Below are 54,795 nucleotides of genomic sequence, written 5' to 3'. Positions count from 1 at the left end.
ATGTCATTGGCGATGAGCACATAGAGGGCTCTCGTCTGCTTCAGGCGCGGCACGCCGAGAGGTCCGACGAACGTGCCCTCGCCTCGAACGGTATGGACGAGCCGACGCCGGCGAAGCTCCCGGGCGACGTTTCGCGCGGTGCTCCGCGAGATGTCGAACTCCGCTTCCATGGTGGCCTCGCTCGGCACAGGCTCGCCCGTCCGCAGCTTCCCAGCGGCGATCTGCTCCTGGATCACCTCGGCGACTTGTACGTAGATGGGAACGGGGCCCTCGCGGTCGAGCATGCTCATAGATTAGACGTCTAGATACAAGCAGTCAGGCGAAGTCAAGCATCGGGCCACGACTCCTTCGGGGAGACGTAGCTGCCACGCTGGGCGACCGTGTAGATCCAGCCCTGCTCCCGCAGCAGTGCCATGGCCCGCCGGACTGTCTCGCGCGCGACGTCGTGTTGCTTCACCAGCGCAGTCTCGCCCGGTATGGGGCGGCGGGGAAGGAACGTTCCCTCCTTGATCTGATCGGCGATTTCTGTCGCGATCTGCTGGTAAAGCGGCACTTTGCGCTTCTTGCGAGGAGTTTCGGCCGCTGGGCCGACAAAGGCCCCTTCTCCCTGAACGGTGTAAACGAGCCCTTCCTCGCGCAATACATGGATCGCCCGCCTCGCGGTGGTTCTGGCGACTCCGAACTCCTGCTGGAGGTCGGCCTCGCTCGGCACCGGGTGTCCAGACGAAAGCGCGGAAACCCGATGCCGAAGGATGTCGGCGATCTGAAGGTAGATGTGGGTGTCACCGTCGTAGTCGAGCACGTACGCAACATAGGCCAAGACGGGTGAGAGCTCTCATATCGTGCTGTCTATATAGGCAGAGCGCTCGCTACAAGCAGACAAGAGGAGACGACCGGTTATAGGCTGACGTGATGATCGAGCCTGCTTCGACACCAGAAGATGGCCAGTTCCACTCGGTTCATGTGCCAGGGCCAACGCCATCCCTTACTTGGGCGCCTTTGCAGCCATCCGGTGACCGTGTACGCGTCCGGGACTACACGTGCTACTGCCGGCCGACGTTCTACGAGCTGTGTCAGGCCAGTGACCAGTACTTCATCCGCAGGACCAGGCGAAGGGAAGGAGCCGCCTTGGTCGACGAGTGTGCGCGCGGCCGGCACGCCACCACGATGGCCGTGTGGGCCGATCTGCTGTCGCAGTCGAGCGGTAAGAGGCGTAACTGAAAGACCCAGCAGCACGAGGGTTGAACGTCAGTCCTGCGATCAGGTACGGCGCCGGGGGCGGTGGCGTCGTCAGGCGCCGGACGTGAAGGCGGCGTGCCCGGTCTTGGCGTCGGCCTCCGTCAGGAAGTCGCGGGCCGCCAGCCAGGCCGCCGCGCCGGCCGCGTCGCCCGCCGTGGTGATCCGCTCGCCCGCCAGCCGCTCGACCACGGCATGACGCACCGGCCCCTCGCTGGTCAGCACGCTGCCCGCGAGCACCACCGGGCCGGACACGTGCACTCTCCTGAGCGTGGCGGCCAGGTGGTCGGCGGCCGCGTGCGTGATCTTCACCGCTTCGGGGTCGCCCGCCTCGGCGGCCTGGCTGACCAGCGTGGACAGGGCGGCCAGGCGCATGTGGTCGGCCTGCGCCAGCCGGACGATGCGGTCGGCGGCGGCGCGCGGCGTGGCGGGCCGCTCGCCGCCGAGGAAGTGCGCTCCGACGAGCGCGGCCAGCGAGGCGCCCGCCGCATCGAGGGCTTCGACGGGCAGGAGAGCGGGGTCCAGGGCCTCGACGGGCAGGAGGCCGCGGTCCAGGGCGTCGACGACGACCCTGGCGCCCTCGCGGCCGATCCAGAAACCGGAGCCCGCGTCGCCCAGCAGCCACCCCAGCCCGTCGGCGAGCACGTCGAGCCGGTGGTCCACGAACCTGGCCGCCACCGCGCCCGTACCGGACAGCAGGAGGGAGCCGTCAGGCTCCGGCGACCCCGCCGCGTACGCGATCGGCACGTCGCCCACGTACCGAGGCTCCTCGGCGATCCCGTGGGAGGCCCAGGACTTCGCCAGCTCGGGCACCATCTCCGCGACGTGCCCCGCGACCCCGGCCAGCGACGCGACCACCAGCGGCCCGCCGCCGGGCGGGAGCGCCGCCTCCAGCGCCGCGCTGATCGCCGCCACCGCCTTGGCCAGCCCGTGGGCGGTCGGGTTGCCCGCCCCGGCCCGCGCGTAGCCCACTCGCGTGCCGTCGAGCGTGTGGACGGAGACTCGCGTGGAGGTGGCACCGGCATCGACACCGACGACTAGCGATTGCGTCACGGTCCGAGTCTGGGGGTTGACGTGGCCGGGAAGCAAGAATAATTTTCGCCAGAAGACCGAGTATCCGGAAGGAATATTCGTGACTTCAGGAGCCCTCGGGCGCGTAGAGACAGAACTACCCGGCTTGCCGGAGGCACTGCGCAGAGTCGGCGAGGTGATACTCGGCGACCCGGCCGAGGCCGCGCGGTCCACCATCATCGCGCTGGCCGAGCGCGCCGGCAGCTCACCCGCGACCGTGACCAGGTTCTGCCGGGCGTTCGGCTTCTCCGGCTATGCCGAGCTGCGCGTCGCGCTGGCCACCGAGACCGGCCGGGCCGCGCAGGCGGGCTGGGGCGCGGGCGTCGGCCACGAGATCGGCCCCGACGACCCGCTCGACGCGGCCATCGAGGTGATGGCGGCGGCCGACACGAGACTCATCCAAGACACCGCGGCACAACTCGACCTCGGCATCGTCGCCCAGGTCGCCGACGCCATCGTGGCCGCCCCCCGTGTGCTCCTCGTCGGCGTCTCGACCAGCGGGAACGTCGCCACGATGTTCGAGGGACGGCTGCGCCGCATCGGCATCCCCGGCTGGAGCGCGGGCGACGCGCACGTGGCGCTGTCGGAGGCGGCCCTGCTGAAGGCGGGCGACGTGGCCATCGGCATCAGCCACCGGGGCCGTACACGGGAGGTCATGGAGGCGCTGGCGGAGGCCGCCAGCCACGGGGCCACGTCCGTGGCGGTCACCTCGTTCGCCCGCTCGCCGCTGGCCGAGCTGGCCGATCTGGTGCTGACCACCGCCAGCAGGGAGACCACGTTCAGGCTCGGCGGGCTGGCCGCCGTCCATTCGCAGTTGTTCGTGCTGGACGCCGTGTACGTGGCGGTGGCCCAGCGGACCTACGAGCGCACGAACGAGGCGTTCGAGCGCACGATCAGCGCCGTGGAGAGCCACCGGATGGAAAGAGGCTGAATGACGTACGCATCCAAGGTCCTCGATCTGGCAGCCCAGGCCGCGGAGCGCCAGGCGGACCGGGTGAGCGAGGCCGCGGCGCTGCTGGTGACCTCGATCAGGGCGGGCGGCGTGGTCAACGCGTTCGGCTCGGGGCACTCCGAGGCCATCGCCATGGAGATCGCCGGACGGGCCGGCGGCCTCGTGCCGAGCAACCGCCTCTCGCCGAAGGACCTCGTGCTGTACGGCGGGCAGCCCCCGAGCGTGCTCACCCCCGAGCTGGAGCGGGACCCGGCCGTCGCCCACCAGATCTACGACCTGGCGCCGGTCGAGCCGCAGGACGTGTTCGTGCTGATCTCCAGCTCCGGCGTGAACGGCACGGTCGTCGAGCTGGCCACGATCGTCAAGGAACGCGGCCATCCCCTGATCGCGGTGACCTCGGTCGAGCACAGCACCCGGATGACCTCCCGCCATCCGTCGGGCGGCAAGCTGCTCGACCTGGCCGACGTCGTCCTGGACAACGGCGCGCCGTACGGGGACGCCATCCTCGACCTGCCCGGCGGCGGCAGCTACGGTGCGGTTTCCACGATCACCTCCGCGCTGCTCGCGCAGATGGTGGTCACGGAGGCGGTCGACGCGCTCGTGGCACTGGGCGAGACCCCTCCCATCTACCTGTCGGTCAACGTCACCGGCGGCGACGAGCACAACAAGGCGCTGGAGAGCCGCTACACAGGGCGCATCCGGCGCGGATCATGACAAGTCAGGAGTAGAGACAATGCCTAACACCCCCCATATCTCCAGGCGTGAGCTGCTGCGCGGAGCCGCGCTCGTACCCGTGGCGGGCGCGCTCGCCGCCTGCGCCACGCCGGCGTCCAAGCCGGCCGCCACAGCGTCGTCCGCGCCGGTGGCGACCAGCGCGGCCAACCCGTTCGGCGTGGCCGCCGACAAGCCGCTGGAGGTGTGGATCTTCGACGGCGGCTTCGGCCAGGACTACGCCAAGAACATCCACCAGCCGCTGTTCAAGACCAAGTACGCCGGCGTCGAGATCAAGCACAACGCGACCAAGGAGATCACCAAGGTTCTCCAGCCGCGCTTCGCCGGCGGCAACCCGCCCGAGGTGATCGACAACTCCGGCGCCAACTTCATGGACTTCGGCGCGCTGGCCCAGGACGGCCAGATGCAGGATCTGACCCCGCTGCTCGACGCGCCCTCGTGGGACGACCCGGCCACCAAGGTCAGGGACACCATCGACCAGTCGGTCATCGACATCGGCACCTACGACGGCAAGTTCAGCGTCCTCGGGTACGTCAACTACATCCACGGCATCTGGTACTCGCAGAAGGTCTTCAAGGACAACGGCTGGCAGATCCCGAAGACCTGGGACGAGTTCCTCAAGCTCTGCGAGACCATCAAGAAGTCCGGCAAGATGGCGCCCTTCACCTACGCCGGCAAGTTCCCCCAATACCTCTACGAGCCCCTGCTGACCATGGCCGCGAAGATCGGCGGCAGCGAGGTGCTGGTCAACATCGACAACCTCGAGGACGGCGCCTGGACCACCGAGGCCATGAAGACCGCGGCCACCGCCTGGGCCGAAGTGGGCGCCAAATACCTGATGGAGGGCACCACCGGCCTCGACCACGTGCAGACCCAGACCGCCCAGAACAAGTACAAGGTGGCCATGCTCCCCTCCGGCTCCTGGCTGGAGAACGAGCAGAAGACCACCACCCCGGCCGACTTCGAGTACGGCATGTTCCCGATCCCCGACTTCACCAGCTCGGACAAGATGCCGTACGGCACCCTGCACACCCAGCCGGGCGAGAACTTCATCGTCTCCTCCAAGAGCGCCAACCCCCAGGCGGGCATGGAGTACCTGCGGGCCATGCTGTCGAAGAAGGCGGCCGGCGACTTCAGCGAGCTCGTCCGTACCGTGACCGTGGTCAAGGGCGCGAGCGACGGCCGCCAGAACTCGCCGGGCGTCGCGAGCGCCTCCAAGGCGGTCGCCGACGCGGGCGCGAACGCCCTCTACTACCGCTGGCAGACCTGGTACGGCCCGCTCAAGGACGAGGGCATCGCCGCCACCGGTGAGCTGATGTCCGGTGGCCTGACGCCGGACAAGTACCTGGAGCGGATGCAGAAGAAGGCCGACGAGATCAAGAACGACTCCTCGATCAAGAAGTACAAGCGCTGATGATGTTCAACAGGTATCGCCGTGGGCTGTTCATCACCTCGTTCCTGGCAGCCCCGGTGATTCTCTACCTGGTGTACGTGATCTCCCCGTACCTCCAGGCGTTCTACATCGCGATGACGGACTGGCGCGGCGTGACGGCCACGCCGACCTTCATCGGCCTGGACAACTTCCAGCGGCTCTTCAGCGACAGCACGTTCTGGAAGGCGGTCACGCACAACGGCGCGCTGCTCGTGCTGCTGCCGCTGATCACGATCGTCATCGCGCTGTTCTTCGCCTTCCTCCTCAACGTGGGCGGGCCGGCGGGCGTGTCGGGGATCCGCGGGTCGAAGTTCTACCGCGTGGTGTTCTTCTTCCCGCAGGTCCTGGCCGTCGCGGTGGTGGCGGTGCTGTTCCAGCAGGTGTTCAGGCCGGACGGCAGCGGCATGCTGAACGGGCCGCTGATGGCGCTCGGCATGGACCCGGTCGGCTTCCTGTCGAATCGCAATGTGGCGTTCTGGTCGGTGCTGGGCGTCATGGTGTGGCAGGCGGTCGGCTTCTACGTCGTGCTGTTCTCCGCCGGCCTCGCCTCGATCCCCAGGGACATGTTCGAGGCGGCGCAGATCGACGGGGCGAGCCGGCTCAGCCTGTTCTTCCGCATCACGCTGCCGCTGCTCTGGGACACCGTCCAGGTGGCCTGGGTCTACCTGGGCATCCTGGCGCTCGACGTGTTCGCGATCGTGTGGGTGATGACCGACCAGCACGGCGGCCCCGACTGGTCGACCACGGTCATGGCCGCCGAGATCTACCGCAACGCCTTCCAATACTTCCGCTTCGGCTACGCCTCGGCCCTCGGCGTGGTGATGTTCTTCTTCACCGTCGGCTTCGCGGTCCTCTCGCTGCGTTTCTCGCGGCGCGAACGAATCGAGTACTGATGACAACGATGATCTCCTGGACAGTGGCGAACTCGCGTAAGCTCGCCCGCCAGGAGCGCAGACGACGGCTCGGCCCGCTCGGCATCCTGACGCACATCGCGCTGCTGGTGTGGACGCTGCTGGTGATGGTGCCGATCCTGTGGACGTTCCTGGCCTCGGTGAAGAGCGAGGACGAGATCTTCGGCGACGCCTGGTCGCTGCCCGCCTCGCTGCGCTGGGACAACTTCGCCAGGGCCTGGGAACAGGCGCACATCGGTCAGTACATGCTCAACAGCGTCATCGTGGTGGCGTTCAGCACGTTCGGGACGATGCTCATCGGGTCGATGGCCGCGTACGTCCTGGCCCGTTATCCCTTTCGCGGCAACCGGGCGGTCTACCTGCTGTTCGTGTCGGGGCTGGCCTTCCCGGTCTATCTGGCGCTGACGCCGCTGTTCTTCGTCGTGCAGAACATGGGGAACGTGCCGTTGGTCGGCCCGTTCATCGGCCTGAACACGCACGCGGGGCTGGTGCTGGTCTACATCGCGTACTCGATGCCGTTCACGGTCTTCTTCCTGTCGGCCTTCTTCCGCACGCTGCCGACGGCGGTGGGGGAGGCGGCGATGGTGGACGGGGCCTCGCACACGCGGGTGTTCTTCCAGATCATGCTGCCGATGGCCAGGCCCGGCATCATCAGCATCACGATCTTCAACATCCTGGGCCAGTGGAACCAGTACCAGCTCCCGCTGGTCCTGCTCCAGGAACGCGACAAGTGGGTGCTCACCCAGGGCATAGCCGACATCTCCACCGCCGCCGGATATGACCAGGACTGGTCGGCCCTCTTCGCCGCCCTGACCCTGGCCATCCTGCCCATGCTCATCGTCTATACCGTCTTCCAGCGGCAGATCCAGTCCGGCCTGACCTCGGGGGCGCTCAAATAGCTCGCATGCCCGGCATGCCGGGCTTAGGCTGCGGAATGTGACTGGCGACATCCGCGCGTTGCTGTCCCGCCATCTCCCCGACTACCGGGTGCGTTCCCTCCGCCGGCTCGGCCGCGGCCTCGACAACACGGTGTACGAGGTCAACGACGAACTGCTGGTACGGACGAGCAAGGCGGCCGATCCCCAGACGACCCGGCAGGAGGTCGCCCGCCTGGCCGCGGTCAGGGAGCTGTCCCCGCTGCCGGTCCCGGAAGTGGTCTTCGCCGACGAGGAGTCGGGGGTGATCGCGTACCGCAAGCTCCCCGGCGAACCGCTCAGCCGGCAGCTCCTGGACGACCCCAAGCGGCTGGCCGAGCCGCTGGGCGGCTTCCTCGGCGCCCTGCACGGGATCTCGCCGGGCCGGATGCGCGAGCTGGCGCCCCTGGACCTCTACCCGGCCCCGACCCTCCTCCAGGACGCCGAGCTCGACTACCGCGACGTCGAGCAGCACGTCCCGGAGGCCCAGCGGCCCCTCGTGGAGCGCTTCCTCCGGGACACCCCGCCGGACGAGCCGCGCACCCTCCGCTTCTGCCACAACGACCTGGGGGCCGAGCACGTGCTGGTGGACGTCAGGACCAGCTCGATCACCGGCGTCATCGACTGGACGGACGCGGCCGTCACCGATCCGGCCCACGACTTCGCCCTGATCTACCGCGACCTGGGTCCCGAGGTCTTCGAACTGACGGTGTCGCACTATGAGTTCGAGCTGGACGAGGAGGATCGGGCGCGGGTGCTCTTCTACGCCCGCTGCGCCCTGATCGAAGACCTCGCCTACGGGCTCAGCACGGGCCCGAGCCACTACGCCGACGCCGCCCTGTCCCACATCCCCTGGACGTTCTCGTAGGTCACGCCACTGCCACCCACCCTTGCCCTCCTGGGTGGTGGACCGGCGGAGCCCGCCCCGAGGCGCCTGCGGCGCTCTGGTGCTCACCCGTTACCTGGTTACCGGGTGGGCCGGCGGGCTCCACAGCCCAAGTGGTCGTCACGTGGAGCGCTTCGTCCATGAGGGCGGCCACTCTGGTATCGATCTGAAGGAGCATCGCGCGGAGGAGAGCTGGGCATGACGAGTTACGTGCGGTGGAAGGACATTCGCACCGAATATGTGAGGCGTGCCGGTGGCGAGGAAGCCGTGGCAGCGGGCAAGCAGGAGCTCCTGGCCCAGGTTCAGGAGCACCGGCCGGCCGAGACCGTAGCCGAGTGCTGACTCAGCGGGCCCTGGCCGGACGAATGGGAGTCACCTGACCCCGGGAAAACGGCTCGCGGCGGCCGCGTGATACCTGGTTTGCTGCCTGCATGACCTCTGCATGGGTGGGCGAGCGCGTACGCCTGCGCGCCACCGAGCCCGAAGACTGGGAGGCGTTCCACTCCTTCGAGGAAGACTCCGACGCGGTCAGGAACAGCTGGCGCCTGCACCCGCCCTCCTCGGCTGCCTACGCGAAGAAGCGGGCCGCCGAGGAGGCCGAGCGGCAGCCCGACCTCGACGCCCCCGAGCTGGTGATCGCCACCAAGGACGACAACGCCCCCGTCGGGTCTATCGTCGCCCATCACACCGACCGCGACCACGGCACCTTCTGCTACGGGATCAGCATCGGCACCGCCCACCACCGCAAGGGCTACGCCAGCGACGCCATCGTCCTCCTGCTGCGCTTCATGTTCTTCGAGCGCCGTTATCAGAAGGCCGAGGCGTGGGTCTACAGCTCCAACGACGCGTCGCTGGCGTTGCACCGGCGGCTGGGGTTCGTGGAGGAGGGCCGCCGGCGCAGGAGCCGCTACGCCAACGGCCGTTATGACGACGAGTTCCTGTTCGGCATGACGATCGAGGAGTTCACCGAGCTCTACGCGTGAGCGGCCCGTTCCGCCGCAGCACGGGCCCAAACTGCCTTGTCTCACCTGCCCTGGACGTTCTCTTAACGCTCGGCACGACCCGGCTGGTGCGCGAGGATTCCTGCGGGTGACTCCGCTTCCGTCGTACTCTGGTGGCATGAAAGGCGGTGTCATGAGTGCTCAGCCCGTTCACGGAGGTGCGGCGGACCATCCGAGAGTGCCGAGGACCATCGGCGGCATCTCTGACGCGCTAAGGGGAAGCCGTCGCGCCCAGTTCTTCGCCGAGCTGCTGGAAGCTCAGCAGGGCCCGGAGTTGGATGGTGTGCTGATGGCCTGGTGGGGCCGTGCGATGCTCGACACCGATCCTGAGCGTGATCGTGTGCGCTCGGCAGCCGAAGCAGGATCCCTGCCGACGACGACTATGGAGGAGATCTCCCGTCGACGACAAGAGCGCGGCGCTCAGTGAACGATGACGACCTCTGGCCTGTCGTCCCCTCGGAAGTCGTCGCCGAGATTCTCGCCGACCCGCGAATCTCGGCTGAGGTCTTTTCCACCGTAGTCGCACTCACGGTGGCGATCTGTGAAGACCCGTGGTTGCCGGGAAGCGAGCAAGTCGGTAGCGACCCGGACTGGCGGGAGATTCCGATCCCCAAGGGTTGCGGCATTGCGGAGTACCGCGTCGACAGGAAGAACCAACAGGTAATCCTCACCCGCGTGGTTCTGTTCTGATTCACGGCCGCTCGCGGCGGCCGCGTGAGGCCTGGTTCGGCGGCGGCACTCGCCCTCCTCGGCCGCCTACGTGAAGCGGGCCGCCGAGGAGCCGAGCTCTACGCGTGAGCGGCTATCCGCCCAGTTCCGCGCGCAGCTTCCGGGTGGCGGTGACGACGTTCGCCAGCGATGCCTCCACCTGCTCGTACGTCCGCGTCTTCAGCCCGCAGTCCGGGTTCACCCACACCCGCTCCGCCGGCAGCGCCGCCAGGGTTCGCCGCAGCAGGTCCTCGACCTCCGCCGCCCCGGGCACCCGGGGTGAGTGGATGTCGTAGACGCCCGGCCCGAGCCCGCGCCCGAACGTCTCCACCGCCCCCAGGATCCGCGCCCCGGAGCGGGCGGACTCGATCGTGGTCACGTCCGCGTCGAGCCCGTCGATGGCGGCCAGGATCTGGTCGGCGTCCGAATAGCACAGGTGCGTGTGGATCTGAGTACGGTCGCCTGCCCCCGAGGTAGCTCGCCGGTACGCCGCCACCGCCCACTCCAGGTAGTCCTCCTGCGCGGCCCGCCGCAGTGGCAGCAGCTCGCGCAGGGCGGGCTCGTCCACCTGGATGATCGACACCCCGGCGGCCTCCAGGTCGCGCACCTCGTCCCTGACGGCGTCCGCCACCTGGAACACCACGTCGCGCAGCGGCAGGTCGTCCCGGACGAACGACCAGGCGACGATCGTGACGGGCCCGGTGAGCATGCCCTTGACCGGCTTGTCCGTGAGCGACTGGGCATAGCCGGCCCAGCGCACGGTGATCGGCGCGGGACGGCTGACGTCGCCGTGCAGGATCGGCGGCCGGGTGCAGCGCGACCCGTACGACTGGACCCATCCGTTCGCGGTGACGGCGAACCCGTCGAGGTGCTCGGCGAAGTACTGCACCATGTCGTTGCGTTCGGGCTCCCCGTGCACGAGCACGTCGAGGCCGAGCCGCTCCTGCACCCTGATGGCCCGTTCGATCTCGGCCTCGACCTGCCGCTCGTAGCCGTCCTGCGACAGGGTGCCCGCGCTCACGGCGGCCCTGGCCGCGCGCAGCTCGCCGGTCTGCGGGAACGACCCGATCGTGGTGATCGGCAGCGTGGGCAGCCGCAGGTGCCCGGCCTGGGCGGCGGCCCGCAGCGCGTACGGGCTGCGCGACTCGGGCACGACCGGCGCCGGCAGAGCCACGGAGGGCCCGGCGGGCGCGGAGCCGTGGAACCCGGTCCGCGCCAGCGCCACCACCTCGGCCACCTTCTGCTCCGCGAACGCCAGCCGCCCCCGCAACGCGGGATCGAGCGCCGGCTCGGCGGCCACGTCGTAAGGCACGTGCAGCAGCGAGCACGAGGTGCTCACCACCACGTCGTCAGCCGGTACGGCGGCCAGCGCGGCCAGGGCCCGCTCCGGCGCGGTGCGCCACACGTCGCGCCCGGACACCACGCCCGCCACCACGGTCTTGCCCGACAGGTCGATGACGGGGACGCCGCCGCGCACCAGGTCCACCCCGATGGCCTCCACGGGGGTGCCGGCCAGCACCGGCAGCGCCGTACCGAGGTCGCCGAAGTAGGAGGCCACGAACAGGCCGGGCCGCGTGCCGAGCCCGCCCAGCCGGTCGTAGGCGGACTTGAGCGCGGCCAGCTCGTCCGGCGTCCTGTCGCCCACCAGCGCGGGCTCGTCGAGCTGCACCCACTCGACCCCCTCGGCGGCCAGCGCGGACAGCAGCTCCTCGTAGCAGCCCAGCACGTCGTCCAGCCGGTCCAGCGCGGACCCCAGCAGCAGGAACGTCACCGGCCCCACGACGACGGGCCGCGTCTCGTAGCCGAGCGCCCGCGCCTCGCGCACCTCGGCCAGCGGCTTGGCCGCGTCCAGCTTGAACACGGTGTCCGGCCCGATCTCCGGCACGATGTAGTGGTAGTTCGTGTCGAACCACTTCGTCATCCGCAGCGGCGCCAGCCCCTCGGTGCCCCTGGCCATCGCGAAATAGGGGTCGGCCGCGTCTCGATAGCGCGACGGCACCGCGCCGAGCAGCACCGCCGTGTCGAGCACCTGGTCGTACAGCGAGAACGTGTTCGACGGCAGCCCTTCCAGCCCCAGCTCGGCCAGCCGCCGCCAGGTCCGCTCCCTGAGCTCGGCGCCTGCCTGGTCGAGCTCGGCCCGGCTCGACCGCCCGTCCCAGTACGACTCCAGCGCCCGCTTCAGCTCCCTGCGCGGCCCGATCCGCGGGTACCCGAGCACAGTGGACCTGGGGAATGGGGACATGATCGTTGACTCCTCGATGTCGTTCGGCAGATCGCTGCATCCTGCCGAGCACTCCGAACCTCGTGCATCATGTATTGGTGCTGCTTATGCAGAAGGAGATGCACTGCTTCGCCGCGGTCGCCGGCCGGCTCAGCTTCTCCAAGGCCGCCGCCGACCTGGGGATGTCCCAGCCCGCCATGAGCCAGGCCATCATCAGGCTCGAACGCGCCGCCGGGGTCAGGCTCTTCGACCGGACCGCCCGCGAGGTGCGGCTCACGGCCGAGGGGAAGGCGCTGCTGCCGTACGCGGAGCAGGCGATCGAGGCGGCCCGCGCGTTCACCACGGAAGCGGCCCGATTGGCCCGGCCGACCATTCACCTGGCTTATCCACCGTTGGTCGGCGCGCTGGCGGCGCGGATCGCGCGGCGGCTGGCGGGGCGCAGCCCGGCGATCGGGGTGGAGCTGCGGGCGGCGGGACGCGGCACGGCCGCGCAGGCGCTCGCGAACGGTGAGGTCTCGGCCGCGATCCTGGCGACGCCGGCGCCCGCGCAGTTCGTCACGGCGGCCAGGTTCCACGTCACCGTCGATCACCTGGCCGTCCCCGCCGGGCACCGGCTGGAGTCCAGGACCAGGGTCGAGGGGGCGGAGCTGGGCGGCGAGGTGCTGCTCTCGCCCGGCAGCCGGCCGTGGGCGGGCCTGCCCGGCCGCTCGCGCACGGTGGCCGACGACGACTTCGCCGCCGCGCTCGACCTGGTGGCGGCGGGCGCGGGGCTGCTGCCGATCCCGCAGCTGCTGGCACGGACCATCAGGCGGGAGGACGTCCGGTTCGTGCCGCTCGACGCGGGCGACCTGCGCATCACGTACGCGCTGGCCTGGTCGAAGGAGCGCGTCACGCCCGAGCTGATGGCCCTGGTGCAGGCCGTTCAGGACGCCTTGTGGACGAGGTGACGAGCCAGGTCACGGGCTAGATCACGGGCACGTTCTTCAGTGCCTCGCGGCGGCTCAGGCCCGTGATCCCCTTCGCCTTGACGTAGCGGATCACCTCGGAGGGGTTGGTCTTGGCGTATTCGCGTAACGCCCACCCGATGGCCTTGCGTGCGAAGAAGTCGTTGTCCGACAGGCTCGGCTCGATGCACGCGAACAGCAGGGCGGTGTCGGTGCGCTGCTTGAAGCGGTTTTGGCAGAGGATCGCGGTGCGGCGCTTCCACAGGTCGTCGTGGTGCGCCCACTCCAGCATGAGCGGGCGCATCGAGTCGGGGAAGGCCGTCAGCAGGGCGCCCATCCGGTGCGTGGCCAGCTCGTCCACCAGGTCCCACCAGGCCCCTGTGACGATCATCTCCTCGTACATCGGGACCGTGTAGAGCGTCTGGAACTCCCGGTAGAGGTGATAGCCGGACAGCTCGACCGCGGCGTAGCGCTCCTCGCGGTATTCGGCCTCGCGCCACAGCGACAGCACCGCCCGCCGCCATTCGGGCGCGCTGTCCAGGCGGTGGTCGGCGAACACCCGCTTGAGCGCCGTGCGCCGCGGCACCGCCTGGACGCCCAGGAACGGCATCGTCGACTTCATGTAGGCCCGCATGGCCTCGGCCTTGCCCGGCTCGGCCACAGACTGCAGCGCGAGCCGCACCGCCTTGCCGAGGCTCATCCCTTTTGAGTGGAGCGCTCGCCCGTGGCGAGCCCGTCGAAGAGCACGGTGATGTAGTGCTCGGCCAGGCCGCTGGTGTTGAGCCGGCCGCCGGGGCGGAACCAGCGCACCGCCACCCAGATGGTGTCGCGGATCATCCGGTAGGTGAGCTTGGGGTCGACGTCGGACCTGAACAGCCCGGCCGCCTGCCCGGCCTTGATCTGCTGCACCCAGATCTGCTCGACCTCGTCCTCGGCCTTGACCAGGTAGTTGAACCGCTCGAACTGCCGCAGGTAGTTCCAGTCGTTCTGCATCACCGTGATCGCCGCCCGGTGCGGCTCCAGCGTGCCGAAGCCGATGCGGACCATCTCCGACAGCACCGTGCGCGCGTCGGCGGTGGTGTCGAGAGCCGCGCGGTAGCGGGCGATGAGGTCGTCGAGGAAGGTGGACAGCACCTCGTCGACGATCGTCTCTTTGGAGTCGAAGTGGTGGTAGAGACTTCCGGAGAGGATGCCCGCCTCGTCGGCGATCTCGCGTACTGTCGTGGCCTGGAAGCCCTTGCGCGCGAAGAGCTCCGCGGCGAGCTTGACGAGGTGGTCGCGGCGCTCGGACGCCGGCCCCGATGAGGTCGCGCGCTGGCGCTTAGCCGGGGTGGTGGCTGTGCCGGAGTTCTTTCGCGTGGTCACGTCACCATTATGAGCCCTCAGACAATCGCTTGTTCACCTAACCGGCCCTGCTCATGTGCCATTCCGCTGTATACCAAGCGCTTGCTACGATGCCGGGATGAGCGAGGCCTACATCGTCGGTGCCGTCCGCACCCCCATCGGGCGCAGGAACGGCGGCCTGGCCCTGGCCCACCCCGCCGATCTGGGCGCGCACGTGCTCAAGGAGCTGATGGGGCGGGCGGACGCCGATCCGTCGGCCGTCGAGGACGTGATCTTCGGCTGCGTGGACACGATCGGGCCCCAGGCCGGGGACGTCGCCCGTACGTGCTGGCTGGCGGCCGGGTTCCCCGAGGAGGTGCCCGGCGTCACCATCGACCGCCAGTGCGGCTCCTCGCAGCAGGCGCTGCACTTCGCCGCCCAGGCCGTGCTCTCGGGCACGAACGACCTGGTGGTGGCGGGCGGCGTGCAGAACATGAGCATGATCCCCATCTCCTCCGCGATGCTGGCGGGCCGGCCGCTCGGCCACGAGACGCCGTTCTCCGGCTCCAAGGGCTGGGCCGAGCGGTACGGGACGCAGGAGGTCTCCCAGTTCACCGGCGCGGAGCGGATCGCCGCCGCCTGGGACGTCTCGCGCGAGGAGATGGAGCGGTACGCGTACGAGTCGCACCGCCGGGCCCTGCACGCCATCGACGCCGGATATTTCCGGCGCGAGATCGCCCCTTACGAGGGCGTCGCCACCGACGAGGGCCCGCGCAGGGACACCACCCTGGGCAGGATGGCCGGGCTCAAGCCGCTGACGGACGGCGGCCGGCTCACCGCCGCCCTGGCCTCGCAGATCTCCGACGGCGCCGCCGCCCTCCTGGTCGCATCGCCCAGGGCGGTGGAGGAGCACGGCCTGACGCCACGCGCCCGCGTCCACCATCTGTCGGTACGCGGCGCGGACCCGATCATGATGCTCTCCGCCCCGATCCCGGCCACGGTCCACGCGCTCGGCATGACCGGCATGTCGATCGGCGACTTCGACGCGATCGAGATCAACGAGGCCTTCGCGTCCGTCGTCCTGGCCTGGATCAAGGAGACCGGCGCCGACCCCGCCAAGGTCAACCCGAACGGCGGCGCGATCGCCCACGGCCACCCGCTCGGCGCGACCGGCGCCGTGCTGGCCGTCAAACTGCTGCACGAACTGGAGCGCACGGGCGGGAGGTACGGGCTGCAGACCATGTGCGAAGGCGGAGGACAGGCCAACGTCACCGTCATCGAACGGCTCGGCACCCCCGGCCCTGCGTCACCATGAGGGTATGGCCAACCCCTTCACCCTGGGCGTCGCCTCCGGCGAGCCGCTGCCCGACGGCGTGGTGCTCTGGACGCGATTAGCCGTCGATCCCCTGCACACCGATCCCCGGCGTCCAGGGGGCATGTCCCCGCGGTCCGTGGACGTGCGCTGGCAGCTCGCCGAGGACGACCGCTTCACCAAGGGCCTGCGCCATGGGCAGATCCAGGCGCTGCCGCTCTGGGCGCACAGCGTCCACGTCCGGGTGGACGGGCTCAGGCCGGGCGCCGACTACTACTACCGGTTCAGGGCGGGCACCCAGCAGAGCCCCGTCGGGCGCACCAGGACCGCCGACGACCCGGCCTCGACGCGGACCGTGCGCTTCGCGGTCGCCAACTGCCAGCGTTACGAGCACGGGTTCTACACCGCCTTCCGGCATCTCGCCGACGAACGGCCGGACGTGGTCTTCCACGTCGGCGACTACATCTACGAGCTGCGGCAGTCGGCCCGCGTGGTGCGCCCGGTCGGGCCGCTGCCCGGCGAGGCGAGCAAGCTGCACGAATACCGCCTGCGTTACGCGCGCTACAAGACCGACCTCGACCTCCAGGCCGCGCACGCCGCCGCGCCCTGGGTGCCCACCTGGGACGATCACGAGGTGCTCGACGACTACCGGGGCAAGGGCGACGGCTCCGAGGCGTTCAAGAAGCGCAGGGCGGCCGCCTACCAGGCCTACTACGAGCACCAGCCGCTGCGGGTGCGCCCGCAGGACGGCAACCTGCAGATGTTCCGCCGGCGGACCTACGGGCTGACCGCCGACTTCATGGTGCTCGACGCGCGCCAGCACCGGAGCGCCACCACCATGCTCGGCGCGGCCCAGGAGCAGTGGCTGATCTCCCGTCTGCACACCAGCCCGGTCCGGTGGCGGGTGCTGATCCAGCCGCTGTTCTTCGCCCGCCGATTCGTCCCAGGGCCGCAGCCGAACCTGCGGCTCGACTCCTGGGACGGCCACCCGGACCAGCGCGGGCGGATCCTGGCGACGCGGGCCCCCGGGCTGGTGGTGTTCAGCGGGGACGTGCACAACGCCTGGGCGGGCGAGCTGAAGGCCGACTTCCTGGATCCGGCCTCGGCCACGGTGGGCGCCGAGTTCGTGGCCAGCGCGATCAGCAGCATGCCGCCGGAGACCGACGGCGCCGCCGTGCTGGCGGCCAACCCGCATCTGAAGTTCTTCGACGGGCACCGGGGTTACCTGTCGTGCTCGGCCGGACCCGCAGAGTTGCGGGTGGCCTACCGTGCGGTGGACTTCGTGGACAAGAAAGGGGCTCCAGTGCGTACAGTGGCGGAGTTCGTCACTGACGGGAGTGGGCTGACGTTAGAAAATGCCTCTAGCAAATAGGAAACTTTCCTATTAGATTTCGGGTCATGCCCCTGAGCGGTGACCTGCTTCGCCTCGCCGACGCCGTCCTTTTCCCCGGTTTCACCGGACACGCGCCTCCTGACTGGCTCCGCCGCCGGCTCGGCGAGGGGCTGGCCGGCGTCGTGCTGTTCTCGCGCAACATCGCCGACCCCGCCCAAGTGGCCCGGCTGACCGCCGCGCTGCGTGCGGAGAACCCCTCGGTGCTCGTCGGCACCGACGAGGAGTCCGGCGAGGTCACGAGGCTGGAGGTGGCCACCGGCAGCAGCCGCCCAGGAGGGTACGCGCTGGGGGTCGTGGACGACGTCGGGCTGACCGAGGACCTGGCCAGGCACCTCGGCGGGGACCTGGCGGCGGCGGGCATCACGATCGACTTCGCGCCCTCGGCCGACGTGAACTCCAACCCGGACAACCCGGTCATCGGCCTGCGGGCCTTCGGCGCGGACCCGGTGCTCGTCTCGCGGCACACCAGGGCGTTCGTCCGCGGCCTGCAGTCGGCGGGCGTGGCCGCCTGCGCCAAGCACTTCCCCGGGCACGGTGACACCTCGGTCGACTCCCACCACGGCGTGCCCGTCGTGGCCGAGGACGGGATCGCGGACGCGCTGCTCCCTTTCCGGGAGGCGATCAAGGAGGGGGTCAAGGCGGTCATGACCGGCCACCTCCTCGTGCCCTCGTACGACGCCGAGCTGCCCGCCACGCTCAGCCCCAAGGTGCTCACCGGGCTGCTGCGCGAGGAGCTCGGCTTCCAAGGGATGATCATCACTGACGGCATCGAAATGGCCGCGGTGTCGGGGGCGTACGGGATCGGGGGCGCCTCCGCCCGCGCCATCGCGGCGGGAGCCGACGCGATCTGCGTCGGCGGCGAGAGCGCCGACGAGGCGACCGCCGCCGGGATCCGCGACGCGATCGCCGCGGCGGTGACCGAAGGACTGCTGCCCGAGGAGCGGCTGGCCGACGCCGCTCGCAGGGTCCGCGAGCTGGCCGGCTGGGCCACCTCCTCGGGCAGCCCCGTACCGGAGAACGGCTGCATCGGCCTCACCGCGGCCCGGCGGGCGGTGCGGATCACCCGCAGGTCCACCGCGCCCGTGCTGCCGCTGACCGCCGCCGCGCACGTGGTGGAGCTGGCCCCGGAGATGAACCTGGCCATCGACAAGGGCACCCCGTGGGGCGTCGGCGAGCCGCTCGGCCGGCTGCTGCCGGGCACCGCGGTCACCCGGCTGGCGGCGGGGGAGGCGACAGGGGCGGCCCTGGAGCGCCTGATCGCCGCGTCCACCGGGCGGCCCCTGGTCGTCGTGGTCCGCGACGTGCACCGCTACGCCTGGCAGGGCGAGGCGCTGCGGCATCTGCTGAGCGCACGTCCCGACGCGGTGGTGGTGGAGATGGGGCTGCCCGCCAGGTCCGATCTGGGCGCCGTGCACATCGCCACGTACGGCTCCGCCAGGGTCTGCGGGCAGGCGGCGGCGGAGGCGCTCACCGGTAGCCTTTGACACCATGGAATTCGACGGCGAGGACCTCTCACACAAGGCGCTGACCGACCGCCTCCCGCAGGGGGAGACGCACGTCTTCCGCGACTGCGATCTCACGGAGACGGACTTCTGGGGGGCCTCGCTGGCCGGGGCGCGGTTCGAGTCGTGCGTGCTGGAGGAGACCGACTTCCGCAAGGCCGACCTGGACGGGGCGACCTTCTCCGGGGGTGGCGGGATGCGGATCAGGTTCAGTGACGCCGACCTCATCGACGTGTCCTTCGCCAACGTGGACCTGTCGTCGGCCCAGTTCGGCGGCGCGCTGCTCACGGACGTGTCGTTCACGGGCTGCCGGATGATCGGCGCCGCGCTCACGGCCTCGCGCGGCACCGGCTTCACGGTCGCCAGCTCCAACCTGACCATGGCGAACCTGGGCGGCTGCTCGCTGCGCGGTGAGCGCATCGAGAGCGTGCGCTTCGACGACGCCGACCTGTCGGGGTGCGACTTCACGGAGGCGACGTTCAGCGACTGCCGGCTGATCGGGGCGCGGCTGCTGCTGACGAAGTTCGCCAAAGCGGATCTGCGCGGGGCGGATCTGGGTCAGCCGGACGACGACAGGCTGCGCGCGTTCGCGGGCGCGATCATCAACCAGACCCAGGCCAACGCCATCCTCGCCGCCCGCGGCATCACCGTGCTCTAAGCCGTCCTCACAGGCCCTTGAGGTCGGCCAGCGTGGTCTCGGCCTCCGCCATGATCCGGTCGATCAGCTCCTGACACGACGGCAGCTCGTCGATGACCCCCACCACCTGCCCGGAGGCCATCACCCCCAGGTCGGCCTGGCCGTCCACCATGGCGGCCCGCAGCAGCACGGGCGTGTTGGCCGCCTGGAGCACCTGCGCCCAGGTCAGCTCGCGCCCGCGCTTCATCCGCCGACCCTCGCGGAGCATCTCGGCCCACGAGAGCCCGGACAGCCGCTTGAACCTGGCCCCGTTCACCACCGCCCTGACCAGCCGCGAGCGTTCGAGCGAGGTCACGAACGGGGTGTTGAGCACCCGGTGCGGCACCCCGTCCACCCTCGTCGTCACCACGGTCTCCCGCGCCGCCAGATAGACCTGCTTGACCTGCTCGGGCACGGTGGAGTCGCTCGTGAGCAGGAATCTGGTCCCCATGGCGATCCCGCAGGCCCCGTAGGCCAGCGCGGCCACCAGCCCGCGCCCGTCGAAGAACCCGCCTGCCGCGATCACCGGGATGCCGACCGCGTCCACCACCTGCGGCAGCAGCAGCGTGGTGGCCACGGGCCCGGTGTGCCCGCCGCCCTCGCCGCCCTGCACGATCACGGCGTCCACGCCCCAGTCCGCCACCTTCTCGGCGTGCCGGCGCGCACCCACCGACGGGATCGTCACCACGCCGGCGTCCTTGAGCCGGGCGATCAGCTCCCTCCTGGGCGCCATCGCGAACGACGCCACCCGCACGCCCTCCCTGATCAGCACCTCCACCCGTTCGGCCGCGTCGTCGGCGTCGGAGCGGAGGTTCACCCCGAAGGGCGCGTCCGTCCGCTCCTTGACCCGCCGGACGGCCTCGGTCATCTCGGCCACGGACATGGTGGCCGCCCCGATCACGCCCAGGCCGCCCGCCTTCGAGGTGGCCGCCGCCAGCCGCGCGCCGGCGACGTACCCCATCCCGGTCTGCACGATCGGATACCGGCATCCGACCAGGTCGGTCAGCGCGGTCCTCAAGCCGCCACCTCGCGGTCGCGCGTCCTGCCGGGGTCGAGGCGGTCGAGGACGTCCATCTCCTCGCCGGTCGGCTGCCGCGTCTCACCGACGTTTGCGGGAACGTCCAGGTCGAAGCCGGTCGCGGCCACCACGTCGGCCACCCGTACGCCGGGATGCACCGACACCAGCCGCATCGACCCGCCGGGCGAGCCGCCGGGCGAGCCGAAGTCCAGGACGGCCAGGTTCGTCACCACGCGCCGCAGGTCGTGGGCGCCCCTGTCGGTGCCGAGCCCGCTCACCACGTCCACGGCGCGCACGAACACGCGGGGGGAGTGGCGGGGGATCCAGTAGCTCGTCGGGTCGCAGCGCGTGTTCCCCGGCGCGCCGCGCATGCCGAGCAGCTGCGCCTTGGGCCTGGCCCAGTCGCCGATGCAGGAGATGTTCGTGTTGCCGTGCCGGTCGATCTGGGAGGCTCCGAGCATGACGTGCCTGCGGCCGTTCAGCACCAGCCACAGATGCTCGCGGAACGGCAGCCAGCCCTCCACCACCTCCGGCGCCCGGCCCAGCGGGGGCACGTCGCCGGTGAGCAGGCAGACGCCGTCGTGGGTGAGCAGCTCCGGCTCGAACGTCAGCCGCGCCAGCCGCGCCGCCAGCACCGTGACGGGCCCGCCGATCCCGGCCGCCAGGATCTCCCCGTCGCCCCTGAACGCCTCCGCGCACGCCACCACGCACACGTCAGCCCTGCTGGTCATGGAAGTCCTCCCATGGCGTCTCGGCATAGCGCCGCTGCTCCGCCTCGTCCCGCCCGTAGTCGGGCTCGCACGAGGTGAACCCCGCACCGCCGGGGGCCTCCACCACGCCCGCCACCATCGACCGGCTGATCAGCAACGACTGCACCGGCCCCTCCTTCAGCAGGTCGGCCGGGTCCACCACGCGCTCGCACGAGACGTAACACCGCCCGGCCGCCTTGGCGTAGAGGTCGTCGAAGTACGGATCGGGGCCGAGGTACTGGGCGTTCCCGCGCGCGTCGGCCCGGTTCAGGTGCACGAGGGCCACGTCCATCCGCAGCGCGGGCACCGCGATCAGCTCCTCCCCGTCCTCGTACGGCGAGCGCACCGTCCGCAGCCCCGGGTTGATCCGCAGCACGTCCGACCCCATCCCCGCCCGCGTCGGCAGGAACGGCAGCCGGTGCGCCGCCGCCAGCAGCCCGAACATGAACATGCCCTCGTCGTACTCCACGAACTCGATCGCCCCCGCCTGCCTGGCCCGCCGGAAATGGGGCTCCAGGGGGATGGTGTCGAGCGTGACGAACGGGGCCACGACCCTGCGCACCTTCCCCGCCGCGCACAGCATGCCGACGTCCGGGCCGCCGTACGAGATGATCGTGAGGTCGTCCACGGGGGTCCGCAGGATGGCGCGTACCAGGGCCATCGGCTTGCGGCGCGAGCCCCAGCCGCCGATCCCGACCGTCATCCCGCTCTCCAGCGAGCCGGCGACCTGCTCGGCCGCCATGACCTTCGTCATGGGCCCTCCACGAAGCGGTCGCGGTGCCTGTCGCCCGCGCCCATCAGGTTCAGCTCGAAGGTGAAGCCCTGCTCGAAGCGGTAGCTGCGGTTGACGTCCACCGGGTCGATGCCGTTGAGCGACTCCTTGGCGCGGCGGATCACGTACGGGTCCTTGGCCGCGATCTGCTCCGCCACCTCCAGCGCGGCGTCGCGCAGCTTGTCGCGCGGCACGACCGTCAGCACGGACCCGAACGCGTGCAGCTCGGCCGCCGTGACGTTCCTGCACGTGTAGACCATGGCCCGCATGAGGTGCTGGGGCACCAGCCGGGCCAGGTGCGTGGCCGCGCCAAGCGCGCCCCTGTCCACCTCGGGCAGCCCGAAGTAGGCGTCGTCGGCGGCGACCACGATGTCGGCGTTCCCGGCCAGGCCGACGCCGCCGCCCAGGCAGTGCCCGTGGACCGCCGCGATCACCGGCACCGCGCACTCGTAGACCGCCGCGAACGCCGCGTAGCAGGCCCGGTTCGCGCCGACCAGCGCGGCGTGCCCCTCGGTGGCCTGCATCTCCTTGATGTCGACTCCGGCGTTGAACCCACGGCCCTCCGCGCGCAACACGACGACCCTGGTCGCCGGCTCGTTCCCGGCCCCGCGCACGGCCTCGGCCAGCTCCTCCCAGGCCCGCACCGTCAGCGCGTTCACCGGCGGCACGTCCACGACGACTTCGGCGACCGGCCCGTCCCGTAGCGTGATCCCCATCCCGCTCCCTGGTTGCACCTAACGCTTGCTTGGTACGGTAGCACCCGTGACGGTGACTTACGACTACACGGGCAAGTCCGTCCTGGTGACCGGCGGCACCAAGGGCATCGGCGCGGGCATAGCCAGGGCCTTCCGCGACGCGGGCGCCGACGTGACCGTGTGCGCCAGGACACCCGCCGCGGGCGACGGCGGCGGGATCCGGTTCGTGCGGGCAGACGTGCGCGTCCCCGGCGACGTCGAGCGGCTCGTCGCGGGGTTCGAGCGGCTCGACGTGGTCGTCAACAACGCGGGCGGCACGCCGTACGCGCCGCTGGCCGGCACCTCGCCGCGCCTGCACGCCCGCGTCATCGAGCTCAACCTGACGGCCCCGCTGCTGGTCTCCCAGTGCGCCTACCCCCTGCTCGCCGCGGCCGAGGGGGCGATCGTGATGATCGGCAGCGCCAGCGGCGCCCGCCCCTCGCCCGGCACCGCCGCGTACGGCGCCGCCAAGGCCGGGCTGCACCACCTGGCCCGCTGCCTGGCGGCCGAATGGGCCCCGCTGGTACGCGTCAACGCGGTGGTCGTCGGCCTGGCCGACACCGGGGAGAGCGCCGCCGGCCACTACGGCGGGCACGGCGACGAGCGGATCGGGGCCGCCGTTCCCGCCGGGCGGATGGCGACGCCGGCCGACGTGGCCCAGGCGTGCCTCTGGCTGGCCGCCCCCGGCTACGTCACCGGCGCGCAGGTGCGGGTGGACGGCGGCGGCGAGATCCCCGCCTGGAGCTACCTGGCCGCCCAAAGCCTGGCTTCCGACGACATTTCCTGATATCTCTGCATGATCCTTTTTAGGGGAGGTCCGTGTGGGAATCTGTGCCGGCCGAGTGGTGATCGTGACGGGTGCCGGTCGCGGCATCGGCAGAGAGCACGCCCTGGAGTTCGCCAGACAGGGCGCCCGCGTCGTGGCCAACGACCTCGGCACCGGCCCCGGCGGCGACGGCACGTCGGGCGGTCCCGCCCTGGCGGTCGTCGCGGAGATCGAGGAGCTCGGCGGCCAGGCGGTGGCCAGCAGCGACGACGTCGCGGACTGGGACGGCGCGGCCCGGCTGGTCAAGACCGCGATCAGCGCGTACGGTCGGCTGGACGTGCTGGTGAACAACGCCGGCTTCCTGCGCGACAGGATGCTGGTCTCGATGACCGAGCAGGAGTGGGACGACGTCGTACGCGTCCACCTCAAGGGCCACTTCCTCCCGCTGCGGCACGCGGCGGCGTACTGGCGGGAGAGGTCCAAGGCGGGCGACCAGGTCGCGGGCCGGGTGATCAACACCTCGTCGGGCGCGGGCCTGATGGGCAGCGTCGGCCAGGGCAACTACGCGGCGGCCAAGGCCGGGATCGCCGCACTGACCCAGGTCGCCGCCGCCGAGCTGGCCAGGTACGGGGTGACGGTGAACGCCATCGCCCCGGCCGCCAGGACCCGGATGACGGAGGAGGTGTTCGCCACGACCATGGCCAGGCCGGAGACGGGCTTCGACCCCATGCACCCGGCGAACGTCGCCCCGCTCGTCGTCTGGCTCGGCTCGCCGGAGTCGGCCCATGTGACGGGACGCGTGTTCGAGGTGGAGGGCGGCGCGATCTCGCTGGCCACCGGCTGGGGCCACGGCCCGCGCGTGGACCGTGGCGCCCGCTGGGACCCGATGGACGTCGGCGCGGCGATCACCGGCCTCCTGGACTCCGCCCCGCCCCCTGAGCCGGTGTACGGGACCTGAGGCTCAGCGCACCAGCCCCGGCACCACGGATATCCCGTCCCGCAGCGCGAACTGCTCGCGGGCCCGCCCCGTCCGCACGTCCACGGCGTAGACCATCGACGGATGGGAGACGCGCGCCGACTCGGCCACCGCGAGCAGGGTGACCTCGTTCGGGTCCAGCCGGCCGGGCGAGCGTCGGCCCGTCGGGCGACAGGGCGCTGAATTCGTAGGTGAACTCACCTATGGTGATCGGGTCGTGCCCGAGCACCCGCACCCGGGTGCTGTCGTCGTACGGCTTGGCCGGCACGACGGGACCGGTGCCGTCGGCCACGCTGACCGGCCACCACGGCAACCCCGAGGCGTACGCGCGCAAGGCCCTGGTGAACCAGACCATCTCCTGGCGCCGGCGCAAAAGCGTCGAGCTGCCAGGGGCCGCGTAAACAACTCCGCTGAGGGGGCGAAAGGGTGGAATCAGCGTAGCGACGATCGGGCCGTGGGACGCAGCAGGAGGCGTTCCGGGGCGGCGGTGAGCCGGGATTCGAGCGTCGGCAGATCCACCTCCCGCGCCTCCTCCGGGGTGTCGAAGCGGGCGAACCACACGAACACGTTCTCCCCGGTCCGCACCGGCAGACGGGGGAAGTCGTTCGGCGAATGCTCGGTCTCCAGGCAGGCGACCGGTGGCACCCCGGCCTCGGCCAGCACCGGCGCGACCTCCCTGGCGAAGAACGCGGAGAAGCCGTCCTCGACGTGGTAGATCGTGGCGGCGTAGAGGGAGGCCGGCGGCTCGCCCGCGCCGACCGGCGGCCGGTCCCAGACGGGGAACTCGGACCCGACGGAGTGGAGCAGGAGCACGTCGTCGGAGTCGATCAGCGTGGCGTTGGCCGCGTCGCGGTTGGCCAGCCATACGGGCCCGGTGTAGAAGGCGTCCAGCGACTCCCGGCGGGTGCGCATGTCGGGGAAGGCCCGCAGCCAGGGGAACGTGTCGGGCGCGCCGTGGTCACGGAACGTGCCCGTGATCCGCATCCCGGTCGCCTCCTGCGCCTCGACGAACTCGCGCTCGAACAAGGTGATCAGCGTGTCCCGCTGTCCCGGGCGGAGGGTGTATCGCCGCAGCTCGTAGATCATGTCGCGGACGTTATGCCCAGACCACTGACACCCTCTGTCAGGGTAACGGCGGAATAATATTCTGATAACTCAGAGCTACACTTTAGCAACGCAGAGTTATATGCTCGCACTGACCTTGATCTTCTGGGGTCAAAGAAGGTCAAGCGGATGGTGGTGTGCCTTGGGCCCGTGGCGCCCCGCCGTTCATGAGACCTTCCCCGCCGGCGAAGGAGCAGAAAGTGATCAAAAGGGTGTGCGCAGTCGCGGCCGTGGTGACAGCGGTCGCCGTCGGCGCCCTGCCGGCCGTCCCCGCTCACGCTGACGATGACTGGCTCGGCCCCGGGAGCGGCGGCACCTGGTCCTGGAACCGGAGTGGCAACAGCGACTCGGCCCAGTCAGGGAACACCTTCGGCGACGTCTCGTCGGGCAACCACGGCGAAGGCGCGTCGACCAACGTCAACAACGTCAACGGGGTCGCCACGACTGCCACCAACGGCGGCATGACGGTGACCTACATCTTTTACTGACCGGCTGACGTCCCCCAGCACAGATCCCCATACGGAAGGACATCGCATGATCAAGAAGCTCTGCGTGACCGGTCTCGCCGCCGCCGCGGCGGCTGGTGTGACCCTGCTGTCGGCCCCCGCCTACGCGGACACCAACGCCGGCAACTCCAGCTCCAACAACGACTCCTCCCAGTCGGGCAACAACTTCGGCAACGTCTTCAACGCCAACGTGAACGGCCACGGTGCCACCGGCGTCAACAACGTCAACGGCAACTCCGTGACCGGCACCAACGGCAGCGACGTCGTGGTCGACGACGTTCACGACTAATCCCCCCTGCAGGTCGCGCCGCGGTCCGGGATAGCGCGGCGCGACCGGTGGTACGGGCGGGCCGGGTCGGGAAATGGCCCGGCTCGCACCGTATTAGCATCTTTGGGTGACTATCTGTTCCTATGCCACGTTCGACGATCCTGGCTCCGACGACGAGATCGAGCCGGTCCTGGCCGCCTGGCGGGAGGCCGGCATCGACGGTCGCGCCGAGCGCTGGGACGACCCCGCGGCCGACTGGAGCGCCTACGACGCCGTGATCGTCCGTTCGGTGTGGGACTACATCCTCCGGCGGGAGGAGTTCCTCGCCTGGGCGCGTGCGGTCGAGTCCGTGACGCGGCTGCTCAACCCGTACGCCGTGCTTGAGGTGAACACCGACAAGACCTACCTGCGGAACTTGGGGGTGCCGGTCGTGCCGACCCACTGGTCGTCGGAGGATTTGCCGGACTGGCCGGAATACGTCGTCAAGCCGACGGTCTCCGGTGGCGCCCGTGACACCACCAGGACCGCCGGCCGGGAGCAGGCCGGGGCGCTGGCCGCGGCTCTTGAGGCCGCGGGACGCACGCCGATGGTGCAGCCGTACCTCGACATGGTCGAGTCGGAGGGCGAGACCTCGCTGCTGTACTTCAACCGCCGTTTCAGCCACGCCGTCCGCCGCAACCCGATGCTCGCCCCAGGGCTCGCCCCTGGGGCCACCCTCGACGACGCACGGGCGCGACTCCGCCCACCTGCCCCGGACCAGGTCGAACTTGCCGAGAAGGCGCTCGCCGCCGTTCCCCATGCCCTTCTCTACGCCAGGGTCGACCTGGTCCGGCTCTCCGACGGCTCGCCCGCGGTCATGGAGCTGGAGCTGACGGAGCCGTCCCTCTTCCTGCACCACGAGCCGGGCGCGGCGGCGCGCTTCGCCGGGGCGCTGCGCGAGCTGCTCTGATCAGCAGGAGATCCCGCCGTCCACCGGGATGACCGTGCCCGTCAGGTACGCCCCCGCCCGCGAGGCCAGGTAGATCGCCGCGCCGGCCATGTCGTCCGGGCGGCCGATGCGGCCCAGGGGGACGTTCGAGGCGATGGCCTCCCGGGTGGAGGGATCGTCCAGCGCGAACGCCATCATCTTCGAGTCGAACGGGCCGGGCGCGATGGCGTTGACCGTGATGTGCTCCTTCGCCAGGTGCTTGGCCAGGTGCCTGGTGAGCATGTGGACGGCGGACTTCGTCGAGGAGTAGGCGTAGCTCGGGAGCGCCGGGACCTTGATCCCGTCGATCGAGCCCACGTTGATCACGCGTCCAGGGTCCTCCGCGCTCGCCGCCTGCCTGAGCCGGGGGAGGAACTGCTGGGTCAGGAAGAAGACGCCTTTGACGTTGATGTTCCAGAGCTTGTCGAAGGCGCTCTCCGGATATTCCTCCAGCGGCGCGCCCCAGGTGGCGCCCGCGTTGTTCACCAGCACGTGCAGCGGTCCGTCCACCGCCGACACCAGCGTCTCCAGCCCCTCGGGCGTGGACAGGTCGGCCGGCACCGCGACGCAACCCAGCTCGGCGGCCGTCTTCTCGACCTCGGCCGTCTTGCGGGCGGATATGTACACGGTCGCGCCCGCCTCGACGAATCCCGCGGCGATCATGCGCCCGATGCCGCGCGAACCACCCGTGACGACGACCGTCTTGCCTTCCACCGAGAACAGAGTCATGTTCCGGAAGCATGCCATACCGACCGGTCGGTTGCTAGAAGCCCTGATCTTTCGCCCAGAGCCGCAGCAGGCCGCGGAAGTGCTCGACGAACCGGTCCCGCTCGTGCTCCGGGTAGGTGGCGGTCACGGTGTCCACGAGCAGCCGGTCGAACTCCGGCCCGGACACCCACTCCAGCACGATCTCGTCGAGATGCCCCAGGTGGGTCCGGCAGAACTCCTCGTAGCGCTCGGTCTCGAAATAGGCGTCCGCCAGCCGCCGGTACTCGGCCAGGCGCTCCTCGTAGGTGCCCGTGACGGCGAAGAAGTCGCGCGTCTCCAGGTCGATCCGCGGCCTTCGCCGGGTGGCCACGCAGAACACGCTCCACTTCACCAGGGCCTTGATCGCCCAGGGGAAGTAGTAGTGCAGGCTGGTCAGCGCCACGTCGGGGCAGGCGTTGGCGTAGTCGATGGGATGCACGTCCGAGCCCTTGACCAAGGTCTCGCACGAGTTGAACTCCCATCGGAAGAACGCGTTCACCAGCTTCCCGATCGTGACCACCTCCTCGCCGGCCGACGGCGACAGGAACGCGTGGTCCACGGCGTAGCGGGCGTGCATCGGCTGCTCGGGCCTGAACCGCATCACCATCGTCTCCGCCCCGATCGACAGCGACCTGGCGAACACGTCGTACCCGTCGATGGCCTGCTGGAGATGCATGAGCATCTCGCCGCTCTCGTCGTAGGCCCGGTGCAGCGCGGCCCGGTCACGTACCATCGACACGCCCCGCCAGGCCCCGCCGTCGTACGGCTTCATGAACAGCGGGTACCCGATCCGCTCCGCCACCTCGTCCAGGTCGAAGGGCTGGTTGTAGCGGGCCGCCGTGTAGGCGTAGCGGGCGTTGTCCGGCGGGTTCTTGTACGGCACCAGCACCGTCTCGGGCACCTTCAGCCCGAGCCGGATCATCGCGCAGTAAGCGGTGTGCTTCTCCATCGACTGGAACGTGAACGGGCTGTTCAGCAGATAGACGTCGTCCATCATGGAGACCTTCTTGAGCCACTCGCGCGGGTGGTAGTACCAGTACGCCAGCCGGTCGATCACCAGCTCGTGGCGCGGCCCGGCACGCAGGTCGAACGGTTCGATCGTGAGCCGCTCCACCCCGAACTCGCCCACCCCTTCGATCGGCCCGAGCCGCCGCAACACGGTCTCGAACGCGGCCGGCCAGTCCTCCTCCGTCCCCAGTAACAGCCCGATCAGATGTCGCACGTCGCTCCTCCCGCCGGTCGCCGCCCGCGCGGGCGCCAGGAGGCTCAGATGCCGGGCAGGCGCCCGTTGCGGAACAGGTCGACGAACCTTTGATGGTCTTCACGAGCCTGTGCCCCATAGCGATGGGCAAATTCCACCAGCATCCCGATAAATCCGGATCTGTCGTCGCCGATCACCGCCACGATCGCCTCCTCCGTCGAGAAGTCGACGAGATCGTGGCTGGACTCGTCGTCGGCCACCGCGTGCATGCGCGCCACCGCCCGCCCCAGGTCCTGCACGATCGAGCGCAGCTCCGGCGGCTCGTTCACGTCGTCCCAGTTCAGGTCGGCCGAGTACGGCGAGACCTCGGCCACGAGCTGCCCCGTCCCGTTGAACGTGGTGTAGCCGAGCCAGGGATCGGCGTAGGCCTGCAGCGCCCGCTGCGACTCCGCCGTACGGTGCCCCTGGTGCAGGAAGTAGGAGGCCACCTTCTCATCGACGACGTGCCGCGCCACCGCGGGCACCGCCGCCTGCTTCATGTAGAGGACGACGTCGTTCTCCAGCGCCTGCGAGTGCCCTTCGAGCAGCAGGTTGTACGACGGCAGCCCCGCGGACCCGATCCCCACGCCCTTGCGCAGCGCCACGTCCTTGATCACGTGCTCGACCGCGCCGCCCCGCACCGGCAGCGTGGTCAGGTAGTCCTCGAACGCCGCCAGCACGGCCTGCCGGGTCGCCGCGTCCACGCCCTCCCTGCCGTCCATCATCGCGAACCGCCGGTCGTAGTCGTCGATCACGGTCTCGACGTCCAGCAGCGCCACCCGTGTGCTGAGCCGCGCGGTCTGCAGCACCCGGTGCAGGACGCCGCTGGTGGTGTCCAGCGTGAGCGAGCCGATCGCGTCGTCCCCGCCGGCCGCGATCGCGGCCAGCTCGACCAGGTACGCCCCGGCGAAGTCGGTCACCAGCACGCTGATGGAGTCGTCGGACAGCGCCTTGGCGTAACCGAGCAGGGCCACGCTCGCGGCGAACCGCTTGAGATCCCAGACGTACGGGCCCACGTACGCCTCGTCGAAGTCGTTGACGTTGAAGACGAGGACGCCGGAGGCGTTCATGTACGTGCCGAAGTTCTCCGCGTGCAGGTCGCCGTGGATCCAGACCCTGCTGGTCGGCTCGTCGAGATAGGAACCGTCGGCGTACGACTGCGTCATGTCCGCGTAGAACAGGCAGGCGCTGCCCCGGTAGAAGGCGAACGGGGAGGCCGCCATCTTCCGGAACTTACGCCGGAAGGCGGCGGGGTCTTGCTTGATCGACTGGCCGAACTCCGTCATGAGGACATCGAGCAGGAAAGAAGAGCGTGTGCCCATGCTTCCGACAGTAGATCGCGATGTCCTTGCCGCCCACCCCGATCTTTCCCTGACGGGCATGAGTCAGGGTTGGGCCACCGGACGTGCCTTGACCAGGGCTCTCGCCCCTGCGCCCGCCAGCACGAGGGTCAGCGAGCCGAGCAGCGCGCACTGCGCGCAGGCCGTCGTCCACAGGACGCCCTCGGGGAGGTAGACGAGCATGGGCAGCCGGGTCAGCAACATGAGCAGCCCGGCGGCCGACAGCGCGAGCGCCCACGACGGAGAGCTCCGGCGGACCAGCACGGCCACCGAGACCGCGGCCCACACCGCGATCGCCAGCCCGAGGTCCAGCCACAGGGAGAGCCAATCCGGCACGGGCAGCCGCACCTCGACCGCCAGCCACGTCAAGCCGATCACCGCCGCGCCGGCGACCGGGGGCGCCAGGGCGAGCGCCCACGACCGCCGCCACGGCGGGACGTCGCCGTGGAAGCCCGCCAGGAGCGCGAGCACCGGCACGATCGCGAACAGCAGATCGGCCGACTCGGGCAGCGGCCGGATCTCGTCCGACCCAATCAAGATCATCGGGAGCGCGAAGTAGACCAGCGTCGGCGCGACGCCGAGCAGGGCCGCGATCTTCGCCGGCCGGACATGCCCGCGCAGGATTGCCGTGAACGCGACGGCCGGGCCGACGGCCGCCATCGAGTCGAGCAAGGACAGCAGCCGATCGATCGACCCTGGTTCGCCGGCCAGGGGGATCGCGGTCCCGAACATGACCGCGCGGGCCACTACCGCCACCACCCGGGCGGCGTCCATGCCCTGGTAGGCCAGCCCCAGCAGGGCGACGAGCCGGACGGCCGTGCCGAAGACGACGAAGCCGGGCGAGGCGCCCGCGCCGCCCAGCCGCACCCGCATCGACAGGGCCAGCACGCTGGCGATCTCGCCCCAGCGCGGGCGCGGGTTGACCTCGTCGGGCACTTCGCCCGACATCTCCATGTACGCGGCCACCATCTCCTCCTCGCGCTCGGCGCGGTAGGAGGCGGGCAGCAGGCGCAGGACGGAGCGGTAGCGCTGTTCGAGCAGGCTCACGCGGCACCTCCGGCCGTCGCTCCGGCTCCTCTGATGGTTTTGATGGCCAGGGCTCCGCCGGCGAGCCGGGCGCGCAGCCGGGCGTTGGCGGCGCCGGCGTTGGCGGCCATCCTGGTCGCCTCCTCCTGCAGCGCGCGGGCGCCTTCGTCGGTCAGCCGGTAGTAGCGTCGCAGCCGCCCTTGCTGGGCCTCCTCCCGGTCGAGGACCACCAGGCCGGCGGCCGAGAGCCGGTCGAGCACGCCGTAGAGCGTCCCGATCTTGAGCTGCACGCGCCCGTCGGACAGCCGATCGACCTCCTGGACGATCCCGTAGCCGTGGCGCGGCTCATCCACCAGCGCGGTCAGCGCCAGGAACATGGGTTCCGTTATATTCACAGCTCCACGATATCCTGTCTCACAAGATATCGTTAGGGGTGCTGGGAAGAAACCGAGACGACCTCGCCGGTCATGTACGTGGAATAGTCGCTGGCCAGGAAGACGATCACGTTCGCCACCTCCCACGGCTCCGCCGAGCGCCCGAACGCCTCCTTGGCCGCCAGCTCCGCCAGCAGCTCCTCGCTCGTCACCTTCGCCAGGAACGGGTGCACCGCCAGCGACGGCGCCACGGCGTTGACCCGTACGCCGTGCTCGGCCGCCTCCAGCGCGACGCACCTGGTCAGCGCCATCACGCCGGCCTTGGCCGCCGCGTAGTGCGCCTGCCCGTGCTGGGCCCGCCAGCCGATCACCGAGGCGTTGTTCACGATGACGCCGGAGCCCTGCGCGATCATCTGCCGGAGCGCGGTCCTGGTGCAGCGCATGGTGCCGGTCAGGGTGACGTCGACGACCGCGTGCCACTGGTCGTCGGACATCTCGGCCAGCGGGGCCGTACCGCCGAGCCCGGCGTTGTTGACCACCACGTCGAGCCGGCCGTGCGCCTCCACCACCGCGTCGAACAGCGCCAGCACCTGCGCCTCCGACGTCACGTCGCACGGGACCGCCAGCGGCTTGACGCCGGTGAGCTCGGTCAGCGTGTCGGCGGCGGCGGCCAGGCGGCGCTCGTGCCGGTCGGACAGCACGATCGTGGCGCCCTCCTCGGCGCAGCGCCTGGCCGTGGCGTACCCGATGCCCGCCCCCGCGGCGGCCGTGACCAGCGTGACCTTGCCGTCGAGCAGGCCGTGCGCCTTGGGGTAGGGCGGGGTGTGCTGCGGCATGCGTGCTCCAATCAGCGGGGGAGTCCCAGCGTGCGCTCGGCGATGATGTTGCGCTGGATCTCGCTCGAACCGGCATAGATCGTGTCCGCCCGGCTGAACAGGTAGAGCCGCTGCAGCTCGTTCAGCCCGCCGCCGCCCGGCCCGTCATCAAGGGGCGCGGTCGGGTCCTGGACGACCAGCCCGGCCCGGCCCTGTACGGCCTGGGCCAGCTCGCCGAGCCGGCGGTGCCACTCCGACCAGTACAGCTTGGCGATCGACGCCTCCGGGCCCGGCTCCGGGCCGAGCATCCTGAGCGCGTTGAGCCGCATGATCTCCAGCTCCAGCCACGACCTGACGAGCCGGTCGCGCAGCACGGGATCGCGGGCCGCGCCGGTCCGCCGGGCAGTCTCGATCACCTTGGCCAGCTCCCGCCTGAAGCCGATCTGCTGGCCGAGCGTGGACGCGCCGCGCTCGTAGCCCAGCGTGGCCATCGCCACCGGCCAGCCGCCGCCCGGCGCGCCGAGAACGTTGCCCGCCGCCGTTCGCGCGCCGTCGAAGAACACCTCGTTGAACTCGGAGGTCCCGGTGAGCTGCACGATCGGCCGGACCTCGACGCCGTCCTGGTTCATGGGCACGAGCAGGTACGACAGCCCGTGGTGCCGCTGCGAGCCCGCCTCGGTGCGGCACAAAACGAAGCACCAGTCGGCCACGTGGGCCAGCGACGTCCACACCTTCTGGCCGTCGATCACCCACTCGCCGCCGTCCAGCCGCGCCCTGGTCTGCACGCCGGCCAGGTCGGAGCCGGCCTCGGGCTCGGAGTAGCCCTGGCACCACAGCTCGTCGCCGCGCTGGATCGGCGGCAGGAAACGGTCCTTCTGCTCGTCGGTGCCGAACTCCAAGATGGTCGGGCCGATCAGGCCCTCGCCGATGTGGCCGACCCGGGCGGGGGCGTCGGCCCTGGCGTACTCCTCGTGGAAGGCGACCTGGTCCTCCAGGGAGGCGGCACGGCCGCCGTACCGCTCGGGCCAGGCCAGGCAGGTCCAGCCGGCCTTGCCGAGGTGGCGCTCCCACGCCTGGCGCAGTTCGTGGCCCTCGTGCTCGCGCCCCGGGCCGCCGAGCCCTCTGACGTGCGCGAACTCGCCACTCAAACTCTCCTCCAGCCAGGCCCGCGCCGCCGCGCGCAGCCCGCCTGGGCTCTCGCCGCCCGCCTGGTCAGGCAGGCTCAACGAAGCCTCCGTACCCGCCGCGGAAGAACAGCAGCGGGCCACCCTCCGCGTACGTGTCGAGCTGCAGCACCCGCGCCACCACGATCACGTGATCGCCGGCCAGGTGCTCGTTCTCGACCACGCAGTCGAGCCACGCCAGCGCCCCTTCGAGCACCGGGTTGCCGCCGGGGGAGCCGGCCCACTCCAGGCCCGCGAACTTGTCCCCGCCCTTGGTCGCCATCTGAGCGCAGACGGACTGCTGGTGCTCGGCCAGCACGTTCACGGTGACGACCTTGGCGCCGCGCACCCTGGGCCAGCTCGTGCTCGTGTGCGCCACGCAGAACGCCACCAGCGGCGGGTTGAGCGAGACAGAGGTGAAGGAGTTGGCCGCCAGGCCGCACGGCCGGCCGCTCTCGGGATCGACGGCGGTGATCGCCACCACGCCGGTCGCGAACCTGCCCAGCACCTGACGGAAGCGCTGGCTGTCGAGGTGGCCGTTCGGGCTGTTCTGGGTAGGGCCCGTCGGCATGGCGGCTCCGTTGCGATTCCTGCGCTGATGGGGCGTCGGAAGGCCGCGACAGCCGTCCGGCGCGATGAGCCGGGCAGCGTGTGTGCTCATGGTCCGCCTCCTCGTCACCGACAGCGCTATCTTACCAAGCGCTTGCTTGGACGGTAGGGGGAATCTGAAGAAGGTGTCAAGTCGAATGCCGGGCAGTGGCGGGCGATGGCGGGCAGTGCGTTGACATGGGGGAAATTTCCGGCCTACCGTGACGGTTGTGGCCAAGCGCTTGCTTGATTTTCGGGACAGCACCGCCATCGCCGGAGTCGGTTACACGCCCTTCACCAAGGACTCCGGCGTGAGCACGCTGACGCTGGCCTGCCGCGCCGTACTGGCCGCGCTGGAGGACGCCGGCCTGACGGCGGACGACGTGGACGGCCTGGCCACGCACCGGGTGGGCGACTCGGCCGCGCCGACCCTGGTCGGCCCCGCACTCGGGCTGGCGGACCTGTCCTGGCACCTGGACCAGTTCGGCGGGGGCAGCGTCTCGCACGCCGTGGTCGGCCAGGCCGCGCTCGCGGTCGCGGCGGGGATGGCCGAGACCGTCGTCTGCTACCGGGCCATCAACGCCCGCTCGGAGTTCCGCATGGGCGGCACGGGGCGTGGTGTGCCGGTGAGCCCGGAGGTGCAGTATCAGGCGCCGTACGGGTATTCGGCGCCGCCGCAGCAGTACGCCATGTTCGCGCAGGCCCACATGCTGAAATATGGCACCAAGGCCGAGCATTTCGGGCACCTGGCGGTCAACCAGCGCGCGAACGCCGCCAAGAACCCCAGAGCCCTCATGCGCACGCCCATCACGCTCGACGACTACCTGGCGAGCAGGTGGATCGCGGAGCCGTTCCGCCTCCTGGACTGCTGCCTGGAGACCGACGGGGCCTGCGCCGTCGTCGTCACCACGGCGGAGCGCGCCCGCGCGCTGCGCCGCCCGCCGGTCCTCATCTCGGCGGCGGCCTGGGGCGGCGGCACCTCACACCTCTCGGGCGCTTCGTCCGGCTCCTTCCCCGGCTCGGCCGGCGATCCCACGGTGACGGCCGCCGCCGCCCTGGCGCCGCGCCTGTACGCGCAGGCCGGGCTCGGCCCCGGCGACATCGACGTGGCGGAGCTGTACGACTGCTTCACGTACTCGGTGATCGTCCAGCTTGAGGACTACGGCTTCTGCGCCAAGGGGGAGGGCGGCCCGTACGTGGCCTCCGGCGCGACCTCCCTGGGCGGGGCGCTCCCGGTCAACACCCACGGCGGCTTCCTGTCGGAGGGCTACGTGCACGGCATGAACCACATAGCGGAGGCGGTGTCCCAGCTCAGGGGCGACGCGGGGGACCGGCAGGCGCCGGGCGCGGAGGTGGCGCTCTCGACCGCCCAGCCCGGCTACATCCTCCCCGCCACCTCGGCGCTGATCCTCCGGAGGGCGTGATGGCGGCCTACCGGCCGGAACCGGACCGGGACTCCAGGGAGTGGTGGGCGCGGGTGGGCCGGCACGAGTTCGCCGTCCAGGAGTGCGACACGTGCGGGGTGGCGCGCTTCCCCGCCAGGGCGTTCTGCCCGGCGTGCCGCACGGAGGCGTGGCACTGGCGCGCGACGGAGCCCGAGGGGTCGGTCGAGAGCTGGATCGTCAACCACCAGCCCTTCCTGCCCGGCCTCCAGGTGCCCTATCTGGTGGTGATGATCAGGCTGACGACGGTGCCGGACTGCCTCGTGTACGGGGGGTGGCGCGGGGCGCGCACTCCGGAACGGGGGGAGCGGGTACGCGCCGCATACCGGGAGACCGACGACGGGCTCACGCTGGTGGACTGGGAGCCGCTCCCGGAACCCCGATGACCGAACCCCAACCCAGCCGCCGGGGTGGGGTCCCCTGCGTTTGCCTGTCGCCCCTCGGAGGGCCGTGTCGCCGGGGTCGGTTCCGGGATTCGTTCGTCGGGCGGTGACTTGAGAGGGGGTGGGATGGGTATCCGGATGAGCGGAAACCCGCCCGCCGGTTGACCTGTCGTCCGGAGTTCCGGAAATTGGATTCGTACCGGAAAACCCCACCAGTCCCACCATCCCAAAGGGGCCCCCAGGTTCGGCGTCGAGGGTTGATGATGAAGAGAGCAGACGTCAATGCGGACGGCTCAGACTTGGTGGCTGGCGTGAGAGGTTGGAACCGGGTGACAGGCGTGGCAACGCGGTCACGCCCGCCGACCCTGCCTGCCCGCCGGTCATCGATCTCACCACCCAGCCGGCCGCACCTGTTCGTCGCGGCGTCCGGCCATGCGCGCCCGAGGACCGTATCCCTGGACAGAGCCCGGCCGCGGCCGGTGGATGGGGCCTCCCGTGCCGGCCGTACAAGATGGGCCGGGTCGTGGCCGCGAACGGCGAGAAGCGGGACCCGGGCGGCGCGTGCGCCGCCGAAAACAGGAAAACCCCGAGAAGACCCTGGCAACACGCCCGGAGGAAAACGGGCGGGAGGTCTCTTGTCGGGGAGGCGTTGGTGTGGTCCCTTGGCGACTTCGCGGACTCCGGAGAGATCCGGAGACTTCGGAGGAAGGCGCGCCCTGGCGGGCGTGGGGGACCCGCCAGGACGCGCTTCCTGCCCCGTGTGCGGCGGCGCCAGGACTCCGGCGAGGGATGGAGTCCTAGACCGTTGGTTCGCACGCGGAGTCGATGGGAGAGCTCGAAGGCTCAGTCCGCCGGCAACGTGCGGCGATGCGTTGAGCTGCACCAACCGGGTCATCAATGCGATGCGTGACGGGGGCGCCACCCTCCTTGTTCGCGACAAAGGATCCGTCTTCGCGCCGCACGGTCAGCTCAGTCAACGCCGATTGCACGGACATGCCGATGCCATTGCTCTGGTAGGTGTGGGTGAACCCCTGGCGACGCAACCCGTAACGCAGTAAACGTGTTGCTTCACGAGGGTCATGCCAGGGCAGGTATGGCGTACCCGTGCGGACCGGCAACACTGGCCTTCACCCCCTCACCGGCCTTTAGATGGATTTGTACCAACGAATGGATGATGGGCCGGTCAAGGGGGTTCGGTCAAGGGGTTGTGGCCTGCTAGAACCAGATCGTCTAAATTGTTGGAACAAAAGGGGTGAAAGTGGCAAGGTCGGTGCTGTATCAGCAGGTGGCTTCGGAGTTGCGACGAGCCATCTACTCGGGTGTCCTCGGCCCCGGGGCACAGCTGCCGACCGAGGCGCAGCTCATGGAAGACCATGGGGTGAGCAGGAACACCGTAAGGCTGGCCCTCGGTGAGCTCGTCAACGAAGGGCTAGTTACGCGCACGCCCCGACGGGGAACCGTCGTCAGGGACCGCAGACCGCTGCTGATCTATCCGCAGCGAGAGTTGGAGCCGCAACCCACTGGGGAACTGCGGGAAGCCTTCGCCTTTGCCGTGGCGCAGGAAGGCCGCGCGCCAAGCCAGTACATCGAGGTGCTGACGGTGTCTCCCGTAGAGGAGATCGCCAGCAGGCTGGAATTGGCGGATGGGGAGCTAGCGGTGGTGAGACGCCGTCTGCGTTTCGTGGACGGACAGCCGTACAACACCAACGATTCCTACTTCCCCCGTGACTTGGTTGCCGACTCTGAGATCGCCCGACCCGGAGACATCGCACGAGGGGCGAACCGGGTACTGGAAGAGCTCGGCCACGCGCAAGCACGCGTCGTGGACGACATTTGGGCTCGCATGCCCAATCAGGAGGAAGCCGAACGCCTCCAGCTAGAGCTCGGCACACCTGTCATGGTGTATGTCCGAGTCGGATACGACGGGGCCGAGATGCCGGTACGTGTCGCGGTGTCGGTGTTGCCCGCCGACAAGCATTTGATCAGATACGAGCTCGATCGCCGCTGACGAGCTCGAAGAAGGGGTGATTTCGCCGGCCGGGTGCAGCGAGAAAAGCCGCCTCGCTGGCCTAGGGGAGTCGTGCATACTCCCCTAAATCGCCATTTATCCATATATATCGGGTTATGGCCCCATTTCGCCCCCGCGCACCATTGCATCATCACGCTCTGTGCTGGCGCGGGAACCCAACGCAACGGGAGTTGTACTATGCACACAAATACTCTGCTTCACCCGCTCGCACTCCGGCGAGCGGAACCCGCGGACCTTCCCGGCGTCATCACGCTGCTCGCAGACACCGCTGAGTGGCTCTATGCGCAGGGAGTGCGGCAGTGGCCTCGCGGGGGTTTCGGCCCGGAGCGGATCGAACCGCTCATTGAGGAGCGGGTGCTCTTCCTGCTCGACGACGAGCTCAGGTATCTCGACCCCGACGAATCGGCACCGCCGGTAGCAACCATAGCCCTGGACGACCACGCCGACCCGGAGTTCTGGACTTCGGGCGACAATCCGGGCGCCGCCCTCTACATCCACAAGCTGGCCGTGGCCCGGCCGTGGTCCGGCAGCGGACTCGGCGACGCCCTGCTGGACTGGGCCGGCGCCTCGGCCCACGCCTCCGGGCTGCCGTGCCTGCGTCTGGACTGCGCGAAGGGGAACCCCCGGCTGCAGCGCTACTACCGCAACCGCGGGTTCAGGCACGTCCGCACGGTGGACCTGCCCCATCGCTCCTCGGGTGCGCTCTTCGAGCGTCCCTCGGAGGACATGCTCACCACGGCTTTCCGTGATCTCACGATCGCCGAGCTGATCAGCGCCTGACGGCGCCTCTCACCCTCCACGGCCCGGCCCCGGCCTGCCCGGGTCCGGGCCACCCCACACCCACCCGATCCCGTACGCCCCCACCCCCACCCGATCCCGTAGCCCTCGGACCCATGTGATCCCGTACGCCCTCAACCCCGCCCGATCCCGTACCCCCTCAGCTCCGCCCGATCCCGTACGCCCCCAGCCCCGGTCGTCCGGTGAGAGGAGCGGCCCGATTTGGGTGCCGTCCGGGCGCTCAGGCGGCCCGTGCCGACTCCGTGGGGGCCTCCGGGAGCCCGGAACCCCGGCCCGGCCGGGGCGGCTCGTGTGGTGCGCCTGAGCGGGGATCTTTTCCCGCCATCCGCGCCAGAAAGGTGCAGAGCACCATATAACCTCTCCTCCATGACCGGATCCCTGCTCGAGGTGATCGCGCTCAACGTGCGCGACGCCGTCGCCGCCGAACAGGGCGGTGCCGACCGGCTGGAGGTCGTCTCCGACATGGCGGCCGACGGGCTCACCCCCTCCCCGGAGACGGTCGCCGCGATCGCCGCGGAATGCCCCCTCCCCCAGATGGTGATGCTCCGCTGCGACGCCAACTTCACCGCCGACCCCGACGTACTGAACCGGCTGAGCCGCGACGTCAAGGCCCTGGCGCAGGCGGGCGCGGCGGGGTTCGTGTTCGGGTTTCTCGACGGCGCGGGCGCCGTCGACCTCGTGGCCACCGAGGCGCTCATCCACGCCGTCTCCCCGCTCCCGTGGACGTTCCACCGGGCCGTCGATCACGCGGCCGACATCCAGGCGTCCTGGCGGGCCGTGCGCCTGCTGCCCAACCTGGCCACCGTGCTCACCTCAGGCTCCCCTCACGGGGTGGGCTCCGGCCTGCCGACGCTGAAGACGCGCGCCGAGGCGGGCGACGGCTCGATCGTCCTGGCCGGCGGCGGGCTCAAGCCGGTGCACGTGCCCACCCTGCTCGACTACGGCATCCGCGCATTCCACGTCGGCTCCGCCGTGCGGGCGAGCTGGTCGGACCCGGTCGAGTGGCGGCTGGTGCGCCAGTGGCGAACCCTCGTCGAACGCGACTGACAGAAGGGCCCAGGTCAGGACGGCGTCGGCTCTCCCGAAGAGCTCAGGGCGGCGTCGGCTCTCCCGGACGGCTCAGGGCAGGGCGGCGTCGGCGCGGCGGAGTGCGGCGGCGAGCGTGCGGATCGTCGCGGGCTCGTCCATGATCCCGCCCCCGGCCTCCCGCTGCTCCTCCCACGCGCTCACCCGGGCCCGGTAGGAGTCGTACCGGGCCAGGTGGAAGGCGTAGACGGTGGCGAACCGGCTCACCAGGTGCGCGGGATGCATGTCCCAGCCCTGGTAGAAGCCGTGCCGCAGCGAGTGTGAGACCAGCTCGGCGTGCCGCCGCCACAACGCGTGCACGTCCTGCGCCCGCTCCGACGCGGGCGCGGCGGCCAGCGACCCGTCGGACAGCTCCACCCCCGTGCCCGCGAACGCCGTCTGCATCACGTGCCTGGCATGGTCGCAGGCCGGGTGGTCGAGCCGCTGCTCGTGCGGCGGGAGCCCGATCGCGGCGGTGTAGTCGAACACCCCGAAGTGCGCCGCCGCCAGCCGCCCGCCCAGCGACTCGGCGAGGTCGCCGCGCAGGAACGGCAGCGTCTGCGGCGCCTCCACCTGCATCTCGAACCGCAGCCTCGCCCCGATCCGCGACTCCAGACGCTCCAGCACGCCCGCGAACTGCCCCAGGTACGCCTCCATCAGCACCTTCGGAAAGGTCACCGTGAACCCGCCGGGCAGCCCGCCGGCCCGCTCCGCCACCCCCGTGACGAACGACTCCAGCGTCCGCACCGCCCGCTCCGGATCCCCGTCCGCGAACGACTTCACCCGCGGCCCCCACCGCCGCGGCAGCGCGCCCTCCGCGTGCAAGGCCGCCACCGCCTCGACAGCCTGGGCCACGTGCGCGTCCTCCACCGCGTCACCGCGGACGCCGTAGCCGTCCTCGAAGTCGATCCGCAGGTCCTCGATCGGCTCGGCGGACAGCTTCCGCAGCACCTTCTCGTGCACGGCCGCGGCTGTGCTGTCCGGCGTCCCGAAGACCTCGGCCAGCTCGCCAGGTCCGGCCAGATGCGACTTGAACAGCGACGACGCCTGGTCACCCCACTCGGAGACCGTGCGGGCGGAGAACCGGTCGGCGGGCACGTACACGGTGTGGACCGGCTGCCAGCCGGGCTCGGACGCGGGATAGCGCGCCTGCTGCACGCGGTACGTCTCCTCGAACCCGGGCACCCCCCGGCCGCTAGGAACGGCAGGCACGGAGCATGGCCTCCAGTCCGGCGAGCTTGACGCGTTCGCCCCGGCCGAGCGACTTGGCCAGCTCGCTCTCCGCCGTCTCGATGCCCTGCCACTCCTCGTAGGTCACCGGCCGCACCTCCCGTGAGGCCAGCAGCGCGTCGATGCCGCCGTCGGGGACGCGTTCGCCGCCTTCCAGGTCGGCGAGGAGCGTGCGGACCGTTTCGGCCGCGTCCGACTTGTTGGTGCCGATCACCCCGGTCGGTCCGCGCTTGAGCCAGCCCGCCACGTATTCGCGCTCCCGCACCCGCCCGGCCTCGTTCGGCACGGTCATGGTCGACTCGGAGAACGGCACCCCGGGCAGCGGCACGCTCTGGTAGCCGACCGAGCGCAGCACCATCCCGACCGGCAGCGTCTCGAACTCGCCCGTCCCGACCACACGGCCCTCCTCCGACAGGCGGGTGCGTTCGAGCTTGAGCCCTTCGACCCGCTCGGTGCCGAGGATCTCCACGGGCCGCATCCAGAAGCGGACGTCGAGGCGGCGCGGCCGGCCGACCGGCTCGCGGGCGGCCCACGACTGCAGGACCTTGATGTTGCCCTGGATCTGGCGCGGGAAGTCGACGCCCAGGACGACGGCCTCCTCGGGGCGGACGCACACGTCGGCGTTGGCCAGCTCGCCGAGCTCCCGCAGCTCCTTGAGGGTGAACTTGGCGTGCTCGGGCCCGCGGCGGCCGACCATGTGGATGGCCTTCACCTGGCTCTCTTCGAGGCGTTCGAGCACGTCGTGGGGCACGTCGGTGGCCTTCAGCTCCTCGGAGGTCTTGGCCAGCACGCGTACGACGTCCACCGCCACGTTGCCGACGCCGATCACCGCGATCTCGGGGCTGTCGAGCGTGAACATGCCGGAATCGACGTCGGGATGCCCGCAGTACCAGTTGACGAAGTCGGTCGCCGCCACGCTGCCGGGCAGGTCCTCGCCGGGGATGCCGAGCCTTCTGTCGACCATCGCGCCCGTGCAGTAGACCACGGCGTCGTAGGCGCTCAGCAGGTCTTCCACGGACACGTGCGCGCCGAGCGTGACGCCGCCGAGGAAGCGGACCTCCGGGAGCTCCAGGACTTTGCGCAGGTAGTTCGCGATGGACTTGATCGACGTGTGGTCGGGCGCGACGCCGTATCTGACCAGCCCGTACGGGGTGGGCAGGCGTTCGAGCACATCGACCTGGACAGGCTCCGCCGACTGCTTGACCAGTGCCTCGGCCGTGTAGATCCCGGCTGGGCCCGACCCGATGACCGCCACGTGCAACGCCACGCTGCCTCCTAAGCCTCGGTTACCCGGACGCACGTCCTACAAGATGTAACCGGCCAGTGTGATCGATGTATCCCCGGTCGCCGGTGCGGATGAACCCGTGCCCGGCGAATACCGCTCGATCGGGGCTGATGCCAACGTAGCGGCTCAACACCGCGCGAGCCGAGCAACACTTCGGCTTTATCCGGCGATCGCCCGCTCACGGAGGGCCCGCTTGTCGATCTTGCCGTTGACGTTCGCGGGGAGGGAGTCGACGACGACGATCCGCTTGGGGACCTTGTAGTTGGACATGTTGTCCTTCGCCCACGTCGTCAGGGCCGCGGGATCGACGCTCACCCCTGGCCGCGGCACTACGTACGCCAGGCCCGTCTCGCCCGTCACCGGGTCGGGCACGCCGACCACCGCCGCCTGCGCCAGCGAACCCTCGCGCAGCAGCAGCGACTCCACCTCGGCGGGGGAGACGTTGAAGCCGTTGACGATGTAGAGCTCCTTCTTGCGGTCCACGATGGCCAGATTTCCGTACTCGTCCAGCACGCCCACGTCACCCGTGTGCAGCCAGCCGTCCGCGTCGACCGCCTCGGCCGTCCTGTCCGGCTCGTCCCAGTAGCCGCGCATCACGCCGTAGCCGCGCTGCAGGATCTCGCCGCGCTCGCCGTGCGCCACGTCCTTGCCGTCGTCGTCCACGACCTTGACCTCGATGCCGGGCACGGCCCTGCCGGTGGTGTTCGCGATCACCTCGATGGGGTCCCCGGCCCTGGTCATGGACACGACCGTGCCCTCCATCAGCCCGTACGCGTTGATCATCCGATCCAGGCCCACCCGCTCGACCAGCCGGGTGATCAGCGCGGCGGGCACGGCGGCGGCGCCGCAGATGGCCACCCGCAGCGACGAGACGTCCCAGGAGCCGCGGTCCAGCTCGTCCAGCAGCCGGTGGAACAGGGTGGGCGGCCCCGCGAGGACCGTGACCCGCTCGGCGGAGATCAGCTCCATCAAGGCGTCCGGCGTGAAGACGGGGATCGGCAGCATCGTGGCCCGGCGCAGCACGCAGGCGATGAGCCCGGCGTTCAGCCCGAACCCGTGGCTGAACGGCGCGATCACCGGATAGCGGTCGTGCTCGTCGAGGGCGACGATCTCGGACCAGTCCCAGTAGCCGCGCAGGACCTGGGCGTGGTCGAGCATGACGCCCTTGGGCGCGCCGGTGGTGCCCGACGTGGACATGATCTCGCACAGGTCGTCGGGGCGGACGTCGAGCGCGCGCTCCTCGGCGTCCCGCGCGGGCACGTTCGCGCCCAGGTCCCGTAACGAGCTCTCCTGCGGCACGGTGTGGCGCAGGCAGGGGACGGGCGGCAGGAGGCCGGCCAGCGGGGACGCCGACGGGCCCGCGCCGGTGATCAGCACCTTCGCGCCCGTCTTCTCGATCAGCTGGGCCGCCTCGATGCCCTTGAACCGGGACGAGAGCGGCACGATGACCGCGCCCGCGTCCCAGATCCCGAACGCGTGCAGCACCCAGTGGGCCGAGTTCAGCCCCCACATCGCCACCCGGTCGCCCGGGGCGACGTCCAGGGCGATGAGGCCGCGGGCGATCTCGGCCGCCGCGGTCCTCAGCCCGGCCAGCGTCACCCGGGTGCCGCCCTCGGCGACCACGACGGCGCCGGGATGGCGCTCGGCCTGGTCGCGCAGCATGCGGGGGAGCGTTCCCCAGTCCGGCATCGGTGCTGCCATGGTCGCCCCGATCTCTAGCCGAGCAGAGCGCGGTCCCTGCCCAGGTGGTGGCCGCGAAGGTCGTTCACCGTGCCGGGGGCGGCGCTCTCGGCGACGTCCTGGGCGATCTCCACGCCGATGGCCATGGGGGTCAGCGCGCGGACGGACTGCTCGATCCGCGACTTCCACATGGGGTTGCCGACCAGGCTCGCCCGGCTGAACCGCACGGTGAGCACCGCCGCGTCCAGCGTCCCCTGCCTGCTGACCGACAGCTCCCAGCCGGCCACGCCGTCGATCTTCGACAGCGCCTTCTCGATGCGGGGCAGCGCCAGCCACACCCCTCTGACCAGCACGTGGTCGCCCACCGTGTGCGCGGGCGCGGGAATGCCGGCGCCCGTCCTCGCGACCTGCCCGGTCCTGAGCACGGCGTCGCCGAGCGCCGAGTGCGCGTGCGGGGTGATCACCAGCTCGGCGAGCCCCGCTTCCGGGTCCGCGACGTCGTCCTTGGTCAGCGCCGCGAGCCCGAGCAGGCCGTCCGCGAGCGGGGTGAGCGGGTCCTCCTCGGCCGCCCGCCACGCCAGGGCGCCGCCGCCGAACGGGCTGGCGTACACCTCCGTCACTCTGGCCCCGAACTCGCCCGCCAGATGCCTCATCGTCCCCTTCGAGGCGATCTCGCCGGTCAGGACGATGTTCCGGAGCCCGAGGTCCAGCGGGTCCAGCAGGAACTCCAGGTGCAGGCGGGCCAGGAAGTCCATCGCGCCGGTCGGCGTGCTGACCAGCGTGCTCGCCTTCAGCGCGGACAGCGCGTGGTGCAGGCGCATCCGGCCGCGCGGGCCCACGCAGGCGGCGGCCCGCGCCACCCCGGCCGCCGCGTCCGTCCACAGCGCGCCCGCCGGCTCGGCGAGGGCCACCACCACGCGGTCGTTCCCGCCGGCCCCCGACTCCCGCAGCGCCGCCGCGGTCAGCTCCCCCGCCGCGGTACGGTCGCCAGGACCCAGCGGGAAGACGCTCGACACGTCGGGGGAGACCAGCAGGAGCCCGGTGGCGGAGTGCGCGGCGGCCCCGAGATCGTCACGGGTCAGCCAGCGAGCCATCGAAGCGTCACCTCGATCGGTCGGAGACGGGACATCGGCGGATCGCCTCGGTCGAGACGGGACATCGGCGGATCACCGCGATCAGGGCGGGACATCAGCGGATCACCTCGGTCATGAAGAGGGTCATCGAGTCGCAGACCCGCTCGTGCGCGAGCCCGCCGACCTGCGCCTGGATGATGAGATCCGTGGCGCCGGCCTCGGCGATCCTGGCCAGGGCCTTGCGCGAGCCCTCCACGTCGTCCACCACCACCATCAGGTGCTCCCGCAGCGTGGCCATGGCCTCGTCGGGCGGCAGCCCGGCGGCGAGCTGCCCCAGCACGCGGTGCGTGGCGTGGCGGGCGTCGTAGTAGTCGGGCGGGGTGACCAGGTTGACCTGGCGGCGGATGTACCACAGGACCGCGTCGGCGGCCGTGGCGTTGGCCTCGTCGCGCGTGGGGGCGGCGAACCAGGGGATCATCAGGGCGACCCGCCGGCTGTCCGGGTCGAAGCCGTTCTCCGCCAGGCATTCGCGATATCTCGCGATGTCGGCGGCGACGTCGTCGATGCCCTTGAGCATCGTCATGCCGAGCAGGTTGTACCCGTGCCGCGCGGCCGCCAGGTAACCCTCCAGCGAGGTGGAGGCCACCCACACCGGCGGATGGGGCTCCTGCGCCGGTCGCGGGTAGACGGCCACGTCGGGGATCTCGAAGAACTCGTTCGACCGGCTGATGGGCTCGCCGTCGGCCTTCCAGATGGCCAGCGTGGCCTCCAGCGAGTCCTCCCAGATCTGCCGCGACTTCTCGAACGGCTTCTGGAACGCCTGGTACTCCAGCGGCGAGGCCCCGCGCCCCGTCCCGAACTCCACCCGCCCGCCGCTCAGCACGTCCAGCGTGGCGACGCGCTCCGCGGTGCGGATCGGGGACTGGAACGGCAGCAGCACCACACCGAGCCCCAGATGGATGCGCTCGGTGCGCTGGGAGATGGCCGCCAGGACCAGGTCGGGGGCGGAAGAGTGGGAGAAACCCCTGGTGAAGTGGTGCTCCACGAACCAGGCGGTGTCGAAGCCCAGCCGGTCGCCCAGGACGACCTGGTCGATCACGTTCTGGAACGCCCGCTGCTCGACTTCGCGGGTGCGACCGCGGACCTCCAGCTCATACCCCAGGCTGATCCGTAGGGACGTCATCGCGCCTCCGGCGAAGTAGGAAACCAAGCGCTCGCTTGGTAGAGCGTATCAGCAGCAAAGACTTGCGGGAAGGGCGCGACCGCGATCAGAGTGGGTGCTCGTGAAGCGAAAGTACGCGCTGCGGCGGCCGAAGGATGGCGTGCTCACCGGCACCGGCGACGACGACCTCTCGCTCACGAGTGCCCGCAGATATGAGGCGTTCGGCAGGGTGATGGCCGCGCTCGCGACGGAGGCCGACTTCATCGAGTCGTGCCGCGATCTGACCTGGTGGCGCGGCTCCGACCACAGCTGGCACATCGAGTGGCGGGACGGCCCCTACGCGTCCGAGGTGGCCGCGTTGCTCGCCGAGCAGGTGCGCGACCCCGAGTTCGACGGCACGCTGGTCGCCGCGGCCGGCCGGGGAAGCGCGGGCTCGGCGGTGCTCGACGTGATGGGCGTGCGGTTCGAGCTGCGGGCGATCGACCCGATGGGGCGGGCCACCGTACGCGCCAGGCCGGGCTTCTGGCGGCTGGCCGAGGCCCTCGACACCACCCGCCGCACCAACACCCGCCACCCCTGGGAAGAGCTGCTCGGCGGCTAGCCCGGCGCGTCGCCGAATACGCGGGCCGCGAGGCGGGCCCGGTGGGCCTCCGGCGGGCAGAAGAGCTGCGCGTCCGAGGCGGCCCGCTTCAGGTAGCGGTGCGCGGGATGCTCCCAGGTGATCCCGATCCCGCCGTGGATCTGGATGTTCTCCCCGGCCGCCGTCAGATAGGCCTCCGTGCAGTACGACCCGGCGATCGCCGCGAACATCTCGTCGCGCGCCGCCGCCCCGGCCGCCGACCTGGCCGACTCCACGAGCAGGAACAGGTCGGCCAGTTTGTGCTTGATCGCCTGGAACGAGCCGATCGGCCGCCCGAACTGCCGCCGCCGCTTGGCGTGCTCGACCGCCGTCTCCAGGCACCGCTGCGCCCCGCCCACCTGCTCGGCGGCCAGGGCGGCGATCCCGAGGTCGCGTACGCGGGTCCACGAGCCGCCGTCGCCGAGCCGCCGTACCGGGCTGTCCTGGAAGGCGAGCCGCTGCAGCGGCCGGCTCTCGTCCACGGTCCTGAGCGCCGCGCGCCGCGCGGGTACGGCCGTCACCAGCAGCCCGCCGACGTAGAGGAGCACCAGCTCGCCGGCCAGCGCGTACGGGACGACGCCCGTGAGCAGGTCACCGTCCAGGCGCAGGTCGCCGTCACCCGGCAGGACCACGGTCGCCGTCAGCGCACCCTCGGCCAGCTCGGCCAGCAGGTCCTGAGCCGCGCTCGCCTTGATCGCCTCGACGGCCAGCACCGCCGACTGCAGGAACGGATGGGGCGACAGGACCCGCCCCAGCTCCTCCGCCACCGCCGCCGTCTCGGCCGGACCGCAGCCCGCCCCGCCGTGCTCCTCCGGCACGAGCAGCCCCGCGATCCCCACGTCCCGCGAGAACTCCTGCCACGACGCCTCGGGACGGTCGGCGAGGTACGTCCGCACGACGGTGCGGAGCTCATCGGCGAGTGCCATGCGGTCATGCTAACCAAGCGATTGCTTGTTTTGGAAACGGGTGACCGAAACTTGCCTTTTTGGGATGAATACATAATCTGAAAGCGGTCATCCCATGAAAATGCCGGGGGAGGGTTGACCAGGGAAATGGAGATGAACAACACCACCATCGAGTACGCCGACTTCGCCGAGTACGACCGGCGGCAGCGCGGCATCGAACGTCATCTGCTGGCGGCCTTCCTCGGGGGCCTGGTCGTCGGCCTCACGGGCATGTTCGTCTCCGGCCCCGGCTGGCTCGGGCAGATCTACGACCCCTACGCCTACCTCGCCCTGTCGCTGGCCGTGGGCGCCAGCGCGTCGGGGTTCGGGTGGGCGCTGCTGACGACGTTCCTGGCGGCGGTCTCCACGCTGGTCTCGGCCTTGGGCGCGGGCGCGCTGCGCGGCCACGACTCCTTCGACATCATCGGCGGCAGCGCCGCCGGGCTCAACTGGACGCTCGTCCTCCTCGTCGGCCTCGGCCTGCTGGCCTACGTCACCCGCAGGGACGACGGCTGGGGCGACCTCGCCGCGGGCGTCGTCGGGGCCGCGCTGATCGCCGACGTGGTGAACCGCGCGACCCCCGGGTTCATCGACAGCGAGCGGTCGTTCTGGCCGGGACCGGCGGTCGCGGTCGGGCTCGTCTCGATCGTCCTGGTGCTCGTGCTGCGCAGGAGCATGCGCGGGCGGATCCGCGCGCTGGCGCTGTCGGCCGTGTTCTCCGGCCTGTTCACGATCTGCCTGGCGGCCTTCGTGGCCGGCTGGATCCCGCTCGCGGTCTGACGGTGCCCGCGACGGCGTCCCGGGCTCACGTACACGAGCCCCCAGAGATAAGCCCGAGCGCAGGGCCGCCCCGAGTCGATAGCCTGTAGTCCTTCACATCCAGGTTCGAGCAAGGAGTAGCCGTGTTGCTGCGCATGTCGTCGTTGTTTCTTCGCACCCTGCGGGACGACCCGGCAGACGCGGAAGTGCCGAGCCACAAGCTGCTGGTCCGCGCCGGATACGTCCGCCGCGTAGCGCCCGGCATCTACTCCTGGCTGCCCCTCGGCAAGCTGGTGCTGGAAAACGTCACCAGAATCGTCCGCGAGGAAATGAACCGGATGGGCGGCCAGGAAGTGCTCTTCCCCGCCCTGCTGCCCCGCGAATACTACGAGGCCACCGGCCGCTGGACCGAATACGGCGACACCCTGTTCAGGCTCCAGGACCGCAAGGGCGCCGACTATCTCCTCGGTCCGACGCACGAGGAGCTCTTCGCCGACATGGTCAAGGGCGAATACTCCTCCTACAAGGACTATCCGGTCACGCTCTACCAGATTCAGACCAAATACCGCGACGAGGCGCGGCCCCGGGCGGGCATCCTGCGCGGGCGCGAGTTCCTCATGAAGGACTCCTACTCCTTCGACCTCGACGACGACGGGCTCAAGCACTCCTACGAGCAGCACCGCGAGGCGTACATCAGGACGTTCGACCGCCTCGGCATCCACTACAAGATCGTGTTCGCCCAGTCGGGCGCGATGGGCGGGTCGGCGTCGGAGGAGTTCCTGGCGCCCACGCCCACGGGCGAGGACACGTTCGTGGCCTGCCACTCGTGCGGCTACGCGGCCAACGCCGAGGCCGTCACCACCACCGCCCCGGCCGCCCGCGCGATCGAGGACGCGGCGCCGCTCCAGGTCATGGACACCCCCGACACCCCGACCATCGAGACGCTGGTCGCCCACGTCAACGAGCACCACGGCCTGTCGATCACCGCCGCGGAGACGCTGAAGAACGTCGTCGTCAAGGTCACCACGCCCGGCTCCGACAAGGTCGAGACGCTGATCATCGGCGTTCCGGGTGACCGCGAGGTCGACTTCAAGCGCCTGGAGGCCGCGCTGTCGCCCGGCGAGCCCGCCATCTTCGAGGCCGCCGACTTCGCCAGGCACCCGGGTCTCGTACGCGGTTACATCGGCCCGCAGGTCCTGCGCGAGCTCGGCATCCGCTACCTCGTCGACCCCCGGGTCGTCACCGGCACGTCGTGGGTGACGGGCGCCAACGAGCCCGGCAAGCACGCCTCGAACGTGGTCGCCGGCCGCGACTTCACCCCCGACGGCACGATCGAGGCCGCCGAGGTGCGCGCGGGAGACCCCTGCCCGCGCTGCGGCTCCGGGCTGTCCATCGACCGCGGCATCGAGATCGGGCACATCTTCCAGCTCGGCCGCAAATACGCCGACGCCGCCGGGCTCGACGCGCTCGGCCCCGACGGCAAGCCGATCCGCATCACCATGGGCTCCTACGGCGTCGGCGTCTCGCGGGCCGTGGCGGTCATCGCCGAGCAGGCCCACGACGCGCTCGGCCTCGTGTGGCCGCGCGAGGTCGCGCCCGCCGACGTGCACATCGTCGGCACGGGCAAGGACAACCAGGTGGAGACGGCTCTGGAGCTGGCCACCGAGCTGTCGTCGCGCGGCCTGCGGGTCCTGGTCGACGACCGGGCGCAGGTCTCGCCCGGCGTGAAGTTCAAGGACGCCGAGCTGCTGGGCCTGCCGACGATCGTGGTGGTCGGGCGCGGGCTGGCGCAGGGCGTCGTGGAGCTGCGCGACCGGGTCTCCGGCGAGAAGTCCGAGATCCCCGTCGCCGAGGCCGCCGACCGCATCGCCGCCGCCGTCGCCTGACGAGCGGCATCTCACCTGAACGGCGGCGCGGGCCCGGCTCTTTCAGCCAGGCCCGCGCCGCCGTCGTTCAGGCCGTCGTTCAGGCGGCCGGCAGCGGTGCCTTGGCGCGCTTGCGCAGGACCGCCGGCCCGACCAGGCAGGCCGCCGCGACGAGCAGGATGGCCAGCGACACCGGCCGCGTCACGAAGACCGAGGGATCGCCCTCGCTGAACGCCAGCGCCCTCCTGAACTGCACCTCCATCAACGGCCCCAGCACCGCGCCCAGGATCAGCGGCGCGACCGGGTAGCGCGCCCGGTGCAGCACCCACCCCAGCAGCCCGAACCCGTATGCCACCAGCACCTCGAACACGCTCTGCGAGATCGAGTACACCCCCAGCGTGGCGAACGTCAGGATGGCGGCCGTCAGCAGCGCCGCGGGCACGCTGAGCAGCTTCACCCACACCCGGATCAGCGGCAGGTTCAGCACCAGCAGCATCACGTTGCCGATGTAGAGGCTGGCGATCAGCGTCCACACCAGCACCGGCTGCTGGTCGAAGAGCTGCGGCCCCGGCTGCACGTTGTAGATCTGGAACGCGATCAGCAGCATGCTCGCCGTGGCCGACGTCGGGATCCCCAGTGTGAGCAGCGGCACCAGCACCCCGGAGAAGGCCGCGTTGTTGGCCGCCTCAGGTCCCGCGACGCCCTCGATGGCCCCGTGGCCGAACTCCTCCTTGTGCTTGGACAGCCGCTTCTCCACGTTGTAGCTCAGGAACGTCGGCAGCTCCGCGCCACCCGCGGGCAGCGACCCGATGGGCAGCCCGAACGCGGTTCCCCGCAGCCACGGCTTCCACGACCTGCGCCAGTCCTCGCGGGTCATCCCGATCTTCCCGTCCAGCGTGACGGGCGGCTGCGCGGGATGGTGCCGCGCGGCGGCCGTCGAGACCGCCTCCGCCACCGCGAACAGCCCCACGGCGACCGCCACCACCGACAGCCCCTCGTAGAGCTCGGGCACCCCGAACGCGAACCGCGGCTGCCCGGTCATCTGGTCGATGCCGACCATCCCGATCGTCAGCCCCAGGAACAGGCTCGACAGCCCGCGCACGATCGAGTCGCCCATCAGCGAGGTCACCGTCACGAACGCGAGCACCATGATCGAGAAGTACTCGGCGGGCTGGATCAGCTTGGCGATGTTCGACATGCCGGGCGCGAGGAAGGTGATGACCACCGTGGAGATCGTGCCCGCCACGAACGACCCGATGGCCGCCGTCGCCAGCGCCGCCCCGGCCCGGCCGCGCCTGGCCATCGGATAGCCCTCCAGCGTCGTCGGGATCGACGCCGTCTCGCCGGGGATGTTGAGCAGGATCGCGGTGGTGGAGCCGCCGTACATGCCGCCGTAGTAGATCCCGGCGAACATCACGAACGCCCCCACCGGGTCGAACACGAACGTCAGCGGCAGCAGCAACGCGATCGTCGTGGCCGGCCCGAGCCCCGGCAGCACGCCCACGAGCGTGCCGACGGTGACGCCGAGCATGGCGAGCAGCAGGTTCTGCAGGCTCAGCGCGTGGCCGAAGCCGTCGAGCAGGTTGCCGAGCACGTCCATGTCAGATCGCCAATCGGATCAGGCCCGGCGGCAGCGAGATGCCGAGGAGCCGGTCGAACAGGAAGTACGTGGCCAGCGCCAGCGCCAGCCCCACCAGGACGTCGCGGACCGGCTTCCTGCTGCCCAGCACCCTGGCGACGGCCACGAAGAACACGGTGGTCGCCTGCCAGTAGCCCGCGGGGACGAGCAGCAGCGCGTACCCCGCCAGCGCCCCCACCAGCCACAGCACGGAAGGCCAGTGCGTGCCCTCCGCCTCGGCCGCCTCGGCCGCCTCGCCCGGCTCGGCCTGCCGCGTGCCCGCTCTGAAGGCCTGGACGACCCCGATGACGGCCACGACGGCCAGGCCGACCCCGACCAGCAGCGGGAACGCCCGGGGCCCCACGGCCTGGTAGCCGTTGCCCTCCGGGATCGCGAACGCCTGGGCCAGCACCACCAGGGCCGCCAGCAGGAAGCCGAGCGAGACGATCCGCTGCGTCACTTGCCGAGCCCCAGCTCACCCAGGATGGCGGTCACCTGCGTCCGCTGCTCGGCCAGGACCTTCCCGAACTCGTCGCCGGGCGTCCAGTCCTCGGTCCAGTTGTTGCGCTCGAGGACCTTCTTCCAGCACGAGCTCTGGCGAACCTTGTCGAGCAGGCCGACGACGTCCTGCTGCTGCTGGTCGGACAGCCCGGCCGGCGCCAGCACGCCCGCCAGCGTGGAGACCGCCTCGTCGGCCATGCCGAGCTCCTTCATGGTGGGCGCGTCCACCCCGGCGACCCGCTGCTCGGAGTCCACCGCGAGCGCCCGCAGCTCACCGGCCTGGAGCTGCGCCCGCAGCTCGGCGACGGTGTCGACGCCGACCGTGGCGGCCCCGCTGAGCAGCAGGTTCATGGACTCGCCGCCGCCCGAGGTGGGCACGAAGTTCATCTCCTTGGCGGCGATGCCCCGGCCCTTGGCCAGCCCCGCCACGGTCATCTGACCGGGCCCGCCGAGCGAGCCACCCGTCCACTTGACGCTGTGCGGCTTGGCCTCCATCGCGTCGAGCAGCGCCTTCAGATCCTTGTACGGCGACGCCTTCGGCACCACGATCGCGCTCGGCCCCCGGCTCAGCCCGGCCACCGGCGTCAGCGTGGCCAGATCGACCGGCGACTTGTTGTTCACGATGCCGCCCAGCATGGTCACGCTGTCCATGACCATGAGCTGGTACGGGTCGCCCTGCTTCTTGGCGAACTGGGCCAACCCGATCGTGCCGCCCGCGCCGGGGACGTTCGTGACCGTGGCGTCGACACCGGCCACCTTGCACTCGCTGAGCGCGCTGGCGATGCCGCGGGCCCGCGTGTCCCAGCCGCCGCCGGGGCTGCCCGGCGCCATGATCGACAGGGCTTTGCTCGGATAGCCGCCGCCCGGCTCGGTGCTCTCGCCCACGGCGCAGCCGCCGAGCGTGACGGCCGCGGTCACGGTGACCGCGGCCAGCGATCTGATGTTCATGATGACTCCCGGGGGGTGAGGATCGATGCGAAGAAGTCCTTGACCGGCTCGAGCACCGCCATCGGTTCGTGGCCCACGCCCGGCACGACGTCGAACCGCACGCTGATCCCGTGGTCCTCGAAGTTGTCGCGCAGCGCCTTGAGCCGGTCGATGCGCGTGACCCCGTGGGCGTCGGCGCCGTCCATCCAGTTGGTGTCGCCCTGGTTGTTGATCTCCCAGGTCTCCACGTCGTCGCTGCCCACGACCATCTGCACCGGCACCTCGCGCAGCTCCTCCACCCTCGGAGCGCAGCCGAACTCCGCCTCGAACCCCTTCAACCCGATCCACCACTGACTGCTCGGGTCGATGTACGTTATCCGCCCTGGTGCACCAATTGACAATCCGGCGAGCCGGTCGGGGTGCAGGTAGGCGAACCGGTGCACGAACTGGCCGCCACCCGAGAACCCGTGCAGCAGGAACCGCCCGGCGCTCACGTTGAAGCGCTCGCCGACCTCGTCGACCATGGCCAGCAGCGCGTGGTCGAAGCGGATGTCGCCGTACCGGAGGAATTTGAAGTTGTGCAGGTCGTCCGGGTCCACGATGCCGGCGGGGAAGAGCGGGGCGAGCACCATGCAGCCGTGCTTCTCGGCCCAGTCGGCGAAGTTGTCGCGGTACTGCGGGCCGCGCCGCCCCGTCCCGTGCTGCAGCACCGCCAGCGGCAGGGGAGCGCCGTCAGGGTCGTGCGCGGACGGGACGTACAAGCAGTAAGAGAACCTCTGGTCATATTTCGACGCGAAAAGAGTCGTCGCGCCCGCCGAGTAGAACCCCGTTGGATGCTTGACCACGTGCAGTGCCTCAGCCATGAGGCGACAGCCTGGGCAAACACGGGTTCGTCCACAAGGAGATTGCCGCGAACGCGGTAATGTGCAGGGTGGCCGTCACGCTCCTCCTCGACTCGACCGGCGCCGGATCCGTCGCCGTGCAGCAGTCACCGCTGGCCGAGCTGTGCGCCTGCCTGCACGCCTTCGACGAGCCCGGCCACCACCCC

The 54,795-nt window shown here is 70.6% G+C and carries 60 protein-coding genes (2 of these 60 cut by a window edge); 30 read left to right on the top strand and 30 right to left on the bottom strand.

The genetic code is table 11. The features are described 5' to 3' along the window. The 3 genes from ABEA43_RS51925 to ABEA43_RS51915 form a co-directional block, all read right to left on the bottom strand. Positions 1-284 carry the 5' portion of a GntR family transcriptional regulator gene (locus tag ABEA43_RS51925; protein WP_345573820.1) on the bottom strand. It extends 199 nt beyond the left edge of the window, so 284 of the gene's 483 nt are visible here — the first part of the coding sequence; the start codon lies at positions 282-284; its stop codon lies beyond the left edge, outside the window. A 41-nt stretch (positions 285-325) separates the two neighbouring features. After that, positions 326-802 (bottom strand): GntR family transcriptional regulator, encoded by a 477-nt coding sequence (locus ABEA43_RS51920; protein WP_345573818.1) that lies wholly within the window; start codon positions 800-802, stop codon positions 326-328. A 488-nt stretch (positions 803-1,290) separates the two neighbouring features. Next, the gene (locus ABEA43_RS51915; RefSeq protein ID WP_345573814.1) at positions 1,291-2,289 is read right to left on the bottom strand and encodes an N-acetylglucosamine kinase; all 999 of its coding nucleotides are present in this window, start codon (positions 2,287-2,289) and stop codon (positions 1,291-1,293) included. 79 nt (positions 2,290-2,368) lie between these two features. Here ABEA43_RS51915 and ABEA43_RS51910 point away from each other — a divergent pair, with 79 nt between their 5' ends. The 10 genes from ABEA43_RS51910 (at position 2,369) to ABEA43_RS51865 (ending at position 9,825) form a co-directional block, all read left to right on the top strand. Next, positions 2,369-3,238: a MurR/RpiR family transcriptional regulator gene (locus ABEA43_RS51910; RefSeq protein WP_345573812.1), complete on the top strand. Its 870-nt coding sequence runs from the start codon at positions 2,369-2,371 to the stop codon at positions 3,236-3,238. Continuing rightward, positions 3,239-3,973: a sugar isomerase domain-containing protein gene (locus ABEA43_RS51905; RefSeq protein WP_345573810.1), complete on the top strand. Its 735-nt coding sequence runs from the start codon at positions 3,239-3,241 to the stop codon at positions 3,971-3,973. 19 nt (positions 3,974-3,992) lie between these two features. After that, the gene (gene ngcE / locus ABEA43_RS51900) at positions 3,993-5,405 is read left to right on the top strand and encodes an N-acetylglucosamine/diacetylchitobiose ABC transporter substrate-binding protein (RefSeq protein WP_345573808.1); all 1,413 of its coding nucleotides are present in this window, start codon (positions 3,993-3,995) and stop codon (positions 5,403-5,405) included. Continuing rightward, positions 5,405-6,316, top strand: coding sequence for a carbohydrate ABC transporter permease (locus ABEA43_RS51895; protein WP_345573806.1), 912 nt, complete (start codon positions 5,405-5,407; stop codon positions 6,314-6,316). The genes ngcE and ABEA43_RS51895 overlap by 1 nt, the downstream gene beginning before the upstream one ends. Then, on the top strand, positions 6,316-7,233 hold the full coding sequence (locus tag ABEA43_RS51890) for a carbohydrate ABC transporter permease (RefSeq protein ID WP_345573804.1): 918 nt from the start codon (positions 6,316-6,318) through the stop codon (positions 7,231-7,233). Before ABEA43_RS51895 ends, ABEA43_RS51890 begins: the two co-directional genes overlap by 1 nt. A gap of 37 nt (positions 7,234-7,270) precedes the next feature. Then, complete coding sequence (locus tag ABEA43_RS51885; protein ID WP_345573802.1) at positions 7,271-8,116, top strand: phosphotransferase family protein; 846 nt, start codon at positions 7,271-7,273, stop codon at positions 8,114-8,116. 216 nt (positions 8,117-8,332) lie between these two features. Further along, positions 8,333-8,476, top strand: coding sequence for a hypothetical protein (locus ABEA43_RS51880; protein ID WP_345573800.1), 144 nt, complete (start codon positions 8,333-8,335; stop codon positions 8,474-8,476). An 89-nt stretch (positions 8,477-8,565) separates the two neighbouring features. Beyond that, positions 8,566-9,117: a GNAT family N-acetyltransferase gene (locus ABEA43_RS51875; protein ID WP_345573798.1), complete on the top strand. Its 552-nt coding sequence runs from the start codon at positions 8,566-8,568 to the stop codon at positions 9,115-9,117. A 196-nt stretch (positions 9,118-9,313) separates the two neighbouring features. Then, positions 9,314-9,562, top strand: coding sequence for a hypothetical protein (locus ABEA43_RS51870; RefSeq protein WP_345573796.1), 249 nt, complete (start codon positions 9,314-9,316; stop codon positions 9,560-9,562). After that, complete coding sequence (locus ABEA43_RS51865; protein WP_345573794.1) at positions 9,559-9,825, top strand: hypothetical protein; 267 nt, start codon at positions 9,559-9,561, stop codon at positions 9,823-9,825. The genes ABEA43_RS51870 and ABEA43_RS51865 overlap by 4 nt, the downstream gene beginning before the upstream one ends. A 112-nt stretch (positions 9,826-9,937) precedes the next feature. On the opposite strand, the gene metE is transcribed toward ABEA43_RS51865, so the two are convergent. Continuing rightward, complete coding sequence (metE, locus tag ABEA43_RS51860; RefSeq protein WP_345573792.1) at positions 9,938-12,085, bottom strand: 5-methyltetrahydropteroyltriglutamate--homocysteine S-methyltransferase; 2,148 nt, start codon at positions 12,083-12,085, stop codon at positions 9,938-9,940. Positions 12,086-12,171: 86 nt separating this feature from the next. On the opposite strand from metE, the gene ABEA43_RS51855 reads away from it, so the two are divergent. Then, the gene (locus ABEA43_RS51855) at positions 12,172-13,011 is read left to right on the top strand and encodes a LysR family transcriptional regulator (RefSeq protein ID WP_345573873.1); all 840 of its coding nucleotides are present in this window, start codon (positions 12,172-12,174) and stop codon (positions 13,009-13,011) included. Between the two features lie 16 nt (positions 13,012-13,027). Here the strand turns inward: ABEA43_RS51855 and ABEA43_RS51850 are convergent, their stop codons facing one another. Together ABEA43_RS51850 and ABEA43_RS51845 are read right to left on the bottom strand one after the other, a co-directional pair. Beyond that, positions 13,028-13,708, bottom strand: a complete 681-nt coding sequence (locus ABEA43_RS51850) for a DNA alkylation repair protein (RefSeq protein ID WP_345573789.1) — start codon at positions 13,706-13,708, stop codon at positions 13,028-13,030. Beyond that, positions 13,705-14,373, bottom strand: coding sequence for a TetR/AcrR family transcriptional regulator (locus ABEA43_RS51845; protein ID WP_345573787.1), 669 nt, complete (start codon positions 14,371-14,373; stop codon positions 13,705-13,707). The genes ABEA43_RS51850 and ABEA43_RS51845 overlap by 4 nt, the downstream gene beginning before the upstream one ends. A 97-nt stretch (positions 14,374-14,470) precedes the next feature. Between ABEA43_RS51845 and ABEA43_RS51840 the strand changes: the two genes are divergently transcribed. From ABEA43_RS51840 to ABEA43_RS51825, 4 genes are read left to right on the top strand one after another with little or no spacing between them, the layout of a single operon-like run. Beyond that, a complete protein-coding gene (locus ABEA43_RS51840) occupies positions 14,471-15,646 on the top strand; it encodes an acetyl-CoA C-acetyltransferase (protein ID WP_345573785.1) in 1,176 nt (391 codons plus the stop codon). Between the two features lie 4 nt (positions 15,647-15,650). Beyond that, positions 15,651-17,015 (top strand): alkaline phosphatase D family protein, encoded by a 1,365-nt coding sequence (locus ABEA43_RS51835; RefSeq protein ID WP_345573783.1) that lies wholly within the window; start codon positions 15,651-15,653, stop codon positions 17,013-17,015. Positions 17,016-17,041: 26 nt separating this feature from the next. After that, positions 17,042-18,520 carry a glycoside hydrolase family 3 protein gene (locus ABEA43_RS51830; protein WP_345573781.1) on the top strand — a complete coding sequence of 493 codons (1,479 nt, stop codon included), beginning with the start codon at positions 17,042-17,044 and terminating at the stop codon, positions 18,518-18,520. A gap of 4 nt (positions 18,521-18,524) precedes the next feature. After that, a complete protein-coding gene (locus tag ABEA43_RS51825) occupies positions 18,525-19,196 on the top strand; it encodes a pentapeptide repeat-containing protein (protein WP_345573779.1) in 672 nt (223 codons plus the stop codon). A 7-nt stretch (positions 19,197-19,203) separates the two neighbouring features. Here the strand turns inward: ABEA43_RS51825 and ABEA43_RS51820 are convergent, their stop codons facing one another. Genes ABEA43_RS51820 through ABEA43_RS51805 form a run of 4 tightly spaced genes read right to left on the bottom strand, consistent with a single transcriptional unit; the run spans position 19,204 to position 22,469 of the window. Next, entirely contained in the window at positions 19,204-20,232 is a 1,029-nt protein-coding gene (locus ABEA43_RS51820; RefSeq protein ID WP_345573777.1) for an NAD(P)H-dependent flavin oxidoreductase, read from the bottom strand. Next, positions 20,229-20,963 (bottom strand): CoA-transferase subunit beta, encoded by a 735-nt coding sequence (locus tag ABEA43_RS51815; RefSeq protein WP_345573775.1) that lies wholly within the window; start codon positions 20,961-20,963, stop codon positions 20,229-20,231. The genes ABEA43_RS51820 and ABEA43_RS51815 overlap by 4 nt, the downstream gene beginning before the upstream one ends. After that, positions 20,947-21,735, bottom strand: coding sequence for a CoA transferase subunit A (locus ABEA43_RS51810; protein WP_345573773.1), 789 nt, complete (start codon positions 21,733-21,735; stop codon positions 20,947-20,949). The genes ABEA43_RS51815 and ABEA43_RS51810 overlap by 17 nt, the downstream gene beginning before the upstream one ends. Then, positions 21,732-22,469 (bottom strand): enoyl-CoA hydratase family protein, encoded by a 738-nt coding sequence (locus tag ABEA43_RS51805; RefSeq protein WP_345573771.1) that lies wholly within the window; start codon positions 22,467-22,469, stop codon positions 21,732-21,734. The genes ABEA43_RS51810 and ABEA43_RS51805 overlap by 4 nt, the downstream gene beginning before the upstream one ends. 46 nt (positions 22,470-22,515) lie before the next feature. Between ABEA43_RS51805 and ABEA43_RS51800 the strand changes: the two genes are divergently transcribed. Both ABEA43_RS51800 and ABEA43_RS51795 read left to right on the top strand, forming a co-directional pair. Next, complete coding sequence (locus ABEA43_RS51800) at positions 22,516-23,274, top strand: SDR family oxidoreductase (protein WP_345573769.1); 759 nt, start codon at positions 22,516-22,518, stop codon at positions 23,272-23,274. 34 nt (positions 23,275-23,308) lie between these two features. Next, positions 23,309-24,211 (top strand): SDR family oxidoreductase, encoded by a 903-nt coding sequence (locus ABEA43_RS51795; protein ID WP_345573767.1) that lies wholly within the window; start codon positions 23,309-23,311, stop codon positions 24,209-24,211. A 3-nt stretch (positions 24,212-24,214) separates the two neighbouring features. Here ABEA43_RS51795 and ABEA43_RS51790 read toward each other — a convergent pair whose 3' ends face one another. Then, a complete protein-coding gene (locus ABEA43_RS51790; RefSeq protein WP_345573766.1) occupies positions 24,215-24,340 on the bottom strand; it encodes a hypothetical protein in 126 nt (41 codons plus the stop codon). Between the two features lie 92 nt (positions 24,341-24,432). On the opposite strand from ABEA43_RS51790, the gene ABEA43_RS51785 reads away from it, so the two are divergent. Further along, positions 24,433-24,630 (top strand): hypothetical protein, encoded by a 198-nt coding sequence (locus ABEA43_RS51785; RefSeq protein ID WP_345573764.1) that lies wholly within the window; start codon positions 24,433-24,435, stop codon positions 24,628-24,630. Between the two features lie 31 nt (positions 24,631-24,661). On the opposite strand, the gene ABEA43_RS51780 is transcribed toward ABEA43_RS51785, so the two are convergent. Beyond that, positions 24,662-25,315, bottom strand: coding sequence for an NIPSNAP family protein (locus ABEA43_RS51780; RefSeq protein WP_345573762.1), 654 nt, complete (start codon positions 25,313-25,315; stop codon positions 24,662-24,664). A gap of 218 nt (positions 25,316-25,533) precedes the next feature. On the opposite strand from ABEA43_RS51780, the gene ABEA43_RS51775 reads away from it, so the two are divergent. The 3 genes from ABEA43_RS51775 to ABEA43_RS51765 all read left to right on the top strand — a co-directional run bounded on the left by ABEA43_RS51775 (position 25,534) and on the right by ABEA43_RS51765 (position 27,056). After that, positions 25,534-25,821 carry a hypothetical protein gene (locus ABEA43_RS51775; RefSeq protein WP_345573760.1) on the top strand — a complete coding sequence of 96 codons (288 nt, stop codon included), beginning with the start codon at positions 25,534-25,536 and terminating at the stop codon, positions 25,819-25,821. A 46-nt stretch (positions 25,822-25,867) separates the two neighbouring features. After that, complete coding sequence (locus ABEA43_RS51770; protein ID WP_345573758.1) at positions 25,868-26,128, top strand: DUF320 domain-containing protein; 261 nt, start codon at positions 25,868-25,870, stop codon at positions 26,126-26,128. Between the two features lie 106 nt (positions 26,129-26,234). Next, a complete protein-coding gene (locus tag ABEA43_RS51765; protein WP_345573756.1) occupies positions 26,235-27,056 on the top strand; it encodes an ATP-grasp domain-containing protein in 822 nt (273 codons plus the stop codon). Here ABEA43_RS51765 and ABEA43_RS51760 read toward each other — a convergent pair whose 3' ends face one another. The 8 genes from ABEA43_RS51760 to ABEA43_RS51725 form a co-directional block, all read right to left on the bottom strand. After that, on the bottom strand, positions 27,057-27,803 hold the full coding sequence (locus tag ABEA43_RS51760; RefSeq protein ID WP_345573754.1) for an SDR family oxidoreductase: 747 nt from the start codon (positions 27,801-27,803) through the stop codon (positions 27,057-27,059). 34 nt (positions 27,804-27,837) lie between these two features. After that, positions 27,838-29,043 (bottom strand): ATP-grasp domain-containing protein, encoded by a 1,206-nt coding sequence (locus tag ABEA43_RS51755; protein ID WP_345573752.1) that lies wholly within the window; start codon positions 29,041-29,043, stop codon positions 27,838-27,840. Between the two features lie 44 nt (positions 29,044-29,087). Beyond that, positions 29,088-30,383, bottom strand: a complete 1,296-nt coding sequence (locus tag ABEA43_RS51750; protein ID WP_345573750.1) for a DUF2252 domain-containing protein — start codon at positions 30,381-30,383, stop codon at positions 29,088-29,090. 63 nt (positions 30,384-30,446) lie between these two features. Then, the gene (locus ABEA43_RS51745; RefSeq protein ID WP_345573748.1) at positions 30,447-31,448 is read right to left on the bottom strand and encodes a hypothetical protein; all 1,002 of its coding nucleotides are present in this window, start codon (positions 31,446-31,448) and stop codon (positions 30,447-30,449) included. Next, entirely contained in the window at positions 31,445-31,822 is a 378-nt protein-coding gene (locus ABEA43_RS51740) for a PadR family transcriptional regulator (RefSeq protein WP_345573746.1), read from the bottom strand. The genes ABEA43_RS51745 and ABEA43_RS51740 overlap by 4 nt, the downstream gene beginning before the upstream one ends. Before the next feature lie 32 nt (positions 31,823-31,854). Further along, a complete protein-coding gene (locus ABEA43_RS51735; protein ID WP_345573742.1) occupies positions 31,855-32,637 on the bottom strand; it encodes an SDR family oxidoreductase in 783 nt (260 codons plus the stop codon). Positions 32,638-32,648: 11 nt separating this feature from the next. Further along, positions 32,649-33,842, bottom strand: a complete 1,194-nt coding sequence (locus ABEA43_RS51730; protein WP_345573740.1) for an acyl-CoA dehydrogenase family protein — start codon at positions 33,840-33,842, stop codon at positions 32,649-32,651. Next, a complete protein-coding gene (locus ABEA43_RS51725; RefSeq protein WP_345573738.1) occupies positions 33,829-34,350 on the bottom strand; it encodes a flavin reductase family protein in 522 nt (173 codons plus the stop codon). Before ABEA43_RS51725 ends, ABEA43_RS51730 begins: the two co-directional genes overlap by 14 nt. Before the next feature lie 247 nt (positions 34,351-34,597). Here ABEA43_RS51725 and ABEA43_RS51720 point away from each other — a divergent pair, with 247 nt between their 5' ends. The 5 genes from ABEA43_RS51720 (at position 34,598) to ABEA43_RS51700 (ending at position 40,066) form a co-directional block, all read left to right on the top strand. Continuing rightward, complete coding sequence (locus ABEA43_RS51720) at positions 34,598-35,791, top strand: thiolase C-terminal domain-containing protein (protein ID WP_345573736.1); 1,194 nt, start codon at positions 34,598-34,600, stop codon at positions 35,789-35,791. Further along, a complete protein-coding gene (locus ABEA43_RS51715) occupies positions 35,791-36,195 on the top strand; it encodes a Zn-ribbon domain-containing OB-fold protein (protein ID WP_345573734.1) in 405 nt (134 codons plus the stop codon). The genes ABEA43_RS51720 and ABEA43_RS51715 overlap by 1 nt, the downstream gene beginning before the upstream one ends. 1,267 nt (positions 36,196-37,462) lie before the next feature. After that, a complete protein-coding gene (locus ABEA43_RS51710; RefSeq protein ID WP_345573732.1) occupies positions 37,463-38,200 on the top strand; it encodes a GntR family transcriptional regulator in 738 nt (245 codons plus the stop codon). Positions 38,201-38,512: 312 nt separating this feature from the next. After that, positions 38,513-39,001, top strand: a complete 489-nt coding sequence (locus ABEA43_RS51705) for a GNAT family N-acetyltransferase (protein ID WP_345573730.1) — start codon at positions 38,513-38,515, stop codon at positions 38,999-39,001. Positions 39,002-39,385: 384 nt separating this feature from the next. Beyond that, positions 39,386-40,066, top strand: coding sequence for a copper homeostasis protein CutC (locus tag ABEA43_RS51700; protein WP_345573728.1), 681 nt, complete (start codon positions 39,386-39,388; stop codon positions 40,064-40,066). Between the two features lie 72 nt (positions 40,067-40,138). On the opposite strand, the gene ABEA43_RS51695 is transcribed toward ABEA43_RS51700, so the two are convergent. From ABEA43_RS51695 to ABEA43_RS51675, 5 genes are all read right to left on the bottom strand, one after another. Next, on the bottom strand, positions 40,139-41,296 hold the full coding sequence (locus tag ABEA43_RS51695) for a DUF6986 family protein (RefSeq protein ID WP_345573726.1): 1,158 nt from the start codon (positions 41,294-41,296) through the stop codon (positions 40,139-40,141). After that, a complete protein-coding gene (locus ABEA43_RS51690; protein ID WP_345573724.1) occupies positions 41,280-42,581 on the bottom strand; it encodes an FAD-dependent oxidoreductase in 1,302 nt (433 codons plus the stop codon). The genes ABEA43_RS51695 and ABEA43_RS51690 overlap by 17 nt, the downstream gene beginning before the upstream one ends. Positions 42,582-42,758: 177 nt before the next feature. After that, the gene (locus ABEA43_RS51685) at positions 42,759-44,300 is read right to left on the bottom strand and encodes an AMP-binding protein (protein ID WP_345573722.1); all 1,542 of its coding nucleotides are present in this window, start codon (positions 44,298-44,300) and stop codon (positions 42,759-42,761) included. A 14-nt stretch (positions 44,301-44,314) separates the two neighbouring features. Then, positions 44,315-45,373, bottom strand: a complete 1,059-nt coding sequence (locus ABEA43_RS51680) for a phenylacetate--CoA ligase family protein (protein ID WP_345573720.1) — start codon at positions 45,371-45,373, stop codon at positions 44,315-44,317. A 94-nt stretch (positions 45,374-45,467) separates the two neighbouring features. After that, entirely contained in the window at positions 45,468-46,535 is a 1,068-nt protein-coding gene (locus tag ABEA43_RS51675; RefSeq protein ID WP_345573718.1) for an LLM class flavin-dependent oxidoreductase, read from the bottom strand. 100 nt (positions 46,536-46,635) lie between these two features. Between ABEA43_RS51675 and ABEA43_RS51670 the strand changes: the two genes are divergently transcribed. Further along, a complete protein-coding gene (locus tag ABEA43_RS51670; RefSeq protein WP_345573716.1) occupies positions 46,636-47,115 on the top strand; it encodes a hypothetical protein in 480 nt (159 codons plus the stop codon). Here the strand turns inward: ABEA43_RS51670 and ABEA43_RS51665 are convergent. Continuing rightward, the gene (locus ABEA43_RS51665) at positions 47,112-48,059 is read right to left on the bottom strand and encodes an acyl-CoA dehydrogenase family protein (RefSeq protein WP_345573714.1); all 948 of its coding nucleotides are present in this window, start codon (positions 48,057-48,059) and stop codon (positions 47,112-47,114) included. The two genes, ABEA43_RS51670 and ABEA43_RS51665, sit on opposite strands and share 4 nt — an antisense overlap. 132 nt (positions 48,060-48,191) lie before the next feature. Here ABEA43_RS51665 and ABEA43_RS51660 point away from each other — a divergent pair, with 132 nt between their 5' ends. Both ABEA43_RS51660 and ABEA43_RS51655 read left to right on the top strand, forming a co-directional pair. Then, positions 48,192-48,857 (top strand): hypothetical protein, encoded by a 666-nt coding sequence (locus tag ABEA43_RS51660; protein ID WP_345573712.1) that lies wholly within the window; start codon positions 48,192-48,194, stop codon positions 48,855-48,857. Positions 48,858-48,979: 122 nt separating this feature from the next. Then, positions 48,980-50,722, top strand: a complete 1,743-nt coding sequence (locus ABEA43_RS51655; protein WP_345573710.1) for a proline--tRNA ligase — start codon at positions 48,980-48,982, stop codon at positions 50,720-50,722. 79 nt (positions 50,723-50,801) lie between these two features. Here ABEA43_RS51655 and ABEA43_RS51650 read toward each other — a convergent pair whose 3' ends face one another. The 4 genes from ABEA43_RS51650 to ABEA43_RS51635 are packed head-to-tail and all read right to left on the bottom strand — an operon-like array spanning position 50,802 to position 54,610. After that, positions 50,802-52,301: a tripartite tricarboxylate transporter permease gene (locus ABEA43_RS51650; RefSeq protein WP_345573708.1), complete on the bottom strand. Its 1,500-nt coding sequence runs from the start codon at positions 52,299-52,301 to the stop codon at positions 50,802-50,804. A 1-nt stretch (position 52,302) separates the two neighbouring features. Continuing rightward, the gene (locus tag ABEA43_RS51645) at positions 52,303-52,779 is read right to left on the bottom strand and encodes a tripartite tricarboxylate transporter TctB family protein (RefSeq protein ID WP_345573706.1); all 477 of its coding nucleotides are present in this window, start codon (positions 52,777-52,779) and stop codon (positions 52,303-52,305) included. After that, positions 52,776-53,768: a Bug family tripartite tricarboxylate transporter substrate binding protein gene (locus ABEA43_RS51640; protein ID WP_345573704.1), complete on the bottom strand. Its 993-nt coding sequence runs from the start codon at positions 53,766-53,768 to the stop codon at positions 52,776-52,778. The genes ABEA43_RS51645 and ABEA43_RS51640 overlap by 4 nt, the downstream gene beginning before the upstream one ends. Then, positions 53,765-54,610: an alpha/beta hydrolase family protein gene (locus tag ABEA43_RS51635; RefSeq protein ID WP_345573702.1), complete on the bottom strand. Its 846-nt coding sequence runs from the start codon at positions 54,608-54,610 to the stop codon at positions 53,765-53,767. Before ABEA43_RS51635 ends, ABEA43_RS51640 begins: the two co-directional genes overlap by 4 nt. Positions 54,611-54,678: 68 nt before the next feature. Here ABEA43_RS51635 and ABEA43_RS51630 point away from each other — a divergent pair, with 68 nt between their 5' ends. Next, positions 54,679-54,795 carry the 5' portion of an ArsR/SmtB family transcription factor gene (locus ABEA43_RS51630; protein ID WP_345573700.1) on the top strand. Its footprint extends 975 nt past the window's final position, so 117 of the gene's 1,092 nt are visible here — the first part of the coding sequence; its start codon is at positions 54,679-54,681; its stop codon lies off the right edge, out of view.

Source organism: Nonomuraea rosea (assembly GCF_039539705.1).
GTDB lineage: Bacteria > Actinomycetota > Actinomycetes > Streptosporangiales > Streptosporangiaceae > Nonomuraea > Nonomuraea rosea.
This window is presented reverse-complemented; position numbering and strand designations above follow the sequence as displayed.

Bases quoted from the DNA above. Each gene is read 5' to 3' on its own strand.
- ABEA43_RS51855 (WP_345573873.1), top strand. From the start codon at position 12,172: ATGCAGAAGGAGATGCACTGCTTCGCCGCGGTCGCCGGCCGGCTCAGC.
- ABEA43_RS51700 (WP_345573728.1), top strand. From the start codon at position 39,386: ATGACCGGATCCCTGCTCGAGGTGATCGCGCTCAACGTGCGCGACGCC.
- ABEA43_RS51880 (WP_345573800.1), top strand. From the start codon at position 8,333: ATGACGAGTTACGTGCGGTGGAAGGACATTCGCACCGAATATGTGAGG.
- ABEA43_RS51725 (WP_345573738.1), bottom strand. From the start codon at position 34,350: ATGCCGACGGGCCCTACCCAGAACAGCCCGAACGGCCACCTCGACAGC.
- ABEA43_RS51660 (WP_345573712.1), top strand. From the start codon at position 48,192: ATGAACAACACCACCATCGAGTACGCCGACTTCGCCGAGTACGACCGG.
- ABEA43_RS51635 (WP_345573702.1), bottom strand. From the start codon at position 54,610: ATGGCTGAGGCACTGCACGTGGTCAAGCATCCAACGGGGTTCTACTCG.
- ABEA43_RS51750 (WP_345573750.1), bottom strand. From the start codon at position 30,383: ATGGGCACACGCTCTTCTTTCCTGCTCGATGTCCTCATGACGGAGTTC.
- ABEA43_RS51805 (WP_345573771.1), bottom strand. From the start codon at position 22,469: ATGGGGATCACGCTACGGGACGGGCCGGTCGCCGAAGTCGTCGTGGAC.
- ABEA43_RS51760 (WP_345573754.1), bottom strand. From the start codon at position 27,803: ATGACTCTGTTCTCGGTGGAAGGCAAGACGGTCGTCGTCACGGGTGGT.
- ABEA43_RS51850 (WP_345573789.1), bottom strand. From the start codon at position 13,708: ATGAGCCTCGGCAAGGCGGTGCGGCTCGCGCTGCAGTCTGTGGCCGAG.
- ABEA43_RS51780 (WP_345573762.1), bottom strand. From the start codon at position 25,315: ATGATCTACGAGCTGCGGCGATACACCCTCCGCCCGGGACAGCGGGAC.
- ABEA43_RS51810 (WP_345573773.1), bottom strand. From the start codon at position 21,735: ATGACGAAGGTCATGGCGGCCGAGCAGGTCGCCGGCTCGCTGGAGAGC.
- ABEA43_RS51830 (WP_345573781.1), top strand. From the start codon at position 17,042: ATGCCCCTGAGCGGTGACCTGCTTCGCCTCGCCGACGCCGTCCTTTTC.
- ABEA43_RS51675 (WP_345573718.1), bottom strand. From the start codon at position 46,535: ATGACGTCCCTACGGATCAGCCTGGGGTATGAGCTGGAGGTCCGCGGT.
- ABEA43_RS51665 (WP_345573714.1), bottom strand. From the start codon at position 48,059: ATGGCACTCGCCGATGAGCTCCGCACCGTCGTGCGGACGTACCTCGCC.
- ABEA43_RS51835 (WP_345573783.1), top strand. From the start codon at position 15,651: ATGGCCAACCCCTTCACCCTGGGCGTCGCCTCCGGCGAGCCGCTGCCC.
- ABEA43_RS51735 (WP_345573742.1), bottom strand. From the start codon at position 32,637: ATGCCGCAGCACACCCCGCCCTACCCCAAGGCGCACGGCCTGCTCGAC.
- ABEA43_RS51905 (WP_345573810.1), top strand. From the start codon at position 3,239: ATGACGTACGCATCCAAGGTCCTCGATCTGGCAGCCCAGGCCGCGGAG.
- ABEA43_RS51680 (WP_345573720.1), bottom strand. From the start codon at position 45,373: ATGGCTCGCTGGCTGACCCGTGACGATCTCGGGGCCGCCGCGCACTCC.
- ABEA43_RS51895 (WP_345573806.1), top strand. From the start codon at position 5,405: ATGATGTTCAACAGGTATCGCCGTGGGCTGTTCATCACCTCGTTCCTG.
- ABEA43_RS51875 (WP_345573798.1), top strand. From the start codon at position 8,566: ATGACCTCTGCATGGGTGGGCGAGCGCGTACGCCTGCGCGCCACCGAG.
- ABEA43_RS51650 (WP_345573708.1), bottom strand. From the start codon at position 52,301: ATGGACGTGCTCGGCAACCTGCTCGACGGCTTCGGCCACGCGCTGAGC.
- ngcE (WP_345573808.1), top strand. From the start codon at position 3,993: ATGCCTAACACCCCCCATATCTCCAGGCGTGAGCTGCTGCGCGGAGCC.
- ABEA43_RS51840 (WP_345573785.1), top strand. From the start codon at position 14,471: ATGAGCGAGGCCTACATCGTCGGTGCCGTCCGCACCCCCATCGGGCGC.
- ABEA43_RS51640 (WP_345573704.1), bottom strand. From the start codon at position 53,768: ATGAACATCAGATCGCTGGCCGCGGTCACCGTGACCGCGGCCGTCACG.
- ABEA43_RS51715 (WP_345573734.1), top strand. From the start codon at position 35,791: ATGGCGGCCTACCGGCCGGAACCGGACCGGGACTCCAGGGAGTGGTGG.
- ABEA43_RS51685 (WP_345573722.1), bottom strand. From the start codon at position 44,300: ATGGCAGCACCGATGCCGGACTGGGGAACGCTCCCCCGCATGCTGCGC.
- ABEA43_RS51890 (WP_345573804.1), top strand. From the start codon at position 6,316: ATGACAACGATGATCTCCTGGACAGTGGCGAACTCGCGTAAGCTCGCC.
- ABEA43_RS51815 (WP_345573775.1), bottom strand. From the start codon at position 20,963: ATGACCAGCAGGGCTGACGTGTGCGTGGTGGCGTGCGCGGAGGCGTTC.
- metE (WP_345573792.1), bottom strand. From the start codon at position 12,085: ATGTCCCCATTCCCCAGGTCCACTGTGCTCGGGTACCCGCGGATCGGG.
- ABEA43_RS51785 (WP_345573764.1), top strand. From the start codon at position 24,433: ATGGTGATCGGGTCGTGCCCGAGCACCCGCACCCGGGTGCTGTCGTCG.
- ABEA43_RS51825 (WP_345573779.1), top strand. From the start codon at position 18,525: ATGGAATTCGACGGCGAGGACCTCTCACACAAGGCGCTGACCGACCGC.
- ABEA43_RS51770 (WP_345573758.1), top strand. From the start codon at position 25,868: ATGATCAAGAAGCTCTGCGTGACCGGTCTCGCCGCCGCCGCGGCGGCT.